Source organism: Neomoorella stamsii (assembly GCF_002995805.1).
GTDB lineage: Bacteria > Bacillota > DSM-521 > Neomoorellales > Neomoorellaceae > Neomoorella > Neomoorella stamsii.
In genome coordinates this window covers 1-57,545 of the sequence record NZ_PVXL01000072.1, presented here as the reverse complement: position 1 = coordinate 57,545, position 57,545 = coordinate 1, and the positions used below count along the sequence as shown (strand labels likewise).

64 protein-coding genes, 1 pseudogene and 1 other annotated feature (1 of these 66 running past the window's edge) are annotated in these 57,545 nt (G+C 52.5%); of the genes and pseudogenes, 59 read left to right on the top strand and 6 right to left on the bottom strand.

Annotated features, from left to right (window positions below):
- The 22 genes from MOST_RS15200 to MOST_RS17515 form a co-directional block, all read left to right on the top strand.
- Positions 1-120, top strand: partial view of a YqzN/YkzM domain-containing protein gene (locus MOST_RS15200; protein ID WP_054937019.1) — the 3' portion only. 63 nt of this gene lie to the left of the window's left edge; only the last 120 of its 183 coding nucleotides appear in the window; the start codon falls outside the window, past its left edge; it ends in the stop codon at positions 118-120.
- 4 nt (positions 121-124) lie between these two features.
- Positions 125-1,558: a phage tail sheath subtilisin-like domain-containing protein gene (locus MOST_RS15195; RefSeq protein ID WP_054937020.1), complete on the top strand. Its 1,434-nt coding sequence runs from the start codon at positions 125-127 to the stop codon at positions 1,556-1,558.
- 13 nt (positions 1,559-1,571) lie between these two features.
- A complete protein-coding gene (locus MOST_RS15190) occupies positions 1,572-2,012 on the top strand; it encodes a hypothetical protein (protein WP_054937021.1) in 441 nt (146 codons plus the stop codon).
- A 20-nt stretch (positions 2,013-2,032) separates the two neighbouring features.
- Positions 2,033-2,518 (top strand): phage tail assembly chaperone, encoded by a 486-nt coding sequence (locus tag MOST_RS15185; RefSeq protein WP_054937022.1) that lies wholly within the window; start codon positions 2,033-2,035, stop codon positions 2,516-2,518.
- A gap of 174 nt (positions 2,519-2,692) precedes the next feature.
- Positions 2,693-4,585, top strand: a complete 1,893-nt coding sequence (locus MOST_RS15180; RefSeq protein WP_054937023.1) for a tape measure protein — start codon at positions 2,693-2,695, stop codon at positions 4,583-4,585.
- A gap of 59 nt (positions 4,586-4,644) precedes the next feature.
- Positions 4,645-5,031 carry a hypothetical protein gene (locus MOST_RS15175; RefSeq protein WP_054937024.1) on the top strand — a complete coding sequence of 129 codons (387 nt, stop codon included), beginning with the start codon at positions 4,645-4,647 and terminating at the stop codon, positions 5,029-5,031.
- A 19-nt stretch (positions 5,032-5,050) separates the two neighbouring features.
- The gene (locus MOST_RS17390; protein ID WP_157049485.1) at positions 5,051-5,212 is read left to right on the top strand and encodes a hypothetical protein; all 162 of its coding nucleotides are present in this window, start codon (positions 5,051-5,053) and stop codon (positions 5,210-5,212) included.
- A complete protein-coding gene (locus MOST_RS15170) occupies positions 5,196-5,558 on the top strand; it encodes a hypothetical protein (protein WP_054937025.1) in 363 nt (120 codons plus the stop codon). Before MOST_RS17390 ends, MOST_RS15170 begins: the two co-directional genes overlap by 17 nt.
- 286 nt (positions 5,559-5,844) lie before the next feature.
- Complete coding sequence (locus MOST_RS15165; protein WP_054937026.1) at positions 5,845-6,504, top strand: LysM peptidoglycan-binding domain-containing protein; 660 nt, start codon at positions 5,845-5,847, stop codon at positions 6,502-6,504.
- A 15-nt stretch (positions 6,505-6,519) separates the two neighbouring features.
- Positions 6,520-7,521 carry an XkdQ/YqbQ family protein gene (locus tag MOST_RS15160; protein ID WP_054937027.1) on the top strand — a complete coding sequence of 334 codons (1,002 nt, stop codon included), beginning with the start codon at positions 6,520-6,522 and terminating at the stop codon, positions 7,519-7,521.
- Positions 7,514-7,939 (top strand): hypothetical protein, encoded by a 426-nt coding sequence (locus tag MOST_RS15155; protein ID WP_054937028.1) that lies wholly within the window; start codon positions 7,514-7,516, stop codon positions 7,937-7,939. Before MOST_RS15160 ends, MOST_RS15155 begins: the two co-directional genes overlap by 8 nt.
- Complete coding sequence (locus tag MOST_RS15150) at positions 7,939-8,385, top strand: DUF2634 domain-containing protein (protein ID WP_054937029.1); 447 nt, start codon at positions 7,939-7,941, stop codon at positions 8,383-8,385. The genes MOST_RS15155 and MOST_RS15150 overlap by 1 nt, the downstream gene beginning before the upstream one ends.
- Positions 8,378-9,946, top strand: a complete 1,569-nt coding sequence (locus MOST_RS15145) for a baseplate J/gp47 family protein (RefSeq protein WP_054937030.1) — start codon at positions 8,378-8,380, stop codon at positions 9,944-9,946. The genes MOST_RS15150 and MOST_RS15145 overlap by 8 nt, the downstream gene beginning before the upstream one ends.
- A complete protein-coding gene (locus MOST_RS15140; protein ID WP_054937031.1) occupies positions 9,943-10,518 on the top strand; it encodes a YmfQ family protein in 576 nt (191 codons plus the stop codon). The genes MOST_RS15145 and MOST_RS15140 overlap by 4 nt, the downstream gene beginning before the upstream one ends.
- 1 nt (position 10,519) lies before the next feature.
- A complete protein-coding gene (locus MOST_RS15135) occupies positions 10,520-11,437 on the top strand; it encodes a C1q-like domain-containing protein (protein WP_054937032.1) in 918 nt (305 codons plus the stop codon).
- A 14-nt stretch (positions 11,438-11,451) separates the two neighbouring features.
- Complete coding sequence (locus MOST_RS15130; RefSeq protein ID WP_054937033.1) at positions 11,452-11,922, top strand: Ig-like domain-containing protein; 471 nt, start codon at positions 11,452-11,454, stop codon at positions 11,920-11,922.
- Positions 11,919-12,089 (top strand): hypothetical protein, encoded by a 171-nt coding sequence (locus MOST_RS17385; RefSeq protein ID WP_157049487.1) that lies wholly within the window; start codon positions 11,919-11,921, stop codon positions 12,087-12,089. The genes MOST_RS15130 and MOST_RS17385 overlap by 4 nt, the downstream gene beginning before the upstream one ends.
- Positions 12,090-12,191: 102 nt before the next feature.
- The gene (locus MOST_RS15125; RefSeq protein WP_054937034.1) at positions 12,192-13,181 is read left to right on the top strand and encodes a C1 family peptidase; all 990 of its coding nucleotides are present in this window, start codon (positions 12,192-12,194) and stop codon (positions 13,179-13,181) included.
- 16 nt (positions 13,182-13,197) lie between these two features.
- Positions 13,198-13,401: a hypothetical protein gene (locus tag MOST_RS15120; RefSeq protein WP_054937035.1), complete on the top strand. Its 204-nt coding sequence runs from the start codon at positions 13,198-13,200 to the stop codon at positions 13,399-13,401.
- Between the two features lie 6 nt (positions 13,402-13,407).
- Complete coding sequence (locus MOST_RS15115; protein ID WP_054937036.1) at positions 13,408-14,079, top strand: peptidoglycan recognition protein family protein; 672 nt, start codon at positions 13,408-13,410, stop codon at positions 14,077-14,079.
- A gap of 2 nt (positions 14,080-14,081) precedes the next feature.
- Positions 14,082-14,369, top strand: a complete 288-nt coding sequence (locus MOST_RS15110) for a hypothetical protein (RefSeq protein WP_054937037.1) — start codon at positions 14,082-14,084, stop codon at positions 14,367-14,369.
- Complete coding sequence (locus MOST_RS17515; RefSeq protein WP_129588699.1) at positions 14,359-14,556, top strand: hypothetical protein; 198 nt, start codon at positions 14,359-14,361, stop codon at positions 14,554-14,556. The genes MOST_RS15110 and MOST_RS17515 overlap by 11 nt, the downstream gene beginning before the upstream one ends.
- A 58-nt stretch (positions 14,557-14,614) precedes the next feature.
- Here MOST_RS17515 and MOST_RS15100 read toward each other — a convergent pair whose 3' ends face one another.
- From MOST_RS15100 to MOST_RS15090, 3 genes are all read right to left on the bottom strand, one after another.
- Positions 14,615-14,941: a hypothetical protein gene (locus MOST_RS15100; RefSeq protein ID WP_054937039.1), complete on the bottom strand. Its 327-nt coding sequence runs from the start codon at positions 14,939-14,941 to the stop codon at positions 14,615-14,617.
- Positions 14,942-15,123: 182 nt separating this feature from the next.
- A complete protein-coding gene (locus MOST_RS15095) occupies positions 15,124-15,495 on the bottom strand; it encodes a hypothetical protein (protein ID WP_054937040.1) in 372 nt (123 codons plus the stop codon).
- Positions 15,496-15,525: 30 nt separating this feature from the next.
- The gene (locus tag MOST_RS15090; RefSeq protein ID WP_054937041.1) at positions 15,526-16,620 is read right to left on the bottom strand and encodes a hypothetical protein; all 1,095 of its coding nucleotides are present in this window, start codon (positions 16,618-16,620) and stop codon (positions 15,526-15,528) included.
- A 534-nt stretch (positions 16,621-17,154) separates the two neighbouring features.
- Here MOST_RS15090 and ytxC point away from each other — a divergent pair.
- From ytxC to MOST_RS15055, 6 genes are all read left to right on the top strand, one after another.
- The gene (gene ytxC, locus MOST_RS15085; RefSeq protein ID WP_054937042.1) at positions 17,155-18,021 is read left to right on the top strand and encodes a putative sporulation protein YtxC; all 867 of its coding nucleotides are present in this window, start codon (positions 17,155-17,157) and stop codon (positions 18,019-18,021) included.
- A 108-nt stretch (positions 18,022-18,129) separates the two neighbouring features.
- A complete protein-coding gene (locus tag MOST_RS15080; protein WP_161952862.1) occupies positions 18,130-18,720 on the top strand; it encodes a DUF445 domain-containing protein in 591 nt (196 codons plus the stop codon).
- Positions 18,721-18,777: 57 nt separating this feature from the next.
- Positions 18,778-18,995: a binding site (T-box leader), on the top strand.
- 122 nt (positions 18,996-19,117) lie between these two features.
- Positions 19,118-21,019 (top strand): threonine--tRNA ligase, encoded by a 1,902-nt coding sequence (thrS, locus tag MOST_RS15070; protein WP_083476663.1) that lies wholly within the window; start codon positions 19,118-19,120, stop codon positions 21,017-21,019.
- 525 nt (positions 21,020-21,544) lie between these two features.
- Positions 21,545-21,913 (top strand): hypothetical protein, encoded by a 369-nt coding sequence (locus tag MOST_RS15065; RefSeq protein WP_054937720.1) that lies wholly within the window; start codon positions 21,545-21,547, stop codon positions 21,911-21,913.
- A 3-nt stretch (positions 21,914-21,916) separates the two neighbouring features.
- Positions 21,917-23,320 carry a DUF7125 family protein gene (locus tag MOST_RS15060; protein ID WP_054937721.1) on the top strand — a complete coding sequence of 468 codons (1,404 nt, stop codon included), beginning with the start codon at positions 21,917-21,919 and terminating at the stop codon, positions 23,318-23,320.
- 11 nt (positions 23,321-23,331) lie between these two features.
- Positions 23,332-24,498 carry a GGDEF domain-containing protein gene (locus MOST_RS15055; RefSeq protein WP_054937750.1) on the top strand — a complete coding sequence of 389 codons (1,167 nt, stop codon included), beginning with the start codon at positions 23,332-23,334 and terminating at the stop codon, positions 24,496-24,498.
- Between the two features lie 40 nt (positions 24,499-24,538).
- Here MOST_RS15055 and MOST_RS15050 read toward each other — a convergent pair.
- Positions 24,539-24,730, bottom strand: a pseudogene (locus MOST_RS15050) (IS256 family transposase); the annotation flags it as partial.
- A gap of 199 nt (positions 24,731-24,929) precedes the next feature.
- Here MOST_RS15050 and MOST_RS15045 point away from each other — a divergent pair.
- From MOST_RS15045 to MOST_RS15015, 7 genes are all read left to right on the top strand, one after another.
- Positions 24,930-26,165: an HD domain-containing phosphohydrolase gene (locus tag MOST_RS15045; protein ID WP_422879895.1), complete on the top strand. Its 1,236-nt coding sequence runs from the start codon at positions 24,930-24,932 to the stop codon at positions 26,163-26,165.
- Between the two features lie 110 nt (positions 26,166-26,275).
- Positions 26,276-26,971 (top strand): STAS domain-containing protein, encoded by a 696-nt coding sequence (locus MOST_RS15040; RefSeq protein ID WP_106007219.1) that lies wholly within the window; start codon positions 26,276-26,278, stop codon positions 26,969-26,971.
- A gap of 97 nt (positions 26,972-27,068) precedes the next feature.
- Entirely contained in the window at positions 27,069-27,374 is a 306-nt protein-coding gene (locus MOST_RS15035) for an STAS domain-containing protein (protein WP_277995721.1), read from the top strand.
- 25 nt (positions 27,375-27,399) lie between these two features.
- Positions 27,400-27,852 (top strand): anti-sigma regulatory factor, encoded by a 453-nt coding sequence (locus tag MOST_RS15030; protein ID WP_245909672.1) that lies wholly within the window; start codon positions 27,400-27,402, stop codon positions 27,850-27,852.
- Positions 27,849-28,475 carry a SpoIIE family protein phosphatase gene (locus MOST_RS15025; protein ID WP_054937725.1) on the top strand — a complete coding sequence of 209 codons (627 nt, stop codon included), beginning with the start codon at positions 27,849-27,851 and terminating at the stop codon, positions 28,473-28,475. Before MOST_RS15030 ends, MOST_RS15025 begins: the two co-directional genes overlap by 4 nt.
- A 72-nt stretch (positions 28,476-28,547) precedes the next feature.
- Positions 28,548-28,943 carry a GGDEF domain-containing protein gene (locus tag MOST_RS15020; protein WP_054937726.1) on the top strand — a complete coding sequence of 132 codons (396 nt, stop codon included), beginning with the start codon at positions 28,548-28,550 and terminating at the stop codon, positions 28,941-28,943.
- A gap of 78 nt (positions 28,944-29,021) precedes the next feature.
- Positions 29,022-30,677, top strand: a complete 1,656-nt coding sequence (locus tag MOST_RS15015) for a putative bifunctional diguanylate cyclase/phosphodiesterase (protein WP_054937727.1) — start codon at positions 29,022-29,024, stop codon at positions 30,675-30,677.
- Between the two features lie 120 nt (positions 30,678-30,797).
- Here the strand turns inward: MOST_RS15015 and MOST_RS15010 are convergent, their stop codons facing one another.
- A complete protein-coding gene (locus MOST_RS15010) occupies positions 30,798-31,208 on the bottom strand; it encodes a hypothetical protein (RefSeq protein ID WP_054937728.1) in 411 nt (136 codons plus the stop codon).
- Between the two features lie 361 nt (positions 31,209-31,569).
- Here MOST_RS15010 and MOST_RS18295 point away from each other — a divergent pair, with 361 nt between their 5' ends.
- The 15 genes from MOST_RS18295 (at position 31,570) to MOST_RS14930 (ending at position 45,683) form a co-directional block, all read left to right on the top strand.
- Complete coding sequence (locus MOST_RS18295) at positions 31,570-31,701, top strand: STAS domain-containing protein (protein WP_277995722.1); 132 nt, start codon at positions 31,570-31,572, stop codon at positions 31,699-31,701.
- A gap of 60 nt (positions 31,702-31,761) precedes the next feature.
- Positions 31,762-32,568, top strand: coding sequence for a GGDEF domain-containing protein (locus tag MOST_RS15000; RefSeq protein WP_083476769.1), 807 nt, complete (start codon positions 31,762-31,764; stop codon positions 32,566-32,568).
- Positions 32,569-32,894: 326 nt separating this feature from the next.
- Entirely contained in the window at positions 32,895-33,392 is a 498-nt protein-coding gene (gene infC / locus MOST_RS14995) for a translation initiation factor IF-3 (RefSeq protein ID WP_211295971.1), read from the top strand.
- A 25-nt stretch (positions 33,393-33,417) separates the two neighbouring features.
- Complete coding sequence (gene rpmI / locus MOST_RS14990) at positions 33,418-33,618, top strand: 50S ribosomal protein L35 (RefSeq protein ID WP_054937731.1); 201 nt, start codon at positions 33,418-33,420, stop codon at positions 33,616-33,618.
- A gap of 15 nt (positions 33,619-33,633) precedes the next feature.
- The gene (rplT, locus tag MOST_RS14985; RefSeq protein WP_054937732.1) at positions 33,634-33,999 is read left to right on the top strand and encodes a 50S ribosomal protein L20; all 366 of its coding nucleotides are present in this window, start codon (positions 33,634-33,636) and stop codon (positions 33,997-33,999) included.
- A gap of 185 nt (positions 34,000-34,184) precedes the next feature.
- Complete coding sequence (locus tag MOST_RS14980) at positions 34,185-35,477, top strand: TrkH family potassium uptake protein (protein WP_054937733.1); 1,293 nt, start codon at positions 34,185-34,187, stop codon at positions 35,475-35,477.
- 13 nt (positions 35,478-35,490) lie between these two features.
- Entirely contained in the window at positions 35,491-36,138 is a 648-nt protein-coding gene (locus MOST_RS14975; RefSeq protein ID WP_054937753.1) for a potassium channel family protein, read from the top strand.
- A gap of 147 nt (positions 36,139-36,285) precedes the next feature.
- On the top strand, positions 36,286-37,116 hold the full coding sequence (locus MOST_RS14970; RefSeq protein ID WP_054937734.1) for a TrmH family RNA methyltransferase: 831 nt from the start codon (positions 36,286-36,288) through the stop codon (positions 37,114-37,116).
- 39 nt (positions 37,117-37,155) lie between these two features.
- Complete coding sequence (locus MOST_RS14965; RefSeq protein WP_161952861.1) at positions 37,156-37,728, top strand: apolipoprotein A1/A4/E family protein; 573 nt, start codon at positions 37,156-37,158, stop codon at positions 37,726-37,728.
- 255 nt (positions 37,729-37,983) lie between these two features.
- The gene (locus MOST_RS14960) at positions 37,984-38,259 is read left to right on the top strand and encodes a hypothetical protein (RefSeq protein ID WP_129588698.1); all 276 of its coding nucleotides are present in this window, start codon (positions 37,984-37,986) and stop codon (positions 38,257-38,259) included.
- Between the two features lie 558 nt (positions 38,260-38,817).
- A complete protein-coding gene (gene pheS, locus MOST_RS14950; protein ID WP_054937754.1) occupies positions 38,818-39,840 on the top strand; it encodes a phenylalanine--tRNA ligase subunit alpha in 1,023 nt (340 codons plus the stop codon).
- A gap of 14 nt (positions 39,841-39,854) precedes the next feature.
- Positions 39,855-42,266 carry a phenylalanine--tRNA ligase subunit beta gene (gene pheT, locus MOST_RS14945; RefSeq protein ID WP_054937737.1) on the top strand — a complete coding sequence of 804 codons (2,412 nt, stop codon included), beginning with the start codon at positions 39,855-39,857 and terminating at the stop codon, positions 42,264-42,266.
- A gap of 87 nt (positions 42,267-42,353) precedes the next feature.
- Entirely contained in the window at positions 42,354-42,629 is a 276-nt protein-coding gene (locus MOST_RS14940; protein WP_054937738.1) for a cell division protein ZapA, read from the top strand.
- On the top strand, positions 42,626-44,494 hold the full coding sequence (locus MOST_RS14935) for a DNA polymerase/3'-5' exonuclease PolX (RefSeq protein ID WP_054937739.1): 1,869 nt from the start codon (positions 42,626-42,628) through the stop codon (positions 44,492-44,494). The genes MOST_RS14940 and MOST_RS14935 overlap by 4 nt, the downstream gene beginning before the upstream one ends.
- 103 nt (positions 44,495-44,597) lie before the next feature.
- The gene (locus MOST_RS14930; RefSeq protein ID WP_054937740.1) at positions 44,598-45,683 is read left to right on the top strand and encodes a 6-phosphofructokinase; all 1,086 of its coding nucleotides are present in this window, start codon (positions 44,598-44,600) and stop codon (positions 45,681-45,683) included.
- Positions 45,684-45,735: 52 nt separating this feature from the next.
- Here the strand turns inward: MOST_RS14930 and MOST_RS14925 are convergent, their stop codons facing one another.
- Positions 45,736-46,125: a hypothetical protein gene (locus MOST_RS14925; RefSeq protein WP_054937741.1), complete on the bottom strand. Its 390-nt coding sequence runs from the start codon at positions 46,123-46,125 to the stop codon at positions 45,736-45,738.
- Between the two features lie 346 nt (positions 46,126-46,471).
- Here MOST_RS14925 and MOST_RS14920 point away from each other — a divergent pair, with 346 nt between their 5' ends.
- The 9 genes from MOST_RS14920 (at position 46,472) to cas4 (ending at position 57,440) form a co-directional block, all read left to right on the top strand.
- On the top strand, positions 46,472-46,726 hold the full coding sequence (locus tag MOST_RS14920; protein ID WP_054937755.1) for a TM1266 family iron-only hydrogenase system putative regulator: 255 nt from the start codon (positions 46,472-46,474) through the stop codon (positions 46,724-46,726).
- A 156-nt stretch (positions 46,727-46,882) separates the two neighbouring features.
- Positions 46,883-47,938 (top strand): [FeFe] hydrogenase H-cluster radical SAM maturase HydE, encoded by a 1,056-nt coding sequence (gene hydE, locus MOST_RS14915; protein WP_054937742.1) that lies wholly within the window; start codon positions 46,883-46,885, stop codon positions 47,936-47,938.
- Positions 47,939-48,136: 198 nt separating this feature from the next.
- Positions 48,137-49,540 carry a [FeFe] hydrogenase H-cluster radical SAM maturase HydG gene (gene hydG / locus MOST_RS14910; RefSeq protein WP_083476771.1) on the top strand — a complete coding sequence of 468 codons (1,404 nt, stop codon included), beginning with the start codon at positions 48,137-48,139 and terminating at the stop codon, positions 49,538-49,540.
- A gap of 425 nt (positions 49,541-49,965) precedes the next feature.
- Positions 49,966-50,712: a CRISPR-associated endoribonuclease Cas6 gene (cas6, locus tag MOST_RS14905; protein ID WP_054937744.1), complete on the top strand. Its 747-nt coding sequence runs from the start codon at positions 49,966-49,968 to the stop codon at positions 50,710-50,712.
- A 73-nt stretch (positions 50,713-50,785) separates the two neighbouring features.
- On the top strand, positions 50,786-52,717 hold the full coding sequence (locus MOST_RS14900) for a TIGR02556 family CRISPR-associated protein (RefSeq protein WP_054937745.1): 1,932 nt from the start codon (positions 50,786-50,788) through the stop codon (positions 52,715-52,717).
- A 30-nt stretch (positions 52,718-52,747) separates the two neighbouring features.
- Positions 52,748-53,698, top strand: coding sequence for a type I-B CRISPR-associated protein Cas7/Csh2 (gene cas7b, locus MOST_RS14895; protein ID WP_054937746.1), 951 nt, complete (start codon positions 52,748-52,750; stop codon positions 53,696-53,698).
- 21 nt (positions 53,699-53,719) lie between these two features.
- Positions 53,720-54,481 carry a CRISPR-associated protein Cas5 gene (gene cas5 / locus MOST_RS14890; protein ID WP_054937747.1) on the top strand — a complete coding sequence of 254 codons (762 nt, stop codon included), beginning with the start codon at positions 53,720-53,722 and terminating at the stop codon, positions 54,479-54,481.
- 3 nt (positions 54,482-54,484) lie between these two features.
- Entirely contained in the window at positions 54,485-56,947 is a 2,463-nt protein-coding gene (locus MOST_RS14885) for a CRISPR-associated helicase/endonuclease Cas3 (RefSeq protein ID WP_054937748.1), read from the top strand.
- Between the two features lie 40 nt (positions 56,948-56,987).
- A complete protein-coding gene (cas4, locus tag MOST_RS14880) occupies positions 56,988-57,440 on the top strand; it encodes a CRISPR-associated protein Cas4 (RefSeq protein ID WP_054937749.1) in 453 nt (150 codons plus the stop codon).
- Positions 57,441-57,545: the final 105 nt, after the last annotated feature.

Sequence of the window (57,545 nt, the reverse complement as noted above, 5' to 3'; positions counted from 1 at the left end):
TCTTCTTTTGGAGTCAAGCCCGAAGTCGTTGCCGGCGCCCTGCGCCTTGCCGGCAAGGATACCATGACCCGGGCAGAGGCAGAAGCGGCAATCAAAGCATTTCTGGAAAGGAAGGTGTGATTAAGTGGCAGGTTCTGTATTTCAGGTAGGCGAGCAGAAGATCCGTCCCGGTGTGTACGTTCGAGTAACGAATATCGGGGAACCTGCTGTGGCCGTGGTACCTCAGGGCATAGTGGCGGCTTTGCTGCGGGCATCCTGGGGGCCCTTGGGCCAGGTGGTAACCCTGGAAAACGCCGATGCTATTACCGCCACCTATGGCAGCGGTGGCACCCTGGACGTGGCGGCAGAGGCTTTCCGTGGCGGCTGCCGGCGGGTTCTGGCATATCGCCTGGGGACCGGCGGGACTAAGGCTACACTAACCCTCAAAGATACCGCGGCTACTCCGGCGGATGTTGTTACTCTGACCGCCAAGTATGAGGGTATCAGAGGCAATGACTTCAAAATAACCATCCGGGATTCTCTAACTGATGCCACAAAGCGAGAGTTACTGGTCTACGAGGGCACCACTTTGCGGCAGACCATTACCTTCGCCAAGGGCACAGGCGAGCCCCAGGCCCTGGTGGACGCCGTGACTGCATCGAATAGTCCCTGGATTACAGCTACCAAACTGGCGGACGGCAACGGCACCCTGGCGGCCATTAATCAGCAAGCCCTGGCCGGTGGTACGGATCCCACGGTAACGGGTACGGATTACAGTGCCGGTTTGAGTGCTATCGAGGCAATTGATTGGAATGTCCTGGCCGTGGATACCGAAGACCCAGCAACTCATACTACAGTACAGACCTATATTGACCGGGTACGGAACGAAGGCAAGCGGGTGCTTGCGGTCGTGGGCGAACCTACCAGTGTTGCCTTGACTACTCGCTTGGCTAATGCTGCAGCCTTTAACGACCCGCCAATTATCTACGTGGCCAACGGCTTTAAGGGTTCCGACGGGGTGGCCAGGGAGGGTTACAAGGCGGCTGCCCGGGTGGCCGGCATGGTGGCTGCGGCGCAAATAACTGACAGCCTCACTCATGCGGTAGTACGTAATGCCACCGAACTGGTGGGAGCCCTCACCAACGCTGAAATAGAGCAGGCCATCCAGTCCGGCGCCCTGGTGTTTACCATGTCGGCGCAGAAGCAGGTGCAGATTGAGTACGGCATCAATACCTTTGTAACTCCTACTGCCGACATGGACGCCGGCTGGAAGAAGATCCGCCGGGTGCGCACCAGGGACAACCTGATGGACCGCATCGCGGCCACTTGGGATCCGCTCATCGGAAAGATCAACAACAGCCCGGATGGCAGGGCTACGCTCATTGCTTCAGCCCAGGGGATTATTAACACCATGATTGCCGAGGGCGCTTTGCTGGCCGGTACGATTTACGAGGACCCGAATAACCCGCCAGCCGGCGATAGCGCTTGGTTCGTGGCCCAGGTTGATGACCTGGACAGCGCCGAGAAGGTTTATGCGACCTTTGCTTTTAGGTTTGCTCCTCCATCGGAGCAGCAGTAGGGAGGTGGGTTAAGTGAGTGATGGACGTTATGTTTTTCGCTCCTGCGTACCTGAGGGGAATATAGATATTGCCAATGTGAAGACGGGTGATATCATTACCCGAGCCTGGTCGTTTAGGGTAAATGAGCCGCCGGATTTACAGAGTTTGCTTGATTCCGGTACCTTTGACCCGCGCCATATCCTGCGCGGCTATGACGGTGAGCTTTATGACGGTGATGGCAATTTCCTGGCCGAAGTAAATGAGTGGCAGGCCCAGAGCAATTTTGAGAACACTGACTACCAGCCTGCGGGTAAAAAAATTAAGTGGGGCATTCCACAGGGCTATAGCGTAACTCTTACTTTTACGGAAACAGTGGTGAAGGATGCAAGGTTGCTGCAGAAGATTATTGGCGGGCTTGATGACGGCGAAGAGGACGCAGTGCTCAATTTTATGGGCGTCCTGCGTGGGCACTAAAAATTCAGGAGGGGTCTTGAATGAGCGACGAATACCGCGATGAATTGCTTGCAGCAGAGAATACTATCCTCCAGGACGTGGGTGGCGTCCTGGAAGCCATGGAGACGATAACGCACTATGAGACATTTAACGTGGTCCGCGACGGCAAAAAGTTGTTCGCCTTCCGGGTGCGGGGCCTGACCGACGAGGAGATGGATAACTGTCGCAACGCGGCCACCAGGACGGTTAAGAACCGGCGCCTCGGTGGCCTGGCTACTCCCGGGGAGTTTAACGCCGCTAAGTACAATTCTATGCTGATTTATACTGCCACGCACCCTGACGACAAAAAATGGCTTTGGGACAACAAGGACCTCTGGCGGAAGGCCGATGTGACTACCGGCTGGATGATTGTGGATAAGGTCCTGCGCCGGGGCGAAAAAGAGGATGTGATTACGCTTATTGAACAGTTGAGCGGCTATAACGATGAGGATCGGGCCGATACCGAAGAAACCCTAAAAAACTCATAGAAGCAGGGGGCCGGGCTACCCTGCTTCACCATATCTTTCAGCGGGTAGGCATCACCCCCGATGAGTTCTATGCCAAGCCCTACAAAGTCAGGGCCTTTATACTTGCTTCCATGCGAGCGCAACTAGAGGCTGAGGAAGAAATAAGGAAAGAGGCCGAAAGGAGGGCGAAGGGCGGTGGCCGAAAGTGAAGTATACCGTATTGAGATACCTATTATCGTGCATGACCAGACCGAAGCCCCCCTCCGGCAGGCCCAGGAGAGGGTAAACAAGTTCCAGAGAAGCGCAGAGCGAACTAACCAGCGCCTGCGGCAGATGGCGGCCAGGGAGTATAGGTTGAGGCTGTCGGTCCTGGACAGGGCCATGCCCATCATTGAGAAGGTGGGCCGTGGGTTGCGGGGTATTACGAGTAGGGCCTGGAACATAACCCTGGGGATTAAAGATACTGCGTTCGGTGCCATCAGGCGTCTTACTGGTATATTGACTTCTCCCCTGGGGTTATTGGGAATCGGTGTTGGAGGGGCCGCAATAACTGCCGGGCTGGTCAAAGCCCCGCTGGAACTGGCCGGCAACATGGAACAGGCGAGGATTGGCTTTACAACCATGCTGGGAAGTGCGGAAAAAGCTACAGCATTTTTAAAGGAATTGCAGCTCTTTGCCGCCAAGACCCCATTTGAATTCCCGCAGCTACAAGAAAGCAGCCGCCTGCTCCTGGCTTTTGGCTTTGCGGCCCAGGATGTAGTGCCCATGATGACGGCCATTGGCAATGCCGCAGCCGGGCTGGGCGTTGGTGCTGAGGGTATTGACAGGGCTGTCAGGGCACTGGGGCAGATGAGGGCTAAGGGCAAGGTTAGTGCCGAGGAAATTATGCAACTGACGGAGATCGGTATTCCGGCCTATGATATTTTGCAGAAGAAGTTCGGTCTTAGCGCAAAACAGATGGAGAACCTTGGTAAGGCTGGCATTACGGCCGATGCTGCGATCAAAGCCCTTGTGGAAGGCATGAATGAGCGGTTTAAGGACATGATGCGTAATCAGAGTGTGTCTCTCCTGGGGTTGTGGAGCACCATTAAGGATACCTTTAGCATGCAAATTCTTTACCGCTGGGGTGAGGGCCTGCGCCAGGCTATCCAGCCGAAGGTATTGCGTTTGGTAGAATGGTTTGAGCAGAACCAGGCTACCGTTGAACGCTGGGGAAATACCCTTGAACGGACCGCCAGGGAAGCCGGCGAGGCGCTTATACGAAACGTCGAAAGAGCGTTTGGGTATATTAGGAGGCGTTACCTGGATAATCCGGAGTTTCAGCGGTTGGATTTTTGGGGCAAGGTTAAGTTTGTTTGGGATGACATTATGGACAGTATCCAGAAGTGGCTGGATAGTGGGGGGCAGGAGCAGCTTAATTCTATCGGAACTTCGATTGGTGAGTTTATAGCTGCTGGGGTGGAAGCTGCGGCGCCAAGGTTTGGAACGGCAATGATAACCGTTGGGAAAACGATGGCTATAACTCTAATAAAATCTTTTGAAGAAACGTTACGAAAAAGCCCCATCGGAGCCTTTATAGCCGGAGGCCTTAGTGGAGCTGCTATGGGGTCTGTTATACCTGGAGTTGGCGCTGGGGTTGGCTTTGTGGCAGGAGGATTTTCTGCTCTTGGTTCGCATTTAATTACTTCTATCATAGAGCAAAAAACTATAGAAGGTAATACGCGAGCGCAACTAGAGGCTTTTCGCACCATAGAAAGCCATACTGGCTCCGGCCCTGTCTTTGGTGGTCAGAGCATAGGCGCCAGGGCATTTGGAGGTATCGTTAATTATCCCGTTATTGCTGGGGAAGCAGGACCAGAGGCGATTATTCCCCTTTCGGGCCAATATCGTAATCGCGGTATCAATCTATGGGAGCGCACAGGTAAATATCTGGGGATTCAATCATCTGGAAGCGCAAATATCACCAACAATGTTACGGTAATAGTTAATGGCTCAACAGGAGGGGATGCTTCTGCTGAGGAAATAGCGGATGCGGTTGCAGATGCGATAGCCCAAAAAATAGAGGCTTGTTTTTTTAATAGACCCTGATGAACAGATAAAGGAAAAAACCTCCTGAGCAAGAATATAATTAACAGGAGGTGGATATCATGATGTTAATCCTGCTAGTAATAATAGTACTTTTGCTATCTGGGATCTTAATGTCACATGAAAAGGAACGGTTTGAAAGGTTTTTTGAGAAGAATGCATTGCCGAATGGCGAGAAAGTAAATATCTATATATGGGCTGGCCGAGCGATAGTTTCGGCGTTTATTGTTATGTTTGCAACAATGCTTTTTGGTATGGAATTTCCTTCTTCATTAGGATGGTTTTTTGTGGTATTAATCGTTGTTTCTTGGCTTGGTCCGTATGTAGAATACGCTATAGCCTGGAACTTTTATAAGCCTACAGATAACAAGACAGATTCCATCCCAAGCGAAGACACCTCGTTAAAATCTCTGCTCAAAGAATGGTGGCAGGCCGGGAAAAAAGGATAGACGCAGGAGGCGACTAATAATGTCCGCCAAAAATATAGAAGAACGCTTATTAGCATTAGAAAAAGAAGTAGCCGAACTAAAAGAGCAGGTTTCGGTTCAGCCTGAAAAAGTGGTGGAGGAGCTTGCCAAAAGCCTAAGAAATGTTTTAGGAGGTCTGTTACCCAATGTTGATAAAACCTGACTTAGCCCAGGGACATTTACCCATGGCTTTGCAAGAAAGCCCTCAGGGTGGATTGGAAGAATTGTTTAGTATACCTATGGAAAAAGCTCCTTTACCAGGGGATATAGTATATATTCCCGACAAGAAGAACCCGAAAGAATTGCGTGCACATGTTGTGATCCGGCGCTATTTCTCACCATTCGGTTACGATATGTGGAATGTGCAAATATTGGCTAGACCATTAACAGAGGAGGAAAAACGGATGCATGACTGCGAATTTTTTGGTATAGAAAAATGGCCCGAGACTGAGGAGGAAGTTCGGGCCTTTGAAGCTAAATTTGTGGCTAAATCAGCAAGTAAGGGTTAACTTCAATTTCCTTAAACAACGGACATTCTTTAGAGCGGCCACACTCCAATCCATATTTGCATTTGAAGTTAGTTGGAAGGCGTACTGGCGAAGGGCGCCTACTGAAAAATGTTTCTACGCAGGTGACGCTAATGCTATGATTGTCGTCAACATAGGGACAATATCCAGTAACCTCAACGATAACGCGTCTCTCCAAAAACTGCACCCCCTTTCTGTCAGACAGTAGTCAACCAAATAGCTATTTCCACAGGAAGAAGATATTCCCTTTAAGGGGGATGTAATAAAGATGGACTTCTACCTCATAGCGCCCTCCGGGCGCTTTATTCATTTCCCCATAAATCCGGAGCGCATAACCGCCCAGACCGGGAATAAAATGCAGACTTTCGAGGTCATCGCCCTTGGCGACATCGCACTTCCCCGTGGCATAGTGCCTACCCGGTTTTCCTGGGAGGGGTTTTTCCCGGGGGAAGCCCGAAAAAACCTTCCTTTCATCAAGTCCTGGCGGCCGCCTAAAGATATCGTAGGGGATATATCAGCCATACGTGCCAGCGGGGAGAAAGTACGTCTACTGGTGACTGAAACGCCCATCAATCACGATGTGTACTTCGACGGCGAAGACAGCTTCCAGCACGAATGGCGGGGCGGTTACGGCGACTGCTGGTACTCAATCCGGCTGGTGCAGGCGCGGGATTTAATAGTAATGACCGACGCGGAAAGGCAGGCTAAATTGGGTAATGCGTCAGTCGGCCAGCAAACTGCTGCCAGGCCAGCGCCACCGCCGCCTAAAACTTATACAGTTAAGCCCGGAGATACCCTTTGGGCGATAGCTAAAAAGACGTTAGGCGACGGGTCAAGATGGAAGGAAATATATCAGGCAAACTTAAGTGTTATAGGCAAAGACCCGTCGTTAATCTTCCCTGGGCAGACCCTTAGAATCCCGGTATAAGAGGCGGGAAAAGCGATGATTGATGTAGCAAAAATCAGGTATGACCTTGCCGTTATCCTGCCTAACGGTGATAAAATACGGCTTTATGAGGCCTTACGTTCCCTCTCCTGGGAGGAGAACAGCGGGGAACTTGCCGTTAGGCTTGAAGCGGAGATACAAAACAAGCAAATGAGTGACGGCGAATGGTTACACCAAAAAATGCCGCTTGGCAGCCAGGTGGTTTTGCTTTCGGAATGGGGAGAAGGATGGCAGGAGGTTTTCCGGGGCACCATCTTTAACTGGCATTACCGGACAGACCCCCTGGGGCACTTCACCATAACCGCCTATGACCCTCTGATTTACCTAGCCAAGAGTAAAGATGATCGGTACTATTCTTCTGGGACCCTGGCCCGGGTAATAATCGAAGACATAGCCAAAGCCTGGCAAATACCGCTTGGAACAGTAGAAGGCCCGGACACAGCATTGGCTAAACAGGTATTCCGGGGCCGTACTCTGGCCGATATGATTTTCGATGTGCTGGACCAGGCAAAAAAGCGCGGGGCGGGTAAGTGGATAGTACGGAGCAAACAAGGAAAGATCGATATAATAAGACCGGGTCAGAACAGCCCGGTTTATCATTTTGGGGCAGATGATAACGTAGCGCAAGTTGAAGACCAGCAGGATATTGAGGATCTGGTCACCAGAGTAAAAATAGTGGGCGCCGAAGATAAAGAGGGCCGTGCCCCGGTCGTGGCAATGCTCGACGGCCGGACTGAATTCGGAGTGCTCCAGGACCTGGTCTACAAAGAGCAATATGACAACCTGGCAGCGGCGAAGGCGGCGGCCCAGGATATACTAGCCGAACGGGGACAGCCGAGAAAAAAACGGCGTATTTCGGCCCCTGATTTGCCTTTCCTGCGTCGTGGTGATAAGGTGCATATTACTGCCGGGACAATAAGCGGGTATTACCTGGTGGCTGGGATAGTACACAACGCAAATGATCGGACCATGGCCCTGGAGGTTGAGGACGTTGGCTAATACCGGCATAAATAAACTGGCACAGGTGATAGCATCAAGGATAGCCCAGCAGGCGCAAAGGCCAGATGTTTTGGAACTAGGAACAATCCAGGCCGATATGAGTTTATTGTTAGACAGGTTTCCTGTACCAATACCCGCGGGGGATTACTTAATTGCAGATTGGCTGATGCGGTTAGAAATCCCCCAGGCTTCCCGGGTGGTGAAAACGGCTTCTCCGGTAAACAGCGATGGGACTGATATTCCAGGTACGACCACTTATTCCAGCCTCCAGCGGCTGGACTTTCAGACCGGGGACCCTGGTCAGGTGCAGGATGTCCACCTTAATCTCAAAGCTAGTTTAAAGGCAGGTGACCGGGTGCTTGTGGCCTGGGTGAATGATGGTACCGACCCGGTAGTGCTGTGTAAGGTGGTGACGTGATGCCGAGCTTATATCCTACTTTCGAGGTGCCGCCTCTTGTAGAGCAGCAACAAACAGAGCCAGCGCCGAAATATGGTAAGAGCTGGTTCTTTGATTTTGAGAAAGGTGACTTTGTTGTAGACGGCGCCGGCCGGGTGGTGCAGACCGACGGCCATACTGCTTGGGCTCATTATTGCGTCAAGGCCGTCCTTACCGAGCGATTTGCCTATTTAGTGTACGGTCCCAGTTATGGCTGCGAGCTGGAGCAGGCCCGGAGGCAACCTTCCCGCAATGCGGTAGAAGCAGAATTGGAACGGGTAATTACCGAAGCCCTGCTCGCAGACCCCAGGACCGAGATGGTACGTGATTTTTCTTTCGACTGGTATGGGGATGAAGTAACAGTAGCCTTTACAGTGGTCCCGGTTATCGGTACTCCCGAAAGGCTGGAGGTGAAGATAAGTGGCTGACCTTCCAGAGTATTTAACAGACCAGACGTATGAAACCATTCTCCAGCGCATGCTTGATACTCTGCCTTCTGACCTGGATAAGTCGGAAGGCAGTTTTATTTGGGACGCCCTTTCCCCGGCGGCCATCGAGCTTGCCCTTGCCGCGATATGGGCGCAGCAGGTTCTGGAACGCGGGTTTGCCTCTACCACCTTTGGGCAGTACCTCGACCTGCGCTGCGAAGAGCACGGCATCACCCGCCGGCCGGCAACATATTCTACGGCCCCCGTGGTGTTAACCGGTGAGCCCGGCACAATCTTGCCAGCAGGCCATCCTGTAGGCACTCAATCAAGTGAAGCGGCGCCTGCGGTAGGATTCGTAACTGAAAGTGATATAGAAATTGGTCCGGATGGAACAGGCGCAGGAACGGCAAGAGCACAAGAACCGGGCTCACAAGGAAACGTGGCTGCACACACTATTACAATGCTGTATGAAACATATCCTGGCATCACTGGAATTGATAATCCGGAACCTGCCACAGGGGGCCTGGACGAAGAGGATGATGCTTCCCTTTTAGCCCGCTACCTCCAGCGGGTGCGGTCGCCCAGCGCAGGCGGGAATAAGGCAGACTATGTTAATTGGGCAATGGAGGTGCCGGGAGTTGGCGGAGTATCGGTTATCCCTGTCCGAGACGGTCCTGGCACGGTGAGCATAGCAATAATCAACACGAATAAGGAGCCCGCGGATCAGGCTCTAGTGGACGAGGTACAGAACTACATTGCCCCGCCCTGGGCGAATGAAGCCGAGGCAGAAAACATGTCCCTGGGCGGCTATGGGGTTAGCGTAGACACCACGCTGACTGATGATACTGGCGACAGCGTGAAGATGGTCTACGACGCTACCGGAGCCGGGACCATCACCCACTCTAGCCTGCAGGCTCTCCTCCAGCAGCCCGGCATCTGGCAGGCCCGGGTGCGGGTGAAGGTGGATGATAATACCGGGACGGCAGATTTGCTTCAGATAGGGATATGGAATGTGTCGGCGGCGGCCTGGGCGAAGACTAGGCCAAGCGGAACAGTAGATGCCGTGGTAACTCTTAAGGCCAGCGATCTGGCTACCAGCTTTGGGAATAAGACTGTAGAGTTCTACTGGAATGGCCAGGACCAAATAGAACTAAGAATAACACGGCTTACTACAGACACGACGACCACAGTTTGGGTGGACCGGGGAATTTACCGTAGCGCCTTTAGCAAGGATACCGGCGAAGGCAAGGCCCCGGTGGGCGCTCGGGTAACCGTGGAGCCGGCAACGGCGGTACTGATTAACGTTTCGGCCACCCTGACCATCGCTGCCGGATATAATGCCGATAGCGTTAAAAGTGCAGTCCGGGATAATATTGCGGCTTATATCAAATCCCTGGCCTTCACCAGCGACAATGATGTTCGCTACGTTCGCATAGGCCAGGCTATCCTTGATACCCCAGGGGTAACAGACTATCAGAACCTGTTGGTCAACGGAGGCACGGCCAATGTAACAGTGGGTGACCAAGAAGTAGCTGTGGTGGGGAGTGTTAACCTGACATGAGCGACTACCCGATAACCAGCACCCGGGGGCAGGAGATGCTTACCTACCTGCCCCGCTACTATGAAACCAGCCGGATCATGCGGGCCATCCTCCAGGCGGAAGGAGCTGAATTTGACAAGCTCCGCCAGGCCCTGGATGAGGTGCTGGACCAGTTTTATGTTCGCACGGCCACTTGGGGCCTAGACCGCTGGGAGGAAGAGGTCGGCCTGCCGGTCACACCCGACCAGCCGGAAGTCGAACGGCAAGATAAGATTATTTCACGGCTGCGAGGGTACGGGACGGCCACGATTTCGGTCGTCAAGCAGGTGGCCGAGGCCTATGACAAGGGTGCCATCGACATCGTAGAAGACCACGCGGCCTACACTATCACGGTGCATTTCGTGGACACTACCGGCGTGCCGCCTAACCTGGATGATCTCAAAGCGGCGGTCCGGACGGTTGTACCGGCGCACCTGGATATCTTATACGAGTTTAATTATTTCCTCTGGGATGAATGGGACAAAAAACAAGAGACCTGGGATCAATTTGATTCTCTGGCCCTAACGTGGGATCAATTGGAGGTGAGGGATTAGGATGCCGGAACTTACGCCTAAACTGGGGATTAAAAAGCCCCTAGGTAATGAGACGGTTTCCAGGGCGGCCTTCAACGAGAACTGGGACATAATTGATCAGAAGGCCGTCGGCGACATGGGCGGCGTGCCGACCATTCAGGCTGGCCTGGACGCCGAAAAACCCGCCCCAGGCACTGCCGGCCGTCTCTACGTGGCCACGGATACGCAGATGATCTATCGCGATACTGGCACGGCCTGGCAGAAGGTAGGCGTGGTGAAGTGGGGCGACATTGACGGCAAGCCGGCCAGCTTTACGCCGAGCGCCCATAAAACTACCCACGCCACGGGTGGCGCGGACGCCCTGGCCCCAGCCGATATAGGAGCTGCTGCCCAAACTGATTTTGCTGCGCATTTGGCCGATGATGCGGCGCACAATATCCCCAGCCATTTTGACCCCACCACCGGCCACAAGCACACTGGGGCGGCGGGGGATGGGCCGCAGATTGACCCGAGCGCGTTCGCCACAGCAAACTGGCCTGCGTTTCGGGCGTACCAGTCAACGGCGCAATCTCTTGCCGCGGCAACATGGACGAAAATTGCATTCCAGACGGAGAATTACGACCAAGGCAACGTTTACGACAACGCTGAATATCAGTTCATTGCCCCAACTGGAGGTATTTATATCGTATCTGCCCGCGTGCATTTTGCTGGTGGGTTAGATGGCGAAAATCATGCAGCAGCAGTATACGTGAATGGTGCGGCGCATTCGCGCTTGAAACAAGGTCCGATTGGAGCAGTAGACGAGGATTCTGTAGGGGGCACTGTACTGCTCAAGCTTGCCGCTGGCGATTATGTAGAAATCTATGGATATAGCTCGAATGCACGAGATACACAGGTTGCCTCCACATACACATATTTCGCCGCAGTCCGTGTGGCATAAGGAGGGATTATATCGTGCTGATGAAGTTGATATATGACAGGCCACACAAGTTATCGAAGCTCCATGCCGAGCTTCTCCAACTGTCGTTTTTACAGCCGATTGTGCGTGCAGATGAAGAACGTGAAGCCATCTTGCTACTACAGGGCAATGGCCAGACCGTTTACCTCGACGTGCCCGACGACCTAACACCTGAGCAAATCGCCGAAATAGAGCGAGTTATTAACAACCACTACCCTGACTTGACCGCAACCGCTTCCCCGAATCCTGCCACAGTTAATGAGACGGTAGTAGTTACGGCCACTTTGCCAGACGGCGCACCCGATACGGAGGTAATTTTCCAAGTTGAAGGCGGCACGGCATATACAGAACCCATCACCAACGGGCAGGCCAGCCATGCCTATGCTTTCGCCCAGGCGGGGACATACAGAATCATTGTTTCTAGTGTCAATTGCGGAACTGCCACGGTGGAGGTAATGGTGCAATGAAGATTAAGGTTGAACGTGAAGAAAAACGTAAACATGGGAACAAAGAGGTTAAGGTAACAGTAGTTGAACGTGAGTTAACAAAGGAAGAGCAGATTGAGGCTCGCTTTGCTTCTTTGGAAGCGAGGGTAGCGGCTTTGGAAAAGGCTGTTATGAAGCCGAAGGTATAAGACATTTGGACTTAAATGTGTATGTCTGACAATTTAGGCCCCCGGTATGGGGGCCTAAGTTTTGGCCGCCGTGGGGCGGCTTATATTTTGGGAGGGGAGAACATGGGTTTCCAATTCGTGCCCGGCGCAATCCAATCACCCCCGGATCCCCGGGACTATATCTATTCGCAGATGGTTGCGGCGCCGGAATTGCCGGCATCATTCTTCTGGCCCCGGCTGCCGGTCCGGGACCAGGGTAAATGGGGCACTTGCGTGGGCCAGGCAGCTGCTGGCGTTAAGGACCGGCAGGAGTCGGTCAACTATCCGTCCAGGGGCTACAGGTTTAGCCCTCTCTTTATTTACGCCCTGTGCAAGCAGCAGGACGGGATACCTAACCAGGAGGGTACTTACCCACGGGTGGCTATGGCGGTACTAAAAAATACCGGCGCCTGCAAGGAGCAAACCCTACCATACAGCCTTATGGCGAACCCCTTGCCGCCGGTGCCAGAGGCCGCCGTCACCGAGGCCAAGCAGTTCCAGATAGGGGTATATGCCCGGATCCAGACCCTAGAGGAGATAAAAACGGCCATCATGCGCGACGGCCCCGTTCTGGCTGCCGTCTTTGTTTGCGACAACTTTATCGAGTGCGAGCCGGGCGGGTTTATCGACCTCCCGGAAGGCCGCTGGCGCGGCGGTCACGCCATCCTCCTGGATGGGTGGGATGACAACCTCGCCCATACCTATAAGAACGGCGTTACCCGGAAAGGCTTCCTCCGTTTAGCTAATTCCTGGGGCCCGGGTTGGGGAGATAACGGCTACGGTTGGCTGCCTTACGACTTTTTGACCTATCGTAGTGATATAGGTATGCCGTATTTTATGGAGGCCTGGTCCTCGGTAGACGTAATTATCCCGCCCAAACCGGCCAGCGAGGTTGTGCTCTGGATAGACAGCACCCGTGCCCTGGTGGACGGGGAGGAAGTTATCCTGGATCAGCCGCCGGTAATTGATGCCGGTTCAAAGCGGACCCTGGTACCGTTGCGATTTTTAGCCGAGGTACTTGGCTGGAAAGTAATGTGGAATGAAGGAGAGCGAAAGATAACACTGACCAGATAGAGAGGGGGTACCCCGGTTGAATACCGAAGAAAGGGTGGTGGCATTAGAAGTGGCTGTGGCAAGGCTGGAAGAAAGGGTGGAAAACGTGGAGGCTTATCAGGCCAGGCAGAACGGCAGTATACAAAACATAGAGGCGAAATTTGATAAGCTCTATTTCTGGCTGATAGGCATCTGCGGCGGCCTGGCGCTAGATTTATTTTTGCGCCTTATTGGGAGGTGATCGGCCGTGACCGTTGCCAACGTTCCTGAAGCGGTAATGATGGCCCGGCGTAGCCCGGAGGATATCCGTTACATCGTTATCCACCATTCCGGGACGCCTAATGGCAACGTGGCCATTTTCCGTGATTATCATATCCACAACAAGGGGTGGGCCGACATCGGCTACCACTACGTCATTTGTAATGGTAACGGCGGCCCGGACGGCGAGATCCAGGAAGGCCGTAATATCTTCTTTACCGGCGCCCATGCGTCTGGCCGGAATAATGACAGCGTAGGGATCTGCCTGGTAGGGGACTTTATCCAGGGTAAGCCTACCAGCGCCCAGATGCTGGCCCTATATGGGCTTATTAAAGATTTGATGCGGCGGTATCCGATTACGCCGGATAGGATACTAGCCCACAAAGAAGTGGACCAGACCGACTGCCCCGGCAGCCTGGATGTGGGGGCTATCCGGGCAGCGTTGAGCAGGCCGCCAGCGCCAGAACCGCCAACGCCGGAACCCTGGAAAGAACTCATTATGGAGTGGGCGCGGGACAAGCTGAAAATATCAAGCGACCACCAGGCCGATGATCCGGCGCCGAAGTGGTTTGTCCTGTCGATTGCCCAACGAACTGCCAATTTGGCCGTAACGCAAATGAAAGAAGAACTTATCAGATTACTCAATCAAGGAGGCGCATAATAATGGACTTTTACAAACTGCTTGTCGTGGCCGCTGTATTGGAAGCTCTCTGGGAGACCTGCAAGATGTTCTGGCAGCAGGGGAAAATATCCGCCGACCGCATTGGTGCCGTAATTCTCGGCGTTTTTTTATGCGTAGCGGCGGGAGTGGACTTTTTTGGCATGGTCGGCGTACCCCTGGCCGTCCCTTATGCCGGCATGGTACTGTCCGGGCTGTTAGTCAGCCGGGGAGCTAACTTCCTGCATGACTTCCTTGGCGCCATTGAAGGACTGAGGAAGAATGCTGGTTAGGATGATCGCCGGCAAGGATTTATACTACCCCGGCGAACTCGTCTCCCTGGACGACGCCTCCGCCCAGCACTATATCTCCGCCGGCGTGGCCGAGCCGGCATTGTGCCCGGAGTGCGGGGCGCAGTTGGAGGATGCCGGGTGCCGGGTGTATTGCCCGGACTGCGGGTATAAGCATAATAAGGAGTAATGAGAGAAGCCCCTGGCCTGCGGGTTGACCGCGGGTCGGGGGCTTTTTTGTTGTTGAGTTACAAACCGGGTAAGTTTAAACCTGTATATTTTTCAACGAAAGATTTTGCTAGTTCGATAAGAAAAGGTTTTGTTAAGTTATAAAGAGATCTAACATAAGGTGCCAGGTTTTTTTGGGTTTCAGAAATACGATTAATTATGTCAAGGGTATCATTTACTTTCTTTAATTTGCTTTGTTTTTCTTCGGGATGGGCGTTTTTAAATTCATGAAGGGCCTCCGCCAACCCTTCAATTTGGTTTTTTATTTCTGGATACTTTAGGCCTTCTTTAATATGCTCAGCTAATTCCGGTGAAATAGTTTTTATATATTCAAGGTGTTGATTCACTACTGAATCCTTAATAATTGTACCGCTGTTGGTGTTTAAAGTTATGGATATATTATTTCCTACTATTACTGTTCCTTTAAACCCAGGGAATAAATTTTCCAGTAAATTAAGGGTTTCAGTACTAATTAACTCAGGTGAGCTTAATGGTAAGGGATTAGTATTATGAAAACCTTCAAGTTTTGTTATCTCTCTGCGGTCAACCGTTTTTTTTTAATAACCCGGGCCTTATATTCTGGGCTTATTTGAAAAGCAGGGAATATATTGTCGGAAGATATTTCTTCTATTTCTTCACCACATGAGGTACAATAAATAGACTTCCCAATAATTTTTTTGGGATCATCTACTATTTCAAGGGTACGAACGCAATCATAATTGGGACACCGAATTTCCCACAATAACCGTAGTTTACCATCGTTAACTAAATAAAGGAGACGATTAAATACATCTGTCAGGGGGAGTCCAGTTGCTTTGGCGACAGCAGTAGGATAAAAGCTTACAATGGGTAATGATGAAATACTTCTAACCCATTCATCTACATCCCACACTGTTGCCACCAAAGCCACCCCCTCTTAACCTAAAATAGTTTATGCTTCAATTATAATCCTTTCTCTAACATGTTCAATAGCATTTTCTGTCGCAGGTGTGATAAAATAAATGCTATTAGTATGGAAACCTACACGAATGGTAAATGATTGCATTAGACCATTTTCCGGAAATGAGAATCGTATAAAACCCCCCTGGTGTTGTAAATGGGGTTTAAGATAGTCATATAAGGGAAGTCCTCTAAGGTCTCTGTCGGATACACCTAACCCGACTTTTTCTAATCCATTAAGGATTAAAGCAGTAAATGGAATAGCGGGAAACTCATCTCCTAGTAACGCCTTAGAGGCTTCCAGACTTTCTTGGAGTTTATCAATATCTTCATCTTCAAAATAATTATCAAGTGCAGTTAAAATGTCGACCACAGCATTGGCTTGGTCCGTTGTAAAGTCTTGTAGTAATAATTCTGGTTTACCAACAGCATCTATCAATTCGCCACCAATAGCATCAGCAATTTCCTCAATATTGCCGCCGAATGGAGCTAATATATTAGTTGGCTCCAAAGAAATTTCTTGGTTAATTAAACGGGCGAAACTAGAAGCAAATTTACCAGCTGCCTTTCCATCCGCTCTTACTTCAATACAGCCTTTTTCTTCATTAATATAAATAGTTTTCACGGCACTTTTGGGACGAAGATCAAGCTTCGCACCATAAAATAGCCTAGAAACTCCTGATTTATATATAAACCGTAAATAATATTCGTTTTCGTTAGCACCAATAGCTCCACTTATTAGCACGGGAGTACCACTTAATTCTTCCGGGGGAGGTATATTTATGGTTTCAAAGGGGTTAAAACCACAATTTTTAATGATCTTCTCTTTAGCCCCTTTTAAGGAACCTCCTGGTGAAAGCTTAAACCAGGTTATTGAAGTTTTTCCACATAAAATTCTATTTTTGTAAGGTTCAAGTATGCGATTTTGTTTTTCGCGATTATCGCATATAGCTAACCATATCTTTTCCGCTAAATCGGTAGATGAACCATCACGGGATAAATCAAGATTAGTACAAATTTCTTGCAAATTATCTTTGGGAAGTTGAATGATATCATTTAAAAGGGCAACATTTTGAATCGTAAGCAAAAGTACCACCTCACTTGAATGCAATATTATTCCTTCGACGAATAATAAAAAATTCCTGCTCGATAAGGAAAGGATTGCTATAAAAGGGAAAAAGATCTCTTCCCTCCACCGCTGCTAAACCATACCCCATGCCGGGACTACCCGGCACCCTACATTGCAGCAGGATTAACCCCCCGCCTTGTAGAATTATACCGCAAAGGTCGATCCGGGAGCCCTCCTCCCGGCATGTCTACATGTTATCCACTTATCCACTTATCCCCGGCCAGGGCGGGCCGGGGGTTTTGTTTGCTATAAACCAGGTGTGTTTCCGGTGGCTCGCAGGTTCAATCCCTGCCGGACCCACCAGTTAGAAAATAAGGTGGCCTTTGCAAGAATGCAGGGGCCACTTTTTTTAACAAAAATTACCTCAATGCCAATTTCAGCCGGTACACCAGGCCTTGCAATGACTTTATTTTTAGACAGCCTGGCAGTAGCTTAACTGTATACAAAACATGGGCGGCACATATAATAGCAGCACAAGGAGGTTCAGCGCCCATGAATATCACGTTAATTACCGCCAGGCCAATTGACTTCTTGCAGGCCGAGTTTAACCATAGATTTGGCTATAGCGTGGGCCTCCACCTGTGGCAGGCGGGGGGCTTTAATTTCTGTCGTTGTTTTTTAGAAACGGGACCGCGCCGGCCTTCAAAAAGGGAAGTGAAACGCTTTCAAGAGCAGGTGGCCGAGATTGTGGCCGCCTTTATTGTCGAACGGTGGGAAGCGGCTTTACTGGAAGGTATGCTTTTAAGCCAGTACGAAGGCTTGGATGCCGGGGCCATTGAAGAAATCTGCCGGCGGGCACGGGCCATCCTGGATCAGGGTGAAAATAGTTACCTCCAGCTCCAGCAGCGGGGGGAGCCCATTGCTGCCCGTATACTGGAGTATTTCCAGGAAAACACCTGGTTAAATATCGACGGATTTGTACGCTTTCGCCTGCCGGATTATTTAATGGAACTGGACCAGGCCCTGGAAGAGGCTGTTGATGAATACCTGATGGAAAAGGAGTATGACGAATTCATCCGCCTTTTACGCTACTTTGTGGAAGCCCAGGAACCCCGGGTGGAAAAAGTCCACGTAGTTTTAAGTCCAGGGGGCGGCTTCCAGCTCTATGACGGCGAAAACCGGAACCTCAGTGGCGACTACCTGGAAGGCTTTGTCGTCGATATGGCTGATAGTGATCTCAACTATGAGGATTTATTAATCAGCGCCCTGATAACCATTGCTCCTCGCCAGGTAGTACTGCACGCTGCCGATAAAGGACGTCACCATAACACCATCAGCACCATCAAGAGCGTTTTTGGTGAGCGGCTTATCCATTGCAGCGGCTGCAGCCGCTGCTTGCAGCCTTTGCAAAAGCGCTAACGGTCGTACCGGTCCCTTAACCCATTAATTGCAGTTTTTGTCCTGGCCGGGCCAGTTGTCTTTTGGCCGGGCTTTTGTTATTATTGCACTCGGTGGGGTGAAATAAGTTTGCTTACCAGGTGGTTCTTGATCCCTCTCATCGGCGCTCTTATTGGCTGGTTGACCAACGTTGTGGCTATCAGGATGCTATTCCGCCCCCGTCGCCCGTTAAAAATATTTTGCTGGACCCTGCAGGGGCTTATTCCCAAAAGACAGGCCGAAATAGCGGCCAATATCGCCGGCGTCGTTGATAAAAATTTACTTCCCTTCAATGAAGTACTGGCCCACCTTAATACTCCCGCCGTTGTCGGCAGGATCACGGCCATAGTGGCGGAAGTGGCCCGGCGGCGCCTGGTAGAGCGCCTGCCTTCCTTTATCCCCCAGGGTTTAAAAGAAACAGCCGGCAGGTCGGTAGAAGAAACCCTCCGCCGGGACATGCCATCGGCCCTGCAGGAATTGATAGAGGAACTAGGCCGCAGTCCGGGGTCCTTTTCCATAGGTGAACTTGTAGCGGCAAAGTTTAATAAATTAAATTTAAACCAGGTCGAGGAGGTAGTCGTCGAAGTAGCCGGCCGGGAACTGCGCTACATAGAATGGCTGGGCGGCTTGCTGGGGTTCCTCATTGGCCTGGTCCAGGCAGCCCTGGCAGGATTGAGGTAATGCTGGGGTATATCACCCAAATCTTGACACGTGTTAATTTATATAGCTATAATGTACCTAACGGCGAAGAAGGAGAAGAGGCCCCTGAACTGCCCTCCAGAGAGGGATGCCCTGGCTGGAAGCATCCCGGGCGATGGCAGGGAGCCGGACCACTCCGGAGCTGCCGGGCTGAAAAGTGAGTAAGCTCGGCCGGCTGGCTACCGTTATAAGCCCTGGAGGGGGGAGCATATCCCCTGAAGAAGGGTGGAACCACGGGAAGAACTCTCGTCCCTTTTGAGGGACGAGGGTTTTTATTTTTTGTGGGAAGGGGATTTCCCGGCCTGCCGGTAGCGCCCGGCCAGGTAAGGGTTGTGGTATGGAGCGAGAATTTAAGAAATGCTCGTAGGAGGGAACTATTATGCAGGTAACTTTACCGGACGGCAGCGTAAGGGAATATGCAGCAGGCACTACGGCCCTGGAGGTGGCCAGGGACATTTCGCCGAAACTCGCCCGGGAGGCCCTGGCGGCGCGGGTAAATGGCGAGGTTTGGGACCTTACCCGTCCTTTGCCGGAGCAGTGCCAGCTCGAGCTCTTGACCTTTGCCGATGAGGGAGGGCGCCTGGCCTACCGCCATACAGCAGCCCACGTCCTGGCCCAGGCCGTCAAGCACCTGTTCCCCGGGACCAGGCTAGGTATCGGCCCGGCTATAACCGATGGTTTTTACTACGACTTCGACAGCGAACATAAATTTACCCCCGAAGACTTAAACGCCATTGAGGCGGAAATGCAAAGGATCATTAAAGCTGACCTGCCCCTGGAACGGCAGGAAATAAGCCGGGACGAGGCCCTGGAAATTTTCCGCCAGCTCAATGAACCCTATAAGATCGAGCTCATCAACGACCTGCCGGAAGGGGTGCCCATTAGCACCTACCGCCAGGGCGACTTCCTGGACCTCTGCGCTGGGCCCCACCTGCCCAGCACCGGCTACCTCAAGGCAATAAAGCTCACCAGCCTGGCCGGGGCCTACTGGCGCGGCAGCGAGGCCAACCCCATGCTGCAGCGGATTTACGGTACCGCCTTCCCCAAAGCTAAAGACCTGGAAGACTACCTCCACCGGCTGGAAGAGGCGAAAAAACGGGATCACCGGCGGCTGGGGGCGCAGATGGGCCTTTTCAGCCTCCAGGAAGAAGGGCCGGGTTTCCCCTTTTTCCATCCCAAAGGAATGATCATTCGCAACGAGCTGGAGCAGTTCTGGCGGGAAGAGCACCGCAAGGCCGGTTACCTGGAGATCCGCACGCCGGTGATATTGAGCCGCTCCCTGTGGGAGCAGTCGGGCCACTGGGACCACTACAGGGAAAACATGTACTTTACCAGAATTGATGAGGCCGACTATGCCATCAAACCCATGAACTGCCCCGGGGCCATCCTGGTCTATAAATCGGAGCAGCACAGCTACCGCGACCTGCCTTTACGCCTGGCCGAACTGGGCCTGGTGCACCGCCACGAGAAATCCGGCGTCCTCCACGGCCTGATGCGGGTGCGGGCCTTCACTCAGGATGATGCCCACATCTTTATGCTGCCGTCCCAGATAACAGCAGAGATCCAAGGCGTTATCGACCTGGTAGATCGTTTCTACAGCCTGTTTGGCTTTAAATACCACGTCGAGCTCTCCACCCGGCCGGATAACGCCATGGGTTCCGATGAGATCTGGGAAACGGCCACAGGCGCCTTACGCCAGGCCCTGGAGGCCAAGGGGATGCCCTATGTGGTTAATGAAGGTGACGGCGCCTTCTACGGCCCCAAGATCGATTTCCACCTGGAGGATTCCCTGGGCCGGACCTGGCAGTGCGGCACCATCCAGCTGGATTTCCTGATGCCGGAAAAGTTTGACCTCCACTACATCGGGGAGGACGGCCAGAAACACCGGCCGGTGATGATTCACCGGGTGGTCTTTGGCAGCATTGAGCGGTTCATTGGCATCTTGATCGAGCATTACGGCGGCGCCTTCCCTGTCTGGCTGGCCCCGGTGCAGGTGCGGGTGCTGCCCATTACCGACCGCCACAAGGACTATGCCTTCAAGGTCAGGGAAGAACTGGTGCGGGCCGGCATCCGGGCCGAAGTCAACGACCGCAATGATAAAATCGGCTACAAGATCCGCGCCGCCCAGCTGGAGCAAATACCATACATGCTGGTGGTGGGGGATAAGGAAGCAGCCGAAGGTACCGTAGCCGTCCGGGAACGCCGCGCCGGGGATACGGGCAGTGTGCCACTTCAGGCCTTTATCGACAAAGTAACCGGAGAGATTAGCCGGCGGGAATAAGCCCATGGATAATAGTGAGCCCGCCTGGCAGGGGAAGTTGCCAGGCGGGCTTTTGTTTTAGCTAGAAGCCTGTGTGAATAGACTGTATAAACTCGGAAGTGGTAAAAGATGTTAGAGGATTCCTATGCTCGTTGTCGAAATAGTAGTCACCTCTGATTTGTCAACACCTCAGGCTAACGGATACTGAAACTGTAACGTTTCATATGTGATTACCCCCCCCCCAACCTGATTGCACAATTCTTAACGCAGATTCTATAACCGGATTAAGAGGCTAGATAGTTAACTCTGAAACGGTCGACCGGGAGAACTTAAGCCAGGATGCAAAACCAGCGTCGGCGTGTGAAAAGTAGATTCCAGGAGGGAATTGCTCGGAAGATGTCAAATTGAGCCATATTAAGCAGAATTAAGGCGTGAGGTTTGAACGAGTACAGGTATACCCGTATCGGAGACATTGCATCTAAGACTTTGATAAGGGCAAAACCATGGCGCGGCTTTCCTAGGAAGGTATGGTTTGGAGGGACTGTTATGGGCGAACTCATCGAGAAGCAGATCGAGCGCTATGAAACTTTGCTGAGGGAGATGTGGACTGCGTCAGCGAAGTACCTTGGAACGTTTTCTGCGAACCTTTTGGTGGAAAGGGTTGTGTGGGAGGTTTCGCAGGAGTATAGAGAAATGGAGTTGTTGCAATACAACGAGGAGGGAATTTCTTGCGCAGGGATATCTGCTAGTTTGAGGAAAAACCCAGACCTGCCGGCCAATGATATGTTTGCGAAGTTTATCCTCAGGTATTTAGAAATTTTGGCCAGGCTCCTTGGTCATGAAAAAACGGAGAAAATAGCGAAGAAGCTGGACGAAGAATTCGGTAGGATTCCTTTTGACTGCAAGGGGGAATGAGAGATGGATAAATTGAAAACGGGCATAAAGAATCTTGATTATATTCTTGGCGGCGGCATACCCGTATATTCACTGAACATCGTTTCTGGCTCTCCGGGTAGCGGAAAAACGATTTTTGTTCAAAACATTATATTTAACAGCGCGAGGAACGGCCTCAAAAGTCTATACCTGACCACTATATCGGAGTCACAGTTCAAGATGGTAAGGCACCTGCAGGAGTTTGAGTTTTTCTCGGACGATTTCTTGGGTGACAAGGTTATTTACGGGGATCTGGGAGCTGTTCTGCGCGAACAGGGCACGGACAAGGTTCTGGGATACCTGACTGAAATGATTAAAAGACATCTACCAAACATAGTTGTAATCGATAGCTTCAAGGCCATAAGAGACATCTTCCCGGACGAAAAGGCTTTTAAGGCTTTTGTTTTTGACCTGGCTGCCGCTCTATCGATATGGGAGGTCACTGTATTTCTCATCGGCGAGTACGAAGAAAAAGAACTAACGATATTAAGTGAATTTGCCGTTGCCGATGGGATTTTTCACCTTTACGGGCAGGAAGAAAAGCGATTTCAAAAAAGGTATTTGCGTATTCTGAAGATGAGGGGGACCAATTTTGAGCAGGGGGAACACCTGTTTAAAATTAGCCATGCTGGAATAGAAGTGTACCCGAGAATGAAGCCGGAGGATAATGAACTCCAGTATGAGGTCCGATTGAAAAAAAAAGGATTTGGGATCGCAGGCTTGGACGAAATGTTATGTGGTGGGTTAACCGAAGGGACTATCACGCTCATTTCCGGTAGTACAGGTACGGGCAAAACCGCATTTGCCCTTAAGTTCTTACTGGAGGGGGCGGAAAAAGGCGAAAAAGGACTGTTCCTTTCTTTTGAAGAGCCTGTGGCTCAACTTCAGAATACTGCCCGTCACCTGGGATGGGAGATAGATAGATATCTGGCAGATGGTCGACTCGATATCAAGTTTATTTCTCCCATAGAATTGGACGTAGATAAGCACGCTTTTGAAATACTGGACATAGTCAGGGAAAAGAAGGTGGAGAGGTTTGTCATCGACAGCATCTCTTCTTTTGAAAGGAGCGTTTATGATCTACAAAAGTATAGAGATTATCTCTGGGCGATGGGACAGCAGCTCAAAGGGCAACACATCACCACCATCTTCACGGTACTTAACGAAGAACTTTTTTCACCAATGGTAGTAACGAAAGCGCAGATTTCCTTAATGGCCGATAATGTAATCATTCTGCGGTACGTGGAAGCCGATTCAAGCATCAGGAAGGTTGTTGGCATCCTTAAAGCCCGCGGAAGCGACCACGACAAGGCCTTGAGGGAGTATGAGATTACCAAGAACGGAATAAATATTCTCGGCAAATTAGATAAAGCAGATATGTTGAGATGAGGTGCCGGCAGATGCCAACAAACCTTCTTCTTAGCATTTCAGTAAAATACTGGCAAGATTTTCAGGATACGCTGGCTAAGGTAATGGATGCCAATATTTACATCTTTGATGTAAATGGGGGCTCTTTTTCCCGATTCAGCCGGCCCGTTGAATTATGCCAGGAGGTAAACAAAGGCGGAAAGATCTGCAACGAAAAGTGCATACGTTTTTACAAGTCTGCTCTCCGTTCGTTAGAAGATAAAGGCATACTTACCTGTCCTTACGGGATAAGACTTTATGCATACCGCCTGGGCACCTACGCCCAAAATATAGGGTTCCTTGTCATTACTTCTACCAGGATCAGAACCCAGGTGAGTGGCGAGGAAGAGAATACTTTTGTGACCAAAGCGCACAGTATTTACCAGACAATCAATGAGGTTCTTAAGGCCATCCTGGAGCAGGTTTTTTCAAAAGTTGAGCCGTCATCTCTGAGTATTGAGGAATTAATGACCCTACCAGGTCTCACCGGTTTAGAGGTTGCTCCCGGGAATGAAATCATGGTTTATCCCCTCTGGACTGCTTTGGGTGCTGTCGGGCTATTAGGTATAGTGTTCCCTGTTTCCATGGATGACAACGGTAGCAGAAACCTGCAGATATATGCGAACTTCGCCGCGGTAGCCCTGGCTAACGCAAAGCTTATACGCCGCCTGGAAAGAGAAGCTGAAACCGACTTCTTGACCGGTTTCTTTAATAAGCGTGCCCTGCGGAACATACTGGTTACTGAACTTGAGAGGACAATTAGGTACAGTATCCCTTTGTCGGTTATCTTCCTGGATATCGACGACTTCAAGACTTACAATGATACCTTTGGTCATATGGCCGGCGATGTGGTGCTGCAGAAGACGGCAGAGATAATAAAAAACTCCATCAGGACTGTGGATATTGCGGGCCGTTACGGGGGCGAGGAATTTGTAATCATTCTTCCAGGAACAAAAAAGGAAGGTGCTGTAGCAGTGGCGGAAAGAATACGGAAATCTATAGAGATTTACCCTTTCCCGCACCGCCATGTCACCGTGAGCCTTGGCGTAGCCTCGGCCAAAAGAAATGATTCCATTGACTCGCTGCTTGCAAGGGCGGATCAGGCCTGTTATCAGGCGAAGAGACAAGGGAAAAACCGCTTCTGCTTGGACCCATCGTAACAATATTCCCTTCTTTTCGGGACGGCCATTTTAGCGATTTTTAAGCTCTTTGCCCGTTGGTGGATGGTTGTGGGAACAACTTCTTGTGCATCGCCTCCTTCAGTATGGGCGGGTCACGATAACCGTTAATCCGGTGGAAACCTTTTTCGGCCTCGAGATAAGAAGCTGCCATCCAGCGAAGTATCTGCTCGCCGCTTTGCCACCTCTTAACGTTGCGGCAGTAAGTGCGAACGCGGCTAACCCTTTGCTGCTCCACTCTGGCGTTTAGGGCATTCTTGTGGTATGATAGCATGGCGGTACCTCCTTTTGATGTTTTTCCCACCCCTTTTATACCACACAGGGACAGGTGGCCACCACCTTTAAATTCTACGAAATTGGGGACAACGCCTGCGTCAATGACTCGGTCACGAAGGCTGGATATTATGAGAGAGGTGTTGATATTGGACGGCAAACCTAAAGGCGCAGAGTTCGGTGAAGACGAAGTGCGCTTCTTGAGCGTCCTTCGTACAAGCCTAGCCCTTGCCATGGACCGGGGCCTGGAAGAAAACGCGGCGATGCTCAAGAAGCTTATTGAGGTCGGGCAGCTGATATCTTCCAGTTTAGAAATGGACGTGATCATTGAATATACGTTGCAAAGCCTGAAGGAAGTCATAGGTGCGAAGTGGTGTGTGCTGGGGCTGCGTGACAAAGAAACAGGAGAAATGGTGCTGAAGGGGAGCCCGGGAGCCAGCAAGGAATTGCAAGTAGAGGCTGAGCGAGTGCCGGCAGAAGGTACGATCTTGGGTGAGGTGCTGAAAACGGCGCAGCCGCTGACCGTGGAAGATCTGGAAAAGTACGATAGTTCTTTGCGCCTGTCATATTGGAGCAAGGATATACGTTCGGTTGCCGTGGTTCCCGTCCAGTCCAGGGGAAAGATACTGGGTGCGCTGATAGTATGCACGCCTTTCCCTCGGTACTGGGAAGAAAATGAGGTTGGTTACCTGTCGATCATAGCCAGTCAGGTGGGCCTGGCGATAGAGAACGCACAGCTTTACGAATCATTACGGGAATATTACATGAGCGTTGTAAAGGCGCTGGCCGCAGCGTTAGAAGCAAAAGATAAGTATACGCAGGGCCATTCGTTCCGGGTGGCGCGGTGGGCGAAGGCTGTAGCCGGAGAAATGGGGCTTTCTGACAAAGAACAGGAAATGGTTTATATAGGAGGGCTTTTACATGATATAGGAAAGGTTGGGGTAAGGGAGTATATATTGCTCAAGACAAGCAGGCTTACACCGGCAGAAGAAAAAGAAATCCAGTCTCATCCGAGCGTGGGGGCAAAGATCCTGGAACCGGCAAATCTCCCCAAAGAAGTTGTTGAAGCGGTTCTTTACCACCACGAAGACTATGGTGGCGGTGGTTATCCGGAGGGCATCGCTGGTGAAAAGATACCCCTTTTGGCCCGGATCATCAGGGTGGTGGACTCTTATGACGCCATGAACTCGGATAGGCCTTATCGCAAAGCGTTTTCCCAAAAGTGGGTAATAGAGGAACTAAGGCGTTGTTCCGGGAAGCAGTTTGACCCGGCAGTGGTAGAAGCAATGAAAAAGGTTTTAGAGCGAGATAAATCGGCCTGTATAGACTTTGGAGGTGAGTGGCGTCCGGATTCTGAATTAGGGGGACTTGAATAAGCAATGCATGCCTTTTTAACGATCGTGGATGCCCCGCACCTAAAGACCCGCAAAGACGGCCGATTATGTTTTTACACGCACGTACTTTTAATTGAAAGGAGTATGTTAAAGTGGATAAGAGTCAGTTAGAAATGCTTGCTGAGCAACTGGGGGCCAGTGAGCAGGAAGGAAAACTCTGGCGCAAACTCTTGTTAGCAGCTGTTTCGGGCGCTACCGGAAATAATCTGCGCGAAACGTTGCGGGAACCCCTGCTGGGACTGCTTCAAGAACTAGGAGAAACGGCGCTGGGGGAAAAACTGAAGCTTGTTATTGAGCGTGTACCAACTTTTCCAACAGATGAACTTTTGCCGCTGGTTCTGGAACTCTGTGGCGAGCTAAGCCACGACAGGGAACAGGTCGTTCGCAGGCTTGAGGATATGCTTTCAGAGTTGGCAACGCCGATTATCCGCATTTGGAGTGAGGTACTGCTAGTGCCGCTGATTGGTAGTCTAGACACTGACCGGGCGCAGGCTATGGCAGAAAGGCTCTTGGAGCGCGCCAGTAGCACGCGGGCCAAAGTGGTAGTTGTGGACGTCACCGGGGTGCCCATGATTGACACCGCAGCAGGAGGTTTTCTTATTGAAATGTTCAGCGCGGTAAAACTACTGGGAGCGGAGGTTATCTTAACTGGCTTTAAGCCCGAAATCGCCCACACCCTGGTTAAGTTAGGTATCGATTTCCGTATGGTGGCGATAGCGCGTGACCTTGAAGATGCCCTTCGCAAGGCTATAGCTATGCTCGAAGAAGAGAAGAGGCAACGAAGATAAATCGCATGGGTGCGTGGTAGTAATTTCCCGGGCGAAGGTGGAGAACCCGATGACATTTAAAGAAAGGGTGGTTCCAACCATAAGGGTTGCCGATTGTTTGTTGGTGCCCATACAGATAGACCTGGACGATAAGACTGTGGAACAGCTGCAAGCACAGCTATTGGCGGAAATTCAGGAGCAACGTGTACGGGCGGTCATTCTGGACGTTCGGATGGTAGAAGTAATCGACAGCTATATATCCTATACTCTTTCGGAGACCGCTGCTATGGCCCACCTGATGGGTTGCCGTACAGTGATCTGCGGTATTCAGCCTCCTGTTGCTCTGACCCTGGCACAAATGGGTATAGAACTGCAAGGCTTTTTGGTTGCCCGCGACCTCGAGCACGCTTTAGCTCTGGTATAGCCCCTTAAGAGAGGAGTAGGAGGTAGTGGCGCGGAAAGTGAGGGAGTTGCAGGACATCCCGGCGGACGACTTTGACATGGTGGTGCGCATTGTTCAGGAAGAAGACATAGCCGTAGCCAGGCAGATGGCCAAGCAACTTGCCCAAGAGGCTGGTTTTTCCCTTGCTGATGTAACCAAAATAGCAACTGCGGTTTCCGAACTTGCGCGCAATATCTATCGCTATGCACAAACTGGCAAAATAATGATCCGCAAACGGTTTGAGGAGAACAACGGGCCTATCATACAGGTGGTAGCGGTTGATCGCGGTCCGGGCATTGAGGACGTAGATCTCGTCCTGACAAAAGGTTACACAACGCATGAGCGCAGCTTGGGCATAGGCTTATCGGGAATAAGGCGCCTTGTGGATTATTTTGAGATTGTCTCCGAAGTCGGCACGGGTACCGCAGTAGTGGTGGAAAAGAGGAGACGCAAGTTTTGAAATTACAAGTTGAAAAACCGGAAACTGACCAGCAGGCCCGAGAAGGCTCCGGGTGGGAAGTAGCGGCTTATTCGCGCCCCCACTGGAGGGAGAAAGTGAACGGGGACCTTTGTTACGCCAAGGAATTGGATGCCCACGTACTGGTAGTCGTAGCAGATGTGCTAGGCCACGGGGAGGGAGCACATCACGGAGCGGTAGTCCTGGCACGGGCGCTCCAACGGGCCGCGGGTGTTCTGCAGCAGGCATATGCTGTCCTGGAGGAAGCGGCTTTACAGACGCGGGGATGTGCCCTTTTTTTAGCCCTGCTTGACCGGAAAACGATAGAATATATCTTGGTCGGAAACGTGAGAGGGTGGGTGCTAACACGAAAAGGTACAGAAGTCCTGGTGGGGCAGCCGGGCATTGTAGGCAAGAGAATGTTTAATCCTGTCATCCGCCGGCTGGAGCTGTCGGAGCCTGCTCTTCTTCTGGCCTGTACCGACGGGATCAAACGCAGCTTTTCGCCAGTAGGTTTGTCATGGCTCTGGGAGGGAACAGAAGAAGCAACGGCGCGCCGTGTGGTAGAGAGATATGGCATCGCTGAAGACGATGCCAGCGTGCTGGTAGGGAGGAGGCATATCTAGTTGGCGGGGGAATTCTATTCCACCTAGCGGAGTTATCTTGAACGTTATATTTGCGAAGGGGCTACGGAGGGGGTGCGGGAGGTCAAACCGCTTGCTGGGGCCATGCGCTCGATCAAGGGCCACCAGGCAGGCAACGAAGCACTTCGTTTCGTAGCAGGTTTTATCAAAATAAGTTTGCGGAATGATGACTTGGCCGTTCGTTTTGGCGGTGAAGAATTTGTAATTGTCCTTCCAGCGACGGATTTTACCAAGGCCAGGATTCCCCTCGAACGAATTCGGACCCAAATAGCAGTGGAAAGGATGCTGCCGGGTGGGGAGGGTCTTACGGTAAGTGCAGGAGTTGCCGGGTATGCCGCCCGGGACTCTGTCGATCTCGAGCTAATCCGGCAAGCGGATGAAGCGATGTATCGAGCCAAAGAATTGGGCAAAAACAGGGTGGTTTTTACCCAGAGCGATCTTGGGGAGTGAGATGTGCGTTGCGGTTTTCCAAGGGAATACAGGAACTCATTCAAGAACTAACATCCCAGGCTGGGCAATTGTCCCTGGTTGGAAAAAGAGTTTAACGAAAAAGTAGCGCAAGCATACGCCAGCCGTCTGCGATCCTTGTTGGAGCGGGTAGGGCAAGAGGCAAATGAGGCGGAACTGCGCGGAGCAGCGAGCGACTTATTGGCGTTGTTTGCTGGAAACCATGACAAGGAACTCATGCGGCGGCGGATAGAACTCGGAAGAAAGCTGGGCGCTGCAGAAGTGTCGCTGGAGCAACTGGTAACAGCCTATGGGTTCTTTTTCGGGCGTTGGTGCGACGAACTGGTCCCGGTTATCCATACCCTGGAGAGAGAACTGCAAAGCTTTAAGTACTGCGGGACATCGTTGCTTCTTGACCTCGGCCTGCTACTCCTGGGATACCAGGGAGAAGTAGCGCGCCAGATGCAGATGCTTTCGGAAGTAGATGTTCTTACAGGCCTTTTGAGCCGCCGCAAGTTCGAAGAAGAGTTGCAGGAGGCACTCGAGTTTGCGCGGTGCACAAAAGGAGAGTGTTCTTTATACTGGATAGACATTGATAATTTTAAGCTGATTAACGACGTTTACGGTTATACGGTAGGGGATATTGTACTTAAGGCTGTGGCTGACTTCCTGCAGGAGTCGTTCCCCGACGCTTTTGCCATTGCACGCATAGGCAGTACTGAATTTGGGGTTATACTGATGGATACTGGTCCTGCTGAAGCCCTGGCAAAGGCGCAGGTGCTGTGTCATGGCATTGCCGAGCTGAAAATTCGTCCTTTGGGGGAGGAGGGCATTTTTATTACAAGCAGCATTGGCGTGGCTTCGTACCCCCACCATGGACAAGCGCAAGCTGACCTTATGTTAGCTGGCGAGGTTGCTCAGGTAATGGCCAAGAGGAAAGGGAGGAACCGGGCGCAGCTCATAGATGCGCTCGATGAGAGTACTAATCCTACTGTAGTTCACGAGAGAATTCTTCTCTTGCGAGAAGCTTTACGTTCGAAGGAGGACATCGTCCCCTTTTATCAGCCGATTGTAGATTTAGAGACTGGCAAGCCTTTAGGTTATGAAGTGCTTGCTCGTGTGAGGAGAGGGAAAAATTTTCTTCCTGCCGGGCTTTTTGTAGAGGCGGCGGAGCAAGCCGGCCTTATGAAGGATATTGGTAGGATAGTTATAGAGCAGGCCATGCGGGAAAAAAAGAGCTCTTGGGCGAAGGACAAGATTTTCTTTATTAACTTCTCTATGCGAGAGTTGGAGAACAGCGAAACTCCACGGTTCATGGCTGACCTGTTCAACCGCTACGGCATCCGTCCGGAAGAAATTGTGGCCGAAATTACCGAACGAGAAGCCGTGCGGGATATACATGCTGTGCAGGCTTTCGCCAAGGAGCTGACAGATCTTGGGATGCGCCTGGCAGTCGACGACTTTGGAAGCGGTTTTTCCTCATTTATTTATCTTCGTTACTTTGACTGTTACTTTGCCAAGATTGAGGGCTCCCTGGTGCGTGAGATCACCAGGAGTGGACGCTCCAGGATGATTGTAGAAAACATGGCAAAACTTTTGCAAAGGCTTTCGATAGAGGTAGTGGCCGAGTTCGTAGAGAACCGTCAAACAGTTGAAATTTTGCGCCGCGCAGGCATTCGATACGGGCAGGGTTATTATCTGGGCATGCCCTTACGTCGCCCTGGTAACGGGGATTAGCGTAGGTACCTGTCAACTCTGCTATAGCTAATTTTCCTTGTAGCGAGGCGGCGAAAAGATTTCTTCACCGTGCAATGGTATGATGTCTATACCGCCATCCTTATTTAAACCCACCCGTACTTACTGTTCGCAACCGCGAGTATTGTAGGTATAGCTGCCGAACATAATGATGACATTCTCATAACATCTGTCAACGTTCACTACCGACCCCCGGGGTACCCACACTACTGTTCTTATACCCCCGCGGGTGCCGATCTCTCTAATATAAACATTTTTACCGCTGGTATTTTCTCCTCCTCTAAAGGCCCCGGCAATCCGGACTTCTTCCCCGGCCCTGATAACAGTATTGTCGCAGCCGATACCGGTAACTTCTACTCGCCCGGCAGCTTCGAGGTGGGAATTCTGGGCATAGGGGATCTTGATGTTGCTCTTACCGCCCGCGGTTAAGGCCTGTATTTCTTTAACCAAAGTCTCTAGACGTCCCGTGAGGGAGCATATTTCCTCCATTTTCTGGATATATGTTTTTTTCATTATAAATTTTTCCTTCAATAATTGTACCAGAGCGGGCCCGTGGCTTTGCGTCCCCGTCTTTCGAGAGGGTTTGCCTTTGGCGGTAGAGAAAACTTGTTTTTTAATTTGTTGTACTTAACATATTAACTTCCACAAGATCCCTTTGTCAAGGGAAGTCTAAAAATCATTACTTACCAGGGAAGGCGGATGCATTAACTTAATAACGGCAAACAAAGAAAGGCTTGTGCAAATTTATTTACGGTACTCAATATAATGGATTTATCAGCGCCGGCAGGAAAACCATAATGAACATTGAAAATATATAAGTTTGAATAGAACTTCAGGGGCAGAGACATGGCGCGTTTTGATGGGATGCCACACGGTGCTCTGCGGCATTCAGTCTCCGGTGGCCTTAACCCTGGCCCAGATGGGGGCAATGTTACAGGATATTATCGTTGTCCGGGACCTGGAACACGCCCTGCCTGTAGCGGGTAGCCAGTCAGGACTTGGGTAAGCAGTGCTTTATAAGCGGAAGACGATGCCAGTGTTCTTGTGGGCAGGAGGTGGCCGTAACTTGCTTGCAGAAGCGTTTTACGATACCTACAGAAACTTTTTAGAACGATACGTGTGTGAGGGTGGAGCAGAGGGTGTTCTGCTGGAGGCCTACCAGGATTTGACCGCCAACCTGGATGATTATTATGTGCAGGCGGCCAACATCCTCGATATCCACACCCGTGCCCTGAGGGAAGTGATGGGCATCAGGCGGGATAGCGATCCCGTCCAGTGGATATATATTGACCGGGCTACTGAATTCCTGGCGCAAATCCTGGTAGTTATCGACACTTTTCTTCTCCAGCTGAAGGACCGGATTGAACATGACCCGCTGACAGGATTATACAACAGGATCGCCATGTATCCCATCGTCAACCACTTGCTCAAAGAAGCGCAGGAAAAAGGAATACCTCTGGTCGTCGCCATGCTGGACCTGGATGATTTTAAGGCAGTAAATGACCAGTTCGGCCATCACGCAGGGGATGAGGTTTTGCGCAGTGCAGCTTTTATCATTAAGAAGGCGCTCCGCGCGGCAGATAAAGTAATACGGTACGGCGGGGAGGAGTTTTTAGTCATACTTCCAGGTACAAACCTGGAAAAAGCTCTGATAGCCCTGGAGCGCATAAGAACCCAGATCGCCAGCCAGCAAATGGTACCAGGCCAGGATGAAGTGGTTGTAACTATTAGCATCGGTGCGGTAGAGTATCCAGGGAGCGGGCCTGCCGATTTAAACGATTTAATAGAAAAGGCTGACAGGGCTATGTACCTGGCAAAACGTCAGGGCAAGAACAAGGTGGTGTGCCTCGACCTGAACGCACCGGGAATCTGATCTTTAGTCCAGGGCCCCTGTGTCACCTGGAGTACATTTTTAAAGGCAGCTAGACGGAGGGTATTATTACATCCCGGTGACAGAATCTCTATGGACTTATTGACGCCAGCACACCTCTATGTTATACTTTCCCAGGAAGTAGAAGCCATCCGCTTCTCACCTTACGGCCTGCGGCCAGTAAGGTTTGCCCAGGAAAAGGTCTGTTTTTGGCGGGTGGAATCCACCCGCTTATATTTTTGAGAAACTGGGGGTACCCACTTCTCAATCACGGAGGTCTTTGACTGGGCGGTAAATCTAGCTGGAGGTGACGCATTATCAGCAAGGATTTGAGGGTCAATGGAGAAATCCGGACCCGGGAAGTGCGCCTGGTTGGCGTTGATGGGCAGCAACTGGGGATTATGCCGACGCGCGATGCCCTGCGCATCGCCCAGGAGCAGGGCCTGGACCTGGTAGAAGTAGCGCCGACAGCGCGCCCGCCGGTTTGCCGCATTATGGATTTTGGTAAATATAAATATGAGCAGAGCAAGCGGGAGCGCGAGGCCAGGAAAAAGCAGCGCATAATAAACATTAAAGAGGTAAAGCTGCGGCCCAATATAGAAGAGCATGACTTCCAGGTCAAAGCGCGCAATGCCATCCGCTTTCTGGAGGATGGCGATAAGGTTAAGGTGACCGTTATGTTCCGCGGCCGGGAGATTGCCCATGCCGACCTCGGGATGAAGCTGTGCCAGCGCCTGGCCGACCAGGTGGCAGACCTTGCCTCCATTGAAAAACCGCCCAAAGTAGAGGGGCGCAATATGGTTATGATCCTGGCCCCTAAAGCTTAAGGGAAAAATTATTCGAGGTGATACTATGCCCAAAATGAAAACCCACCGCGGCGCGGCCAAGAGGTTCCGCGTCACAGCATCGGGAAAAGTAAAACGAGCCAGGGCTTATAAAAGCCATCTGCTGGCGGGGAAAGCACCAAAGCGCAAGAGGCGTTTGCGCCAGCCTGCCTTAATTGATATCACCGATCGCAAGCGCATAGCCAGGCTCTTGCCTTATCAGGCTTAGAGGGAGGTAGGGAAAATGGCCCGTGTGAAACGTGGTGTGACCAAGCACCAGCGCCATAAAAAGATCTTGAAGCTGGCTAAGGGTTACTTTGGCGCAAAGTCCAAATTATTCCGCCCGGCCAACGAACAGGTATTGAAATCCCTGGCCTATGCTTACGCCCACCGGCGGCAGCGCAAAGGCGACTTTCGCAAGTTGTGGATTGCTCGCATTAATGCCGCAGCCAGGCTGCAGGGCCTTACTTACAGCCGCTTGATTAACGGCTTGAAAAAGGCCGGCGTGGAAGTTAACCGCAAGATGCTGGCCGACATGGCGGTGAACGACGTTGCAGGTTTCAACCGCCTGGTGAATATGGCGAAAGAAAAGCTAGGCCTCGGCGCCTAAAGAAACAGGGTGATAGGCCAGCCAGTTGGCAAAACTGGCCGGCCTTTTTCACTTATATCCTGCTTGACAAGGGCCGGCCCGGCCATAATAATAGGGGAAGATGCTTTTCTACACTATATTATAGAAGGTGAAAGAGTACGAGTATCGTTCGGGAATGGCCCTTTCGCCTGCGGCCACCTCAGATTATGGCCCTTGGCTTCGGGGTGGTTATCGCCACCGGCACGCTCCTCTTAAGCCTCCCTATTGCCAGCCAGAGCGGTCAACCAGTGGCGGTCATTGATGCCCTGTTCACGGCCACCTCGGCCACGGCCGTGACCGGCCTGGTAACAGTTGATACCCAGACCACTTATTCTTTATTTGGTGAACTGGTTATTCTTGCTTTAATTCAAATTGGCGGCCTGGGTTTTATGACCCTATCTACCCTGGTCGCCCTGCTCCTGGGCAAGCGTATCACCCTGAAGGAAAGACTGGTCATGCAGGAAGCCATGAACCAGCTGACGGTAGAAGGGGTTGTGCGCCTGAGCAAGTATGTCCTCATTTTTACCCTGTTTGCTGAAGGCCTGGGGGCGTTGCTTTTAAGTATCCGTTTCAGCAGCCAGATGCCCCTGGGACAGGCCATTTATTTTGGTATCTTCCATGCCGTCTCCGCTTTCTGCAACGCTGGCTTTGATCTTTTTTCCAAGAGCCTGGTTGATTACCGGGGCGATTTACTGGTCAACATGGTTATTACCTTGCTAATTATCTTTGGAGGTCTGGGTTTCAGCGTCGTAGCTGATATTTATACCAAACGTTCCTGGCAGCGGCTATCCCTGCACAGCAAGATTGTCATTCGTACCACCCTTTTGCTGATCGTTACGGCCACAGTAATTATCTTTCTCCTGGAGTATACTAACACGAAGAGCCTGGCGCCTTTGCCTCTAGGAGAGAAGATCCTGGCCTCATACTTCCAGGCCGTGACGCCGCGGACGGCCGGGTTTAATACCCTCATAATCGGCGACTTAAGGCCGGTAACCCTGCTTTTTATCACTATCCTGATGTTTATCGGTGCTTCACCGGGGTCGACTGGTGGCGGTATCAAGACAACTACCTTTGCTGCTATTGCCGTGGCTGTCTGGACCATTATCCGGGGTAACATTGATATTGAGGCATTCGGCCGGAGGTTACCCCGGGGTACAGTCTTAAAGGCCCTGGCCATTGCTGCTGTTTCCCTGCTCCTGGTAGTTACCGTAACTGGTATTTTATTAATTACCGAACAGGCAGATTTGCAAATGGTACTCTTTGAAGTAACCTCAGCCTTTGGCACCGTCGGCCTTTCCATGGGGCTGACGCCGAAACTGACAGCAACTGGCAAATTGCTTATTACCGCTACCATGTTTACCGGCCGGGTAGGCCCCCTGACCCTGGCCTTTGCCATTGCCCAGCGCCTGGGCCGCCAGGGAATAAAACATTATCCTGAGGAGAGGATTATTGTTGGCTAAAGGAGGCAGGGCTGTGAAACAGTTTGCCGTCATTGGCCTGGGCCGTTTCGGGTCCAGCGTGGCCCGCACCCTGGCCCGCATGGGCCACCAGGTAATCGCCATTGATAGCGACGAGGCCAAGGTGGAAGCCCTCATGAACGAGGTCACTACGGCCATCCAGGCTGATGCCCGCGATGAGGAAGCCCTGAAGGCGGCGGGCATTCGCAATGTGGACGTGGCCATTGTGGCCATTGGGGAAAATGTCGAGGCCAACATCCTGGTCACTTTAATCGTCAAGGAAATGGGCATCAAGTGCGTGGTCGCCAAGGCTCTGAACGACCTGCACGGTAAAGTCCTGGCTAAAATTGGTGCGGATAAAGTCGTTTTCCCGGAGCGGGATATGGGGGTCAGGGTGGCCCATACCCTTGCTTCTGGCAACGTCCTGGAGCACATCGACCTCTCGCCAGAGTACAGCATTGTGGAGATTGTGGCCCCGGCCAGGGTGGCGGGTAAGACTTTGGGGCAACTGAATTTACGCGCCCAGCACGGTGTCAGCGTCATGGCCATAAAACGTAACGAAAAAATCCTGGCTGCACCCGGTGCCGACGATGTGGTGGAAGAAGGCGACATCATGGTACTGGTAGGCCGGAACAAGGCCCTGGAAAGGTTGCAGGAGAGTTAAACAGGCTAGGCGCCTGGACGGCGGCATCCTTCCGCTGCTTTGCTCCGCTTTAATTAGGTAACTCCTGGGTTAACGGATCAGGGGCTAGAGGTGAAGTTCTGCCGCCGGAGGAGTTAAGGTAGCATTTCGTAGAAGGTGGAAACGGCAATGAAGCAGGCCGGACTAATTACTTCACCAGCCAACCGCTACGTTAAGCTGGCCCGATCCCTCCGGGAACGCTCCGGCCGGGAGAAAAAAGGTCTTTACCTCATTGAAGGGATTCACCTGCTGGAGGAAGCCCTGCAGGCCGGGATACCCCTGGAAGTTGTTTTGTACAGTCCGCAGGTTTTTGCCACTCCCCGGGGGGAGCAGCTGGTTGCCGGCCTGCAGGGGGCGGGCTACCGCTGCCTGGCGGTGACGGGAGATTTGATGGCGGCTATCAGCACTACCGTCACGCCGCCGGGGATTGTGGCCGTCGCCCCTATCCGGGAGCAACCCCTGGCCGCCCTCCTGGCGGCGGCACCGCCTTTCCCCCCTCCCTTCCTTATGATTGCCGCCGCCATCCAGGACCCGGGCAACCTGGGCACCATCTGGCGGACGGCCCTGGGCGCTGGCGCCACGGGACTGATCCTGACCCGCGGCAGCGTTGACCCCTTTAGCCCCAAGGTAGTCCGGGCGGCCATGGGCGCCACTTTTAAGCTGCCGGTGGTTAGTGGAGTAGAGCCGGCCGTTCTGGCCCGGGAGCTCCGGGCGGCCGGGTTAAAGCTGGTGGTGGCCGATGTCGGCGCCCCGTTAGTTTTCTGGCAGGCGGATCTACGGGGCCCGCTGGCCCTGGCTGTGGGCAGCGAGAACCAGGGGCCGGGGCCGGAACTGCGTATGGCAGCTACCGCCAGGGTGGGCATTCCCCTGGCAGGACCGGTGGAGTCCTTGAACGCTGCCGTAGCGGCGGCCCTCCTTTTGTACGAAGCCCTGCGCCAGCGGCAGGATTTTTGCCGTTGATCTAAGGAAAACTTTGGGTTAGAATGGAGGTGAAGGCAGGTGAGCGCTATGCCGGAAGAGAGCTTGCGGGAAATAGCAGCAGCTAATGAGCCACCACGTACCCTGGCTTCACCGGAGTTTTTCTTTCTTTTACAGCGTATAGACCGGCTCGACGAAAAATTGACGAAAGAAATCCGGGATGGGGACCAAAAGTCCGAAGAACGCATTAGCGCGGTGGAGCAAAAGCTGAGCCAGCGTATTGATGCTGTAGAGCAAAAGCTGAGCGAGCGTATTAACGGTGTAGAGCAAAAGCTGAGCGAGCGTATTAACGCTGTAGAGCAAAAGCTGAGCGAGCGTATTAACGCTGTAGAGCAAAAGCTGAGCGAGCGTATTAACGCTGTAGAACAAAAGCTGAGCGAGCGTATTAACGCTGTAGAACAAAAGCTGAGCCGGCGCCTCGAAGAAGTTGAACATAAGTTGGGTCAGCGTATCGATGCTATTGACGGTAAATTAAGCAATCGTATTGATAAATTGGATGACAAGCTTGGTAACCTCAGATTCTGGGCTATCAGCGCCGTAATTACCATTGTTGTGGGTTTTATCGGGACCATAGCAACTTTGCTGTACAAGTGATGAGGGGGATAGTGTTTTAACTTTGAAGGGGACGGCAGTTCCACCTGCCCCCTTTTTATTTTGCAAGTTTATAGTTACAACCCACCTAGCCCTTTTAGACCTGCATTAAAAATCCGGCACATTTTCGGCACTAGTTATTCGTCGGAGAATTGGAGAGCGCTTATATTATGGCTATACCGGGTTTTCTTATAGCAGGTGTATCAACTGTCCTCTTTCCAGAAGTTGCCAAAATGGGCTACGGGTCCCCTCCTTTTAATGGCGATCCTGGCCGGATGGGGTGTTCCCCTCACCAATGCATCAATTGGAGCTTTGCCAACAGATATGCTTAAAAATCCAGAAATCGCGGGTAAACTTTTCGGTTTGATCATTTTGGTTGGGATTAGCGGTGCTGTTATTGCTCCATTTGCGGTTACCTCAATCAGCTCTTCCCTTGGCTGGACGGCCGCCTTTATGGCACTTGGGATAGGTGCATTGGCGGGTGTGGTTCTGGGCTTAATCATTCCTGCTTTCCGTTTAAAAGAAGGAGCCTAGGTAAATATTGGTAGCTAAGATACTAAGATGGACTATTGGGCGCCATAAAGCTGGCTTCATGGTCAATAAGAGAGACATGGCTTGGGGCGCTCAAAACCTTATTTTTTGCCTTGTCACGGCCAGGGGGCTATGCTATAATTAACTGAGGTTACCCCCAAAAGCTCCTGGAAAGGTCGTGATAGGGTGTTCCTGTCGGCGGAGTTCTTTTGGAGGCTTTTCGAAAAAACCGGTTCCATTGCTGCCTACATTATTTACCGCAGGCTGGTTACGCAATAGGTAAAACATGATAAGCGTCTAAATGCCATGAATGGGCAAAGTAGCCGGTACGGAACCCACAGGGAGGCGGCGTCGTTGACTGGAAGCGCTGCTGGGGAAAGGCCGCGTGAAGTTCGCCCAGGAGCAGCAGGCTGAAAAGAAAAAGTAGGCTGTGCCGGTGTTCCCGCCGTTAGAGGGGAACGGCATGATGGTGCCGGTAGACTTGGGGTGGTAAGGATAGTTTTAAGCTTTCGTCCCGAAGGGGCGAAGGCTTTTTATTTTGCCATGCTTGGGGTGATGGAGATGCTAAAAACTATTGCAGCCATCAGGGAGGCAGCCCTGGCCCGGGTGGCGGCTGCTACCAGCAGCGAAGAACTGGAGGCTATCAGGATCCAGTACCTGGGTAAGAAAGGAGAATTGACCGGGGTATTAAGGGGCATGGGGAAACTCTCGCCTGAAGAGCGCCCGCGGGTTGGGCAGCTGGCCAACCAGGTCCGGGAGGAGCTGGAAAAAGCCCTCCAGGAGGCTAAAGATGACCTTTCCCGCCGGGAACAGGCCGCGCGCCTGCGGGCGGAGGCCATCGACGTGACCCTGCCGGGACGGCCGGTGCCCCGGGGTTACCGCCACCCCCTGTACCAGACCTTGAATGAAATCAAGGCCATCTTTATGGGCCTGGGTTTTGACGTGGCCGAAGGCCCGGAAGTGGAGAGCGATTATTACAACTTTGAGGCCTTGAATCTTCCTAAAGAACACCCGGCCCGGGATATGCAGGATTCCTTTTATATCACCGAGGACGTCCTGCTCCGCACCCATACCTCCCCTGTCCAGGCGCGGGTCATGGAAGCCCGGCGTCCCCAGGTTCCCATCCGCATTATCGCGCCAGGCAAGGTTTACCGGCGTGACGATGACGCTACCCACTCGCCCATGTTCTTCCAGGTAGAAGGCCTGCTGGTGGATAAGCGGGTAACCTTTGGCGAACTGAAGGGAACCTTGATGGCCTTTATCAAGCAGATGTTTGGTGACCAGGTCCAGGTGCGTTTCCGGCCCAGTTACTTCCCCTTCACCGAGCCCAGCGCCGAGGTTGATATGTCCTGTGTCATGTGCGGCGGCAGCGGCTGCCGGGTATGTGGCCACAGCGGCTGGCTGGAAATCCTGGGCTGCGGCATGGTCCACCCCCGGGTTTTAAGCATGTCCGGCTACGACCCGGAAGAGGTGAGCGGCTTTGCCTTTGGCCTCGGGGTAGACCGGGTGGCCATGCTGAAGTACGGCGTTGACGACCTGCGCCTCTTCTATGAAAACGACCTGCGCTTTTTAAGGCAGTTTTGAAGGAGTGACCTCACATGCGTGTACCCTATAAATGGCTGAAGCAGTATGTCGACATCGACCTGCCGCCGGAAGAGCTGGCGGAAAAACTTACCATGGCCGGCCTGGCGGTGGAAAACATAGAAAGCCTGGCCCCGGATTTTCAAGGGGTGGTGGCCGGGAGGATCAAGACTATCGCCCCCCACCCCAATGCTGAGCACCTGGTCATCTGCCGGGTTGATGCCGGCCGGGAACTCCAGCTGGTAACGGGGGCGCCCAATGTGTACGCCGGCCAGACGGTGGCCGTGGCCCTGGAGGGAGCGCGGTTACCGGCAGGGAAGGAGATACGCCGGGCTACCTTCCGCGGTGTGGCCTCCGAAGGCATGCTCTGCTCGGCCCAGGAACTGGGGCTGGATGTCAGCCTCATTTCCCCGGCCGACCGGGAAGGGATCATTACCCTGCCGCCGGATGCTTCCCCGGGTGCTGATGCAGCTGAGGTCCTGGGGCTCAATGATGTCGTGCTGGTTCTGGAACTTACTCCCAACAGGTCCGACTGCCTGAGCATCCTGGGCGTCGCGCGGGAAGTAGCGGCCCTTACCGGTGCACCTTTACGCCTGCCGGAAATTGCCGTCCGGGAAGACGAGCGGCGCATTGAGGATCTCGCGGCCGTGGAAATTGAAGCTCCCGACCTGTGCGCCCGTTATGTGGCCCGCCTGGTGAGCGGGGTGCGCATCGGCCCCTCTCCCGGGTGGCTCCAGGCCTGCCTGCGGGCCGCCGGCATGCGGCCGATTAATAACGTGGTGGATATAACCAACTTTGTCATGCTGGAAATGGGCCAGCCTTTACACGCCTTTGATTACGACCTCCTGCAGCAGCACCGCATTATCGTCCGCCGGGCCGAAGCAGGGGAAAAAATAAAGACCCTGGATGATGTGGAGCGGGAACTGGACCCGGAAATGCTGGTCATTGCCGACGCTGCCCGGCCTGTGGCCGTGGCCGGCGTCATGGGCGGGCTGGAGACGGAGGTTACCCCGGAGACAACCAACATTCTGATAGAATCCGCTCATTTTGACGGCGCTTCCATTCGCCGTACCTCCCGGAAGCTGGGCCTGCGCTCGGAAGCCTCGACCCGTTTTGAACGGGGTGTCAACCTGGAAGGGGCAGCCGCCACTGCCGACCGGGCGGCCCAGCTCATGGCAGAACTGGCCGGCGGTAGTGTGGCCCGGGGCCGGCTGGATTGCTATGTAAGGAAGCGCCGGCCGGTAACTATACTTTTAAGACCGGAACGGGTAAACTACCTCCTGGGGACTACCCTTACGCCGGCGGCCATGAAGGAACTCCTGGAGCGCCTCCACCTGGAAGTCAGCGGGGAAGGGCCTTTCCAGGTAACTGTTCCGGCCTACCGGGGCGACCTGACCCGGGAAATCGACCTGGTGGAAGAAATTGCCCGGCTGTACGGCTATGATAACATCCCGGTGACCCTGCCGGGGAATATCACCGCCCGGGAAAAGCAGACCCCGGCCCAGCGCTGGGAGGAAGCCGGCCGGGAGGCGGCGGCAATGGCCGGGCTGGCGGAAGTCGTTACCTACAGCTTTATCGGTCCCCGAGTCCTGGACCAGCTGCAGCTACCCCCCGGCCACCCCTGGCGGCAAGCGGTAAAAATCCAGAACCCCCTGAGGGATGAGCAGAGTATCATGCGGCCCTCCCTCTTACCCGGTTTACTGGAGGTGGCCGGCCGTAATGCCAGCCGCCGGGTGCTGCCGGTGGCCATTTATGAACTGGGCCGGGTATTTATTCCCTCCGGCCGGCAGTTACCGGTAGAGCCCTTACGCCTGGGCGGGCTGGTCATGGGGACTACCGGCCGCGGCTGGAACTGGCCGGCGGATGAGATGGATTTCTTTTATCTTAAAGGCATAGTGGAAAATATCCTGGCCAGGTTAAGAATCAAAGCCATCACCTGGGAAGCAGCCACTGCTTATCCCTTCCTCCATCCCGGCCGGGCGGCAACTATCAAGGCCGGAGAGTTAAGCCTGGGATTCTTAGGCGAACTGCACCCGGACGTCCTGGCGGCTTTTGATCTACCATCCAGGGCCTGTGTCTTCGAGCTGGACTGGGACCAGGCAGGTACCCTGAACCAGAGGCAATTGGGTTACGAGCCTTTACCCCGTTTCCCGGCCGTGGAAAGGGACCTGGCGGTGGTGGTAGCGGATAATCTCCCGGCGGCGGCAGTAGAAGAAGTTATCATGGAGGCCGGGGGCGACCTGCTCAAAAGCTGTACCCTCTTTGATGTCTACCGGGGTGCCCCTGTCCCTGAAGGTTACAAGAGCCTGGCCTATGCCCTGGTGTACCAGGTGCCGGACCGGACCCTGACGGATGCTGAGGTCAATGCCGCCCAGGAAAGGATACAAAAGGCCCTGGAGGAACGCCTGGGCGCTACCCTGCGGCAATAAAATATATTGTTTTGCAGCCAGAAGGATTTTACCGCCCGGAAGCGAAAAAGGTAGAAAATACTACCTGGCAAGAAGGAGGGATTAAACTTGCCCCAGGCCGAGCGGAAGATCGCTGTCCAGGACCGGACTACTGTCAACATCAATGGGCAGGATTATATTGTCAAGGGGGAAGCGCCGGAATATATCCAGATGCTGGCATCTTATGTAGACAAAAAGATGCGCCAGGTCAGCCAGAAGTTCCCCCATTATCCTCCGGTAAAGGTTGCCGTGCTGGCGGCCCTAAATATTGCCGATGAACTCTATAAAGTTCAGCAGGATTACGATACCCTGGTAAAATTGATACAGGAGGAAAAACGGGGTTGACCAACCTGGAGCTTGCCTGGGCCTTGACGGAAATGGGCGACTTGCTGGAATTAAAGGGGGAAGAACCCTTTAAAGTGCGCGCCTATCACCGCGCCGCCCGGGCCCTGGAAAACCTGGAAGAAGAGGCGGCCGCCCTTTATGCCCGGGATGCCCTGGAAGAGATCCCCGGGGTGGGCAAGAACCTGGCCAAAAAAATCGCCGAACTGTTAACTACGGGCCGGTCTACCTTCCTTGAGAATTTACGGCGGGAAGTACCGCCGGGCTTGAGGGAAATGCTGGCCATCCCCGGCCTGGGCAGTCGCTCTATACGCCAGATTCACCAGGCCCTGGGTATTACCACCCTGGAAGAGCTGGAGACGGCGGCGCGGGAGAAGCGCATCAGGACCCTGCCCGGCATGGGCAGCAAGACGGAGCTGGCTATCTTACGGGGCGTGGAAATGTTAAAGGAAGTACGGGAACAGGTGCCCCTGGGGGTAGCCCGGCCCCTGGCTTTGCTCTTGCGGGACCAGATTCTCCTCATACCGGGAGTTGAAAGAGTGGCCATAGCCGGCAGCGTCCGCCGCGGCCGCGAAATGGTGGGCGATGTTGACCTGGTGGTAGCCGTGCAGCCCGGTAACCAGGTAGCAGACGTCATGACCCGGTACCCCCATGTGAAGGAAGTGCTGGCCAGCGAGCCGGACCGCCTTTCCTTACGGACAACCCTGGGCGTGAAAATTGAAATCATCCTGGTTCCACCGGGGGACTTTGCGGCTACCCTGTTTTATGCCACGGGATCAAAGGCCCACCGCCGGCGGCTAATAAGCCTGGCCGCCAGCCAGGGCCTAGGCGTGGCTGATCTGGGCCTCGTTACCCCGCGCTGGTTAGCCGAAGAGAAGGCTGTCCTGGCCGCAGGCCAGGAGGACCAGCCTGCCATTTCCGCCGGGGACGGCATCTCCTCCGGCAAGCTTGCGCCCTGGAAGGAAGGGGTCATTGATGACAGCTTCGTTGTGAATTACAGCTATCAGATCCCTCCAAACGGAGTGGAAATAGGAGAACCCTTTTTTTACCGGCGCCTGGGCTTGCCTTACATTGTGCCGGAGTTGCGCGAGGACCGCGGGGAAATAGAAGCCGCCCTGAGGGGTGAGCTGCCGCGGTTAATTACCCTGGCGGACATTCGCGGCGACCTCCACATGCACAGCCGCTACAGCGACGGTGTGGCAAGTATTGCTGCCATGGCCGCAGCGGCGCAGGCCAGGGGGTACCAGTATATTGCCATTACCGATCACTCCCGCTCCCTGGTGGTGGCCAGGGGCCTGAGCGTCGAGCAGTTAAAGGCCCAGCGCGAGGAGATTGCCCGGCTAAATGAAGAACTGGAAGGCATCACCATCCTGGCCGGCATCGAAGTCGACATCCTGGCCGACGGCCGCCTGGATTATGAAGATGACGTTTTAAAGGAATTCGACCTGGTCATCGCCTCGATCCATTCCGGCTTCCGCCAGGAAGAAGAGCAGGTGATGGCCCGGCTGGAGGCGGCCCTGCGCCACCCCTACGTGGACATCCTGGGGCACCCCACCGGGCGCATGCTAGGTCGGCGCCGGCCCTACGCGGTAAATGTGACCAGGATTATTGAACTGGCCGCCGCCACGGGTACCATCCTGGAGATCAACGCCAGCCCCGACCGGCTGGATTTAAACGATACGGCGGCCCGCCTGGCCAGAGAATACGGCGTGCCCATAGCCATTAATACCGACGCCCATGACCCTAACCGCCTGGCAGACATGGAATACGGCGTCCTCACCGCCCGGCGCGGCTGGCTGGAACCGGAGAATGTAGTCAACACCTGGGAACTGGAACTGTTGCTGGCCAGGCTAAAGCGAAACAGATAAAACATGCGGCCATATCCCTGCAGTTTCTTTAGGACTTATACCTGTCCCTTGCATCCAGGCCGCTGAATTGCTAACATGATAAAAAACGAAGGGAGCAATAACCTTGCCCAAGCGTTTAGGCATCCTTACCGGGGGCGGCGACTGCCCCGGCCTCAATGCCGTCATCCGGGCGGCTACGAAGACTGCCTATAGCCATGGTTACGAAATGATTGGTTTCCTGGACGGCTATACCGGGGTGGTAGAAGGGCGTTATATCAAACTAGAACCGCCGGTCATTTCGGGTCTCCTCCACCGGGGCGGCACCATCCTGGGGACCAATAACCGCAGCAATCCCTTTTATTTTCCCGTCAAAGAAAACGGTGAGGTTATTTACCGTGATATGTCGGATAAGGCCGTGGCGCGCCTGGAGCAAATGGGCATCGAAGTGCTGCTGGTAGTGGGCGGCGACGGCACCCTGGCCGGGGCCAGGGATTTCAAGGCCAAGGGGGCGCGGGTAATCGGTATTCCCAAAACTATCGACAACGACCTGGCGGCCACTGACCAGACCTTCGGCTTTGACACGGCGGTTAGGACGGCAACCGAGGCCCTGGATAAGCTGCATACCACGGCCGAATCCCACCACCGGGTCATGGTCCTGGAACTCATGGGCCGCTATGCCGGCTGGATTGCCTTGTACAGCGGGCTGGCCGGCGGGGCCGATGTTATCCTGATACCGGAAATCCCCTGGCGTATAGAAGGGGTGTTGAAAAAAATAGAAGCCCGCCGGGCCGAGGGTAAACCTTTCAGCATCGTTGTTGTCGCCGAGGGGGTCAAGTCGCCGGAGGGCGAATTGGTGGTCCAGCGCCGGGTGGAAGGCAGCGTGGAGAGGGTGCGCCTGGGCGGCATCGGCCAGCTGGTAGGGAAGTTAATCGAAGAAAAGAGCGGCATTGAAACCCGGGTGACCGTCCTGGGCCATATCCAGCGGGGTGGTTCGCCGTCGTCCTACGACCGGGTACTGGCCACCCGCTTTGGCGTGGCGGCAGCAGAGCTGGCCGTCAAAGGTATCCACGGGGTCATGGTCTGCCTGCAGGGCAACACCATTTCTTATGTTACCCTGGAAGAAGCTGTCGGCAAACCCAGGACCATACCTTTAGATCACCAGCTCCTGGCCACCGCCCGGACTATAGGAATCAGCTTTGGAGATGATTAACGGCATTTTCGTCGACAGCCCGGTCTTCTTTTTTTTGTTCCGGCTATTTCCTTTACTTAGCCCGTCTTAATTCCATGATAGCAGTTTCCTGGCGGGCGGTTTTGCCCAGCAGGTAATTAACATCCAGGGCGATTATATCGAGCCGTTCATCCAGGTGTTTTTGGAGTTTGGCAATCTCGTCCCCCCGCAGCTCAAAAGCGTCAAACAGGACGTTGATTTTCGGCAGTAGTTCGTTATCCAGGCGGTTTTCGATTTTAATCATTCTTTGTTCCAGATAGTCTAACTGTTTGCTGTGCTGCTGCAGAATTTCAGTATGCTGCTGCAGAGTTTCAGTATGCTGCTGCAGAATTTCAGTATGCTGCTGCAGAGTTTCGGTATGCTGTTGTAATGTCTTTTTGATTTCTTCCTGTCCCTGAAGGATCTGTTTTAAGATTTCTTCCATATAATCCACTTTCCTTTCTCAGGGTTATCTTTTAAAGGATATAAGTTCTCCGCCGGGTAAAAAATTCCTTCCAGGTCCGGGCTGAAAAATTAACTTGCAATTTTGTTGCTAATCGTGCAAAATAGATCTAGAACAAACCTGACCGTACGGGTTTAAAACGCCGGTGCGGGAGGGTGTAAAAGCTAATCCTGCGGCAAGGGGCAACCTGAACCTCAAGGGAGGGGAAATTGGCATGAGGGTTAATTTTTAACGCTTGCCGGCAGATTATTCAGGCTGGCAGGCGTTTTTTGGTTTAGATGCATTGGGAACTTTCAGGTGCAGCCTTGTTTGGGGAAGGAGTATGACGGTGGAAAACCGCCTGGGAGTTGTGGGCATAGTAATCGAAGATCGCGAACATATTGCTGCCAGGGTCAATGCTATTTTAAGCGATTACGGTCACTGTATCGTCGGCCGCATGGGTATTCCCTACCGGGAGCGGGGCGTGGCCGTTATAGCTTTGATTGTCGACGGCACCACCGATACCATCGGCGCCCTGACGGGGAAGTTGGGTAGCCTTCCCGGGGTGAAAGTGCGGGCGGCCCTGACGGGGAAAGAGAAGTAACGGGTGCGCCCGGGTATCCGGCTTAGGCGGCATGCTGTCTCCCTCTGAAGGTTAAAGAGGAGGAATGGGCGCGCCGGGTTTATCAAGCAGGTTTTAGCCGGACCTGCGGCTTTGAGAATGGGTTCCATATCAATGACGGTGGAGGAGAGGTAGGCTGTGCGAACGGAATTTGCCGCCAGTTTAGAAAGAGCGGCTGCCGGGGAAGAACTCACCAGGGAAGACATTATAAATTTGCTGGCCGCGGCTCAAGGCGCCGAAGAAGTGGCCCTCTACCGGCTGGCTGACAGCGTTCGCGCCCGGGTGGCCGGGGACGAGGTCCACCTGCGCGGCGTTATCGAGTTTTCTAATTACTGTCGCCGCCACTGTTGTTACTGCGGCCTGCGGGCTGATAACGCAAAGTTACAGCGATACCGCTTGATGCCGGAAGATATTGTCGCTGCGGCCAGGCGGGGGGCGGAACTGGGTTATGGCACCATCGTCCTCCAGTCGGGGGAAGACCCCTGGTATACAGGCCCGATGCTGGCTGAGATAATAAGGGAAATAAAAAAGCTGGGAGTAGCCGTAACCTTATGCGTCGGGGAGAGGACCAGGGATGAATATGCCATGTGGCGGGAGGCCGGGGCCGACCGCTACCTTTTAAAGCATGAGACGGCCAACGCCGATCTCTACGCCCGCCTCCACCCCGGTATGAGCTGGCAGGAACGCCTCCGGTGCCTCCAGTGGCTGCGGGAACTTGGTTACCAGGTGGGTTCCGGCAACATCATCGGCCTGCCGGGCCAGACCCTGGCCGACCTGGCCGATGATTTAATTCTCCTGCGGCAGCTGGACGTGGAAATGGCAGGTTTGGGCCCCTTTATCCCCCACCCGGCAACGCCCCTGGGCGGGGAACCGGCGGGGAGCTTAGACCTGACCTACCGGGTGGTGGCTACCGCCCGGCTGGTCATCCCCTATGCCCACCTGCCGGCCACCACGGCGGTGGGGACCCTGTCACCCACAGGCCGCCAGCTGGCCCTGCAGCGGGGGGCGAACGTCATCATGCCTAACCTGACCCCGACCCGCTACCGGGCTGATTACCAGATCTACCCCAATAAGATTTGCGTCAACGAAGGCCCGGAAGATTGCCGCCACTGCCTGGAGGGTATGGTACGCGCTTTAGGGCGGCGGCTGGGGCGGGGACCGGGACACACGTTGAAGCCGTTACCGGTCCAGTGAATGGTATGAAGATCGCAGGGCTATTTTATTAACCTTTCCCCCTGAGCTCTTCCACCGTTTTCTCCTTTCTAGTTGGGATTTTTATTTAAGTAGTACTTTATTTAACAAAAGTCTATAAAACGGAGTGAAAGCGGAGAGAAAGCGGAGAGAACCCGGATACAGGCTTAAGTATTATTAAACTGGATGGAGGCAATTTCCATGCAAAGCGGTTATCATGCCGACTTTATCAATCATGAAGAGATAGAAGGTTACCTGGAAGAAGCCAAACGGGCCACCAGGGATGAAGCTGCCCGCATCGTTGCAAAGGCCCGGGAAGCAAAGGGCCTGGAGCCCTACGAGGTGGCCGTTTTGCTCCAGAACGACGACACGGGCGTGCGCCGGCAGATGTTTGCCGCCGCCCGGGAAATAAAAGAGAAGATCTACGGCCGGCGCATGGTCCTTTTTGCCCCCCTCTACTTCAGCGACTACTGTGTTAATAACTGCCGCTACTGCGGCTACCGGCGGGAAAACAAATTTGAACGCCGCCGCCTGGAACCGGCGGAACTGGAGCGGGAGGTACGCATTTTAGAGTCCCTGGGGCATAAACGCCTGGCCCTGGAAGCCGGGGAAGACCCCGTCCACTGCCCCCTGGACTACGTTCTGGACGTTATCAACCGCGTCTATCACATTACCGAGGCCAATGGTAATATCCGCCGGGTGAACGTCAACATTGCCGCCACCACTGTGGATGCTTACCGTCAGCTTAAAGAAGCCGGCATCGGCACCTACATTCTTTTCCAGGAAACCTACCACCGGCCGACTTACGCCTACATGCACCCCGGCGGCCCTAAAGCGGACTACGACTGGCACACCACGGCCATGGACCGGGCCATGGAGGGTGGCATCGACGACGTTGGCCTGGGGGTCCTCTTCGGCCTCTACGATTATAAATTTGAGGTGATGGGCCTGCTCTACCATGCCCGCCATCTGGAGCAAACCTTCGGCGTCGGGCCCCATACCATCTCCGTACCACGCCTGCGGCCGGCGTATGGCATTAACCTGGAAAATTTCCCATATCTAGTTAACGACGACGATTTCAAGAAGCTGGTAGCCATCATCCGCCTGGCCGTGCCCTATACCGGCATGATCGTTTCCACGCGCGAGACGCCGGAGCTCCGGGCTGAACTCCTGGCCCTGGGGATTTCCCAGCTCAGCGCCGGCTCCTGCACCGGTGTCGGCGGTTACGGCCGCCATTATACTGAAAACAGCGACGACGTGCCCCAGTTTGAAATCGGCGACCACCGCCACCCAGATGAAGTAATCCGTGATCTGTGCCAGCGGGGCTATCTCCCCAGCTACTGTACGGCCTGTTACCGCCGCGGCCGCACCGGCGACCGCTTCATGGCCCTGGCCAAAACCGGCGAGATCCAGCATGTATGCCAGCCCAACGCCATCCTAACCTTTAAAGAATACCTGCTGGACTACGCCAGCCCGGCTACCCGGGAAGCAGGGGAAGCTGCTATCAGGGAACACCTGGCCCAGATACCCAGCCCGGCCATCCGGGCCGAAACCGAACGCCGCCTGGAGCGCATTGCCGCCGGCAAAAGGGATTTGTATTTTTAATTGCAGCCTCCCGGACCTCATACTGTACCCCCCACTGGGCAGGAGTGGGGGTTATTTATTTATCCCTTGCTCAACTGGTAACCTTGGGATTAAACAAGCCCCAAACTTTAATCATACTCCCCGGTAACGCAGCAGGAATTTTTTCCCTTGGTGTCGAATTACTGCCTTACCACTGTTATACAGTAGTAATCTCCTACTAAAGAAATTGGTAGTCAATCGTCTTGGCCATCCTAGAACTTAAAGGCATGATAAAATGAAACATACCAAGAAAAACCGGCAGCATCCCGAAATTTGAAAAATATTTATTTGGCACACTTATCCCCGTCAATATTTGACGGTTCAGGTTTTTATAATAGGTGCTAGGCAGGTGCGCTAGCATTATTTCTATGACGTACTGCTACCGGCGAGGCAGAGGGAGTGTATCTATGCGCTTAACTGTTACCTTTAACGCAGCCGGTGATTTCATATTGCCTGTAGAATACAATCACCTTCTTCAAGCAACCCTTTATCACCAGATAGAGCAACCGGCCTTGAGGAGTTTCTTGCATGAACAGGGCTTTGAATTAGGCCGGCGGAAGTTCAAGCTTTTTACTTTCTCTCGCCTTCACGGGCGGTTACGGGTCGATAGAGCTGGCCAGAAAATGATTTTTTCTCCGCCAGTAAAGTTTACGGTTTGCTCCCCCATCTCCTTTGTAGTGCAGGAAATGGGTAACGGCTTTTTGAAACAGGGACGGGTCAGGCTAGGGGATGCCCTGCTGGAAGTGGAACGGGTGGAAGTAATCGATACCGTGGTACGGGAAAGGGAGATCCTGGTTCAAATGCTTTCCCCCGTGGTGGTATACAGCACTCTGGAGAGGTCTGCTGGCCGTTACACTTATTACTATTCGCCTTTTGAGCCGCGTTTTTGCGAGCTCGTTTTGGCCAACTTGGCTAAAAAATACCTGTTAATATTTGGCCGGCCGGGTGACACGCGCGATTTTAGCATTGCGCCAGCCGGGGTTAGGGAAAAGGATTTTAAAGTAGTTAAATACAAAGGCACGGTAATTAAAGGGTGGATGGGTACTTATCGCCTCCGAGGCGACCCCCAGCTTTTAGAGGTGGCCCTTAATGCCGGGCTTGGTTCCAAGAATTCCCAGGGATTTGGATGCTGCGAATACTCGCGACCTTCATAGAAATGATTTGCTGTATGCTAAATCGGCCCAGGAGCAATAACTAATTATTCCAGAACAATGGGGGGCGGAAAGAATGCTGGAGGCCATGTCCGAGCTGGGTAAGGCGCTGGCCGGTACAGGAGGGGAGGAATTCTTAGCTAATATACTGGAGCCCTTGCCCAGTCGAACCCGTAAAGGCCAAACCAGAAAGGTAATTTTGCTAGATTTTGATACCAGGGCTGACAAGATTAACGTAGAAGTGGAGGAGGTTAAGGAAAAAGAAACTCCTAAGAAATATCTCTGGATCGGTAATGCCAAGGGTAATAAACCGCAAAGATCGGCTGCTACTTCTTCCTTAATCTATCTTTTATCCCAGACCTTACCCAATATAGCCAGAGAGTTGCCGGAAGGGAGCTCCTTAAGGGCCCAGGTGGAGAAGGTCTTAGCCCACTTTTACCGGGATATGCCGGGTGGTATGAAGGTCCTGGATGTTGAGGGTTTTGGCCTGGCGGGAGAGGGCTTTTCCATGACAGGGCTCCTGGAACAGGTTAAGGGGAATTCAAAAAACTTTCTCAAGAAATTAACAGACGCGGTGGAAGCCTGGATCAGGAAAAATTGGGGCTTGAGTAAGGACGAGATTGCTCTGTGGGTGGTGAGTGTGGATGGAGTACCTTTAAGCAGCCACCCGGAGTATAGAGACCTTGTTTACCGCATTAAGATTGAGGATGCTTTAGAGGAAACTATCTCCGGTTGTTGTTCCAGTTGCGGCTTGCCGGGCCAAGTAGCAATAGATGTATTCAAGGAGCTAGAATTTAAGTATTACATACTTGACAAAATTAGCTTTGCTTCGGGGGTGACAGAAAAAGGTTTCTACCATAACCTTACCCTTTGTGCGAGTTGCTACAGCAATCTTCTGGCTGCCGAAAAGTTCGTCAAAAATTGGCTCAACACCCAAATAGGGAACTTTAATTGTTATGTCATTCCAGGCTTTCTTTTTGAAGCCTTACCGGCTAAAAAGGATTTGGAAGATTGGGCTGCCTACGTGATCAATACTATTAAGGTGGCCAATAATCTTAAGAGCCTTTACGAACTGGAAAAGGAACTGGACGAGTTCTTAGAGGAAGGTCCTTTGGACAATAAGGCTATACTCAACCTGTTATTTTATCACAAGCCCGCCGGTCGAAGCGAATTTAAAGTATTGCGTTTGATCAAGGATGTTTCTCCCACGCGTATTAAGAAGCTTGTAAGAAGCATAAACAAGGTTAGCGATGTCGGTAAAGGCTTACTGGGGGGTGAAAGCAGGGAATGGGTTATTGATTTGCACAAGATCTATTACTTAATACCTTTGAAGACCGGTGACGTAAACGAATACAAGAAAATACTGGACATCTACGATTCCTTGATCAGCGAGAGGCAGTTTGATTATGCCTTCCTCATCAATCAGTTTACCGAGCTAATTGCTATTTATCAGCTGCGGCGTTTCTCGAACAGTAATATCAGGGTGAAGGATGAGAAGTATGTGGAATATAGTATGGCCATGGCGGTACTGCAAGCCAACCTTTTCCTGTACCTGTTGCGTAAATTAGGCCAATTAAAGGGGGTGACGGGTGTGAGTGAGGATTTTCAGCAGCTTAACGTGGACCAGAATATGAAATCATTCTTGCAGGAAATGGGATATAACGGGGCGCAAGCAGCTATGTTCTTGCTGGGGTATTTGATCGAGCAGGTGGGCTGGAGCCAGGCCCAGCATGGCCATGAGAATAAGCCGGTCCTGGAAAAGATCAATTATCAGGGTATGAGCCTAGCTCGCCTCCAGCATTTGGCCAATGTGGTTTTCAATTTGCTGCACCAGTACAAGATTCTCACTTTTAATGAGCGGCTGTATGCTGAAATGAAAAAAGTTATGGACCAGTACGTGAACAGCTGGCCTCTTTCCCCGGAAGAAAATGTTTTCTATCTCCTGTCGGGTTATTCCTATGGCGTGCGCCGGGCTGCCTCATACAAGGGCAAAGAAGAACAGGCATAAAACCATCTTGCCAAGGAGGTATGTGCTTAAATGGCCGAATTAGTAAAAAATAACAGGGAAATCCTTTACATCTACGATGCCAAGATGTGCAATCCTAACGGGGATCCCGACGATGAAAACCGCCCTCGTATGGATTATGAACGGGAACGCAATCTGGTAAGCGATGTCCGCCTCAAGCGGTACATAAGGGATTACTTACAGGATAAGTTTAAAGATAAGGAACAGCAAATTTATATTACCAAGGCTGAGGGCGTGGTTAACGCCACCGAACGCCTCAAAGTTATTCTGGGCAAGAATAAAGTAGGACAGGAGGACATACCGGCCTTATTGGAGAAGCTTATAGACGTGCGGCTCTTCGGTGCTACTATGCCCATCAAAGCCGATGGCGGCAGAACAGGTTCTTCCCTGACTTTCATAGGGCCGGTGCAGTTCAACTGGGGATACTCCCTTAACCGCGCTACACTGGTGGATTCCGTAAGCATTACTTCCCAGCTTGCTGCCGAAAGCGGTAAGGAGCAGGGCACCATAGGTAAAGATTACCGGGTATATTATTCCCTTATTGCCTTTCATGGCATTATAAGCGCCCGCCGGGCGGAGAAGACGGGTTTGACCGAAGCCGATATTGCTTTGCTGGATGAAGCCCTCCTCAAGGCCATCCCGTTGCTGGCTACCAGGAGCAAGATCGGCCAGTACCCGCGGCTTTACCTCCGCCTGGAATACAAGGATGCCGATACCTTCTGTGGAGACCTGCGTGAATATTTAAGCCTGGAGGAGACTACGGGTTTAAGGGAAATTAGCGATGTGAAGCTGCGTCTGGATGGAATGGCTGACTGCTTAAAAAGCATAGCTCCCTGGGTCGCTCGGGTATATTGCTGGCAGCACGAACACCTCTGCACGCTGTACCAGGGACAAGAAGTGAGACTTCCTTTGTGGTTAGAAGGAGTGATAGGTAAGGGCAGAGTTCAGGTATTGCAGGCCTGAAACAGGAAGGAACGACGGCTTATGCAGGACATAGTGGTTTTCGACCTGACCGGTCCCATGGCGCATTTCCGTAAATTTTATACCAATTCCTCCTCCCTCTCCTATGCTTTTCCCCCCAGAACAGCCTTGATGGGGATAGTCGCTGCTATCCTGGGGTGGGAGCGGGATTCCTATTACGACTTACTGTCGCCCGTTAAGGCTCGCTTGGCTGCGGCCATCAAGGCGCCGGTGCGGAAGACCATTCAGACGGTAAATTATATACGGACCACAAACATCAATGAAGTCAACGGCAGCGGAGGAGGCACCCAGATCCCCATGGAGATACTCCTGCCTGCCCAGGAATTTACCAGCTTGCGCTACCGCGTATATTTTTACCACGCAGATAAGGAGATTACAGGAAAGCTGGCAGCAAGTCTGGAAGAAGGGAAAAGCCGCTATCCCCTTTACCTGGGGCTAAGCGAATTCATAGCGAAGCCAATTCTGGTAGATTTGGTGAGTGAAAAGAGTATCCAGGAGGTGCAGCCGGGGAGGGAGGTCGAAGTGGTGACAGTATGCAATGCTCAGGCCATAGAGCGGTTGAATTTTACTGGTGAGGGCGGTGACCTCCAGTATATAAGAGAAAAAGCTCCCCAAAGCTTTGGCCCTGGCCGGGAACTGCGGCCGCCAGTTTCCATAATTTACGAAAAGAACCAAAAGAAAATGCGCGGTATATTTAAAGTCCCTGTATATTCCCTGCGCTATCGGGCGGGAGAGGAAGAGGTTGTGAGTTTCCTGGAGGTATAGGTAATGGAGTTTTACTCCCACCCCGGTAAACCGCTGGACCTGCATTTAAGGGAAGTGGCCATGGAAATGCAGCAATGCCTACAGGACATCCCGGGGCCAGGACGGGATGTCCTGCATATGCTTGCCGCTGTAACGGGATTTACCCACGACTTTGGCAAATATACTACCTTTTTTCAAAGGTACCTCCTGGAAAAGGTTAGGGATGGTGACAAACATCACCACGCCTTTATTTCAGGCCTTTGGGGAAGTTACCTGGTAACAACGCTACTAAAAAAAGAGGAAACCACCTTAGAAGCCACCTTAGCCTTTGCACCCCTTCTATGTTTTATGGCGATTACACGGCATCATGCCAACTTAGATAACCTGGAAAGACACCTGGTCAGACCTGGCGATTTAGAAGAGCCTGAGCTTACGGAAGTCCAGCCGTCCTTAAGGTATAAGTTGCAACTAGTCGAGGAACAGGTCGCTGACCTGTTTGCTCGGCGCGAAGATATTATTACCAGCCTGGTTAATGCCCAGGAACCCTTTAACTTTTTTTCTCCCGACCTACTGGAGACGTTTTGCTCTAGCTGGCGGGGAATATATGCCCAGCTTTACCGGCTGCACCGGCGCTTCAAACAGGCGGATGGCTTTACCAGGAGAAAGGCCTATTTCCTCCTGCTGGCCCTGTACTCGGCCCTGATAGATGCCGACAAGAGGGAAGCTGGGGGAGTAGGGGCTGTTCCCCGTTGCTGGCTACCTCCCGGGGCTGTGGATAGTTTTAAAGAGAAAAAGTTTGCTGCCTCCTCCAGCGATGACATAAATTCGCTACGGGAAGAGATTTACCAGAAAGTAACTAATACCATCACCCGTGTTTCTTTAGATCAGCATTTGTTTACCCTCACGGCTCCCACAGGTGCGGGGAAGACGCTGACCTCCTTGAGCGCCGCCCTCCGGTTGAGGGAGCGCTTGCACAGGGAAAAGGGTTATAGCGCGAGGATTATTTATGCCCTTTCTTTTACCAATATAATTGACCAGACTTTTACAGTTTTTGGCGATGTCCTGCGAGCATCCCTCAAGGACTTCGCTGCTAAGGAAAGCAGTTACCTCCTCAAGCACCATTACCTGGCCGACACCATTTATAAGCTGGAAGGGGAAAAGGCGGGGGAAGAATTTAGCCTGGAGGAATCTTTATTGCTTATAGAGAGCTGGCAGAGCGAGATAATTGTAACTACCTTTGTGCAGCTATTACATTCCCTTATAGGCTTTCAAAATCGCATGTTAAAAAAATCGAACAAACTATTAGGCTCCATAGTTATTATGGATGAAGTCCAGAACATACCGGTGGAGTACTGGGAGCTAGTGCGGGAGGTGCTAAAGGGACTAGCTGAATACTTTGGGGCTTACATCATTTTGATGACAGCTACTAAGCCCTTGCTATTCAAGTACGGCGAGGCCAGAGAACTGGTGGGCGATGAAGAGTTGGTCAGGAAATTTTTTAACCGGCTGAACCGGGTGCAGGTCCAGGTAGATTTACGTCCTAAACGGGTAGTAGAGGTGGCAACTGAATTTGCTCGCCAGTATGACCCTTCACGTTCTTATTTGCTTATAGTAAATACCATTAACTCTTCCCTGGAGCTTTACCAGTGCATAAAGCAGTTTTTGCGGGAACAAGGGTACAGGCCGTTGATGTTTTATCTTTCCACCAACGTTGTACCCTTGGAACGAAAAAAACGGGTCGAGGAGATCAATCAAGCCCTATCTTCTGGGCACAAGCCCGTAGTCGTGTCAACTCAGGTAGTAGAAGCTGGTGTGGATCTTGATTTTGATATTGTATGGCGCGATCTCTCCCCTGTTGATTCCATCATACAGGCGGCAGGGCGCTGTAACCGGCACGGCCATAAGCGTGGCGGACTAGTATGCGTACTCCACCTGGTAGATGAAGAGGGGCATACCCTGGCTAATAGGGTATATGGGGCTATTCATTGCCACGTCATCCGGAAGATTTTTGAGCAGTACAGCGAATTCACGGAAAAAGATTTTTTTGATCTCGTGGAAGAATTTTTCCGGATTGTGGAGGAGAAAAAGAGCAAAGACGAGGCGGCAAAAATAATTGCAGCCATGGAGGATTTATATTTCAGCGACTTGAACAATGAAAGCAGGATAGCAGTATCTGAATTTAAACTTATCCAGGAATTGCCTTCGTATGTAGATGTTTTTGTAGAACTGGATGAGCGTGCCCGGGAGATATGGCAGTTTTACCAGGAGTTTGTTTTGAAAGAGAAAGATCTGCTACGGCGGAGGCATAACTTCCTGAGCATTAAGAGAGATTTTTACGAACGGATTGTTTCTGTCCCGGCCAAGCTGGCTTTGGGGCTGGACAGTGCCACTAGACCCTTGTACCTGAGCTGTGATATCTTGGAGCAGTACTATGAACGGGAGACTGGTTTCCGGCGGCAGCGCGACGATGATCCTATTATACTGTGAAAAACATTTAGCCATAAAGCTATATGGTGGAGTTTAAAGCATGGAAAAAGAAGGCAAGATAACCGGTACCTTAGTACAATCTTATATGATCTGTCCGCGCCAGGCGTGGCTTATGGCCCGGCACGTGACACCTGACCAGGATAATGTGTATTTGGAAATAGGACGCCTGGTACAGGAGCAGGCCTATGAACGGGATAGGAAAGAGATATACATAGGTCACTTAAAAATAGACGTACTTCGAAAAAGTAACAAGAGTTTAGTAGTCGGTGAAGTAAAAAAATCGTCCCGGGCGCGTGAGGCTGCCCGGCTTCAGTTGGCCTTTTACCTGTACGAGTTAAAGGAAATGGGGATTGAGTCCGAAGGGGAGTTACTCTTTCCAGAAGAAAGGGAAAAGGAACACGTATTTTTAGACGAGGCGACAGAGGCAAGGATAATAAAGTTAAAACAAGAGATCGCGGAAACGGTTTATACTATAATGGACCCAGAAAACTAGACACAAAAACAGGGGGTCCTAAGCGTCAAATGAGTGTACGAAAGAAATATCCAACAGATTTTAAAGCCAAAGTTGTGCTGGAAATCCTTAAAGAAGAAAAGTCTG

Coding starts and splice junctions, on each gene's coding strand:
- MOST_RS15185 (WP_054937022.1), top strand. CDS start 2,033: ATGAGCGACGAATACCGCGATGAATTGCTTGCAGCAGAGAATACTATC.
- MOST_RS15175 (WP_054937024.1), top strand. CDS start 4,645: ATGATGTTAATCCTGCTAGTAATAATAGTACTTTTGCTATCTGGGATC.
- MOST_RS17390 (WP_157049485.1), top strand. CDS start 5,051: ATGTCCGCCAAAAATATAGAAGAACGCTTATTAGCATTAGAAAAAGAA.
- MOST_RS15170 (WP_054937025.1), top strand. CDS start 5,196: ATGTTGATAAAACCTGACTTAGCCCAGGGACATTTACCCATGGCTTTG.
- MOST_RS15165 (WP_054937026.1), top strand. CDS start 5,845: ATGGACTTCTACCTCATAGCGCCCTCCGGGCGCTTTATTCATTTCCCC.
- MOST_RS15160 (WP_054937027.1), top strand. CDS start 6,520: ATGATTGATGTAGCAAAAATCAGGTATGACCTTGCCGTTATCCTGCCT.
- MOST_RS15150 (WP_054937029.1), top strand. CDS start 7,939: ATGCCGAGCTTATATCCTACTTTCGAGGTGCCGCCTCTTGTAGAGCAG.
- MOST_RS15140 (WP_054937031.1), top strand. CDS start 9,943: ATGAGCGACTACCCGATAACCAGCACCCGGGGGCAGGAGATGCTTACC.
- MOST_RS15135 (WP_054937032.1), top strand. CDS start 10,520: ATGCCGGAACTTACGCCTAAACTGGGGATTAAAAAGCCCCTAGGTAAT.
- MOST_RS17385 (WP_157049487.1), top strand. CDS start 11,919: ATGAAGATTAAGGTTGAACGTGAAGAAAAACGTAAACATGGGAACAAA.
- MOST_RS15125 (WP_054937034.1), top strand. CDS start 12,192: ATGGGTTTCCAATTCGTGCCCGGCGCAATCCAATCACCCCCGGATCCC.
- MOST_RS15110 (WP_054937037.1), top strand. CDS start 14,082: ATGGACTTTTACAAACTGCTTGTCGTGGCCGCTGTATTGGAAGCTCTC.
- MOST_RS17515 (WP_129588699.1), top strand. CDS start 14,359: ATGCTGGTTAGGATGATCGCCGGCAAGGATTTATACTACCCCGGCGAA.
- ytxC (WP_054937042.1), top strand. CDS start 17,155: ATGAATATCACGTTAATTACCGCCAGGCCAATTGACTTCTTGCAGGCC.
- thrS (WP_083476663.1), top strand. CDS start 19,118: ATGCAGGTAACTTTACCGGACGGCAGCGTAAGGGAATATGCAGCAGGC.
- MOST_RS15065 (WP_054937720.1), top strand. CDS start 21,545: ATGGGCGAACTCATCGAGAAGCAGATCGAGCGCTATGAAACTTTGCTG.
- MOST_RS15060 (WP_054937721.1), top strand. CDS start 21,917: ATGGATAAATTGAAAACGGGCATAAAGAATCTTGATTATATTCTTGGC.
- MOST_RS15055 (WP_054937750.1), top strand. CDS start 23,332: ATGCCAACAAACCTTCTTCTTAGCATTTCAGTAAAATACTGGCAAGAT.
- MOST_RS15010 (WP_054937728.1), bottom strand. CDS start 31,208: ATGAAAAAAACATATATCCAGAAAATGGAGGAAATATGCTCCCTCACG.
- rpmI (WP_054937731.1), top strand. CDS start 33,418: ATGCCCAAAATGAAAACCCACCGCGGCGCGGCCAAGAGGTTCCGCGTC.
- rplT (WP_054937732.1), top strand. CDS start 33,634: ATGGCCCGTGTGAAACGTGGTGTGACCAAGCACCAGCGCCATAAAAAG.
- MOST_RS14980 (WP_054937733.1), top strand. CDS start 34,185: ATGGCCCTTGGCTTCGGGGTGGTTATCGCCACCGGCACGCTCCTCTTA.
- MOST_RS14970 (WP_054937734.1), top strand. CDS start 36,286: ATGAAGCAGGCCGGACTAATTACTTCACCAGCCAACCGCTACGTTAAG.
- MOST_RS14960 (WP_129588698.1), top strand. CDS start 37,984: ATGGCGATCCTGGCCGGATGGGGTGTTCCCCTCACCAATGCATCAATT.
- pheS (WP_054937754.1), top strand. CDS start 38,818: ATGCTAAAAACTATTGCAGCCATCAGGGAGGCAGCCCTGGCCCGGGTG.
- pheT (WP_054937737.1), top strand. CDS start 39,855: ATGCGTGTACCCTATAAATGGCTGAAGCAGTATGTCGACATCGACCTG.
- MOST_RS14925 (WP_054937741.1), bottom strand. CDS start 46,125: ATGGAAGAAATCTTAAAACAGATCCTTCAGGGACAGGAAGAAATCAAA.
- hydG (WP_083476771.1), top strand. CDS start 48,137: ATGCAAAGCGGTTATCATGCCGACTTTATCAATCATGAAGAGATAGAA.
- cas6 (WP_054937744.1), top strand. CDS start 49,966: ATGCGCTTAACTGTTACCTTTAACGCAGCCGGTGATTTCATATTGCCT.
- MOST_RS14900 (WP_054937745.1), top strand. CDS start 50,786: ATGCTGGAGGCCATGTCCGAGCTGGGTAAGGCGCTGGCCGGTACAGGA.
- cas7b (WP_054937746.1), top strand. CDS start 52,748: ATGGCCGAATTAGTAAAAAATAACAGGGAAATCCTTTACATCTACGAT.
- cas5 (WP_054937747.1), top strand. CDS start 53,720: ATGCAGGACATAGTGGTTTTCGACCTGACCGGTCCCATGGCGCATTTC.
- MOST_RS14885 (WP_054937748.1), top strand. CDS start 54,485: ATGGAGTTTTACTCCCACCCCGGTAAACCGCTGGACCTGCATTTAAGG.
- cas4 (WP_054937749.1), top strand. CDS start 56,988: ATGGAAAAAGAAGGCAAGATAACCGGTACCTTAGTACAATCTTATATG.